The organism is Micromonospora sp. NPDC050417 (assembly GCF_044458865.1).
Lineage (GTDB): Bacteria > Actinomycetota > Actinomycetes > Mycobacteriales > Micromonosporaceae > Micromonospora_G.
Window position 1 is genome coordinate 1 of sequence record NZ_JBITIH010000032.1, and the last position, 41,298, is coordinate 41,298.

General features: G+C 69.8%; 44 protein-coding genes and 1 tRNA gene. 10 read left to right on the forward strand and 35 right to left on the reverse strand.

The window, feature by feature from the left end:
* From ACIBF5_RS29670 to ACIBF5_RS29755, 18 genes are all read right to left on the reverse strand, one after another.
* A partial coding sequence (locus ACIBF5_RS29670) for a terminase (protein WP_396816233.1) occupies window positions 1-1,031 on the reverse strand: 1,031 nt, incomplete at its 3' end.
* A gap of 99 nt (window positions 1,032-1,130) precedes the next feature.
* Entirely contained in the window at window positions 1,131-1,325 is a 195-nt protein-coding gene (locus tag ACIBF5_RS29675; RefSeq protein ID WP_396816234.1) for a hypothetical protein, read from the reverse strand.
* On the reverse strand, window positions 1,322-1,639 hold the full coding sequence (locus ACIBF5_RS29680) for a hypothetical protein (protein WP_396816235.1): 318 nt from the start codon (window positions 1,637-1,639) through the stop codon (window positions 1,322-1,324). Before ACIBF5_RS29680 ends, ACIBF5_RS29675 begins: the two co-directional genes overlap by 4 nt.
* Complete coding sequence (locus ACIBF5_RS29685) at window positions 1,636-2,136, reverse strand: hypothetical protein (protein WP_396816236.1); 501 nt, start codon at window positions 2,134-2,136, stop codon at window positions 1,636-1,638. Before ACIBF5_RS29685 ends, ACIBF5_RS29680 begins: the two co-directional genes overlap by 4 nt.
* A 78-nt stretch (window positions 2,137-2,214) precedes the next feature.
* Window positions 2,215-2,391: a hypothetical protein gene (locus tag ACIBF5_RS29690; protein ID WP_396816237.1), complete on the reverse strand. Its 177-nt coding sequence runs from the start codon at window positions 2,389-2,391 to the stop codon at window positions 2,215-2,217.
* Window positions 2,388-2,747: a hypothetical protein gene (locus ACIBF5_RS29695; protein WP_396816238.1), complete on the reverse strand. Its 360-nt coding sequence runs from the start codon at window positions 2,745-2,747 to the stop codon at window positions 2,388-2,390. Before ACIBF5_RS29695 ends, ACIBF5_RS29690 begins: the two co-directional genes overlap by 4 nt.
* Window positions 2,744-3,055, reverse strand: coding sequence for a hypothetical protein (locus ACIBF5_RS29700; RefSeq protein ID WP_396816239.1), 312 nt, complete (start codon window positions 3,053-3,055; stop codon window positions 2,744-2,746). The genes ACIBF5_RS29695 and ACIBF5_RS29700 overlap by 4 nt, the downstream gene beginning before the upstream one ends.
* A 364-nt stretch (window positions 3,056-3,419) precedes the next feature.
* A complete protein-coding gene (locus ACIBF5_RS29705; RefSeq protein WP_396816240.1) occupies window positions 3,420-6,311 on the reverse strand; it encodes a phage/plasmid primase, P4 family in 2,892 nt (963 codons plus the stop codon).
* A gap of 88 nt (window positions 6,312-6,399) precedes the next feature.
* Window positions 6,400-7,023, reverse strand: coding sequence for a hypothetical protein (locus tag ACIBF5_RS29710; protein ID WP_396816241.1), 624 nt, complete (start codon window positions 7,021-7,023; stop codon window positions 6,400-6,402).
* 25 nt (window positions 7,024-7,048) lie between these two features.
* The gene (locus tag ACIBF5_RS29715; protein ID WP_396816242.1) at window positions 7,049-8,062 is read right to left on the reverse strand and encodes a hypothetical protein; all 1,014 of its coding nucleotides are present in this window, start codon (window positions 8,060-8,062) and stop codon (window positions 7,049-7,051) included.
* The gene (locus ACIBF5_RS29720; RefSeq protein WP_396816243.1) at window positions 8,059-9,585 is read right to left on the reverse strand and encodes an ATP-dependent RecD-like DNA helicase; all 1,527 of its coding nucleotides are present in this window, start codon (window positions 9,583-9,585) and stop codon (window positions 8,059-8,061) included. Before ACIBF5_RS29720 ends, ACIBF5_RS29715 begins: the two co-directional genes overlap by 4 nt.
* Complete coding sequence (locus tag ACIBF5_RS29725) at window positions 9,582-9,902, reverse strand: helix-turn-helix domain-containing protein (RefSeq protein ID WP_396816244.1); 321 nt, start codon at window positions 9,900-9,902, stop codon at window positions 9,582-9,584. Before ACIBF5_RS29725 ends, ACIBF5_RS29720 begins: the two co-directional genes overlap by 4 nt.
* Window positions 9,899-10,123 carry a hypothetical protein gene (locus tag ACIBF5_RS29730; RefSeq protein ID WP_396816245.1) on the reverse strand — a complete coding sequence of 75 codons (225 nt, stop codon included), beginning with the start codon at window positions 10,121-10,123 and terminating at the stop codon, window positions 9,899-9,901. The genes ACIBF5_RS29725 and ACIBF5_RS29730 overlap by 4 nt, the downstream gene beginning before the upstream one ends.
* 106 nt (window positions 10,124-10,229) lie before the next feature.
* A complete protein-coding gene (locus ACIBF5_RS29735; protein WP_396816246.1) occupies window positions 10,230-10,421 on the reverse strand; it encodes a hypothetical protein in 192 nt (63 codons plus the stop codon).
* Window positions 10,418-10,912 (reverse strand): hypothetical protein, encoded by a 495-nt coding sequence (locus tag ACIBF5_RS29740; protein ID WP_396816247.1) that lies wholly within the window; start codon window positions 10,910-10,912, stop codon window positions 10,418-10,420. Before ACIBF5_RS29740 ends, ACIBF5_RS29735 begins: the two co-directional genes overlap by 4 nt.
* 79 nt (window positions 10,913-10,991) lie before the next feature.
* Window positions 10,992-11,363 (reverse strand): hypothetical protein, encoded by a 372-nt coding sequence (locus ACIBF5_RS29745; protein ID WP_396816248.1) that lies wholly within the window; start codon window positions 11,361-11,363, stop codon window positions 10,992-10,994.
* Window positions 11,364-11,417: 54 nt separating this feature from the next.
* On the reverse strand, window positions 11,418-11,663 hold the full coding sequence (locus ACIBF5_RS29750) for a hypothetical protein (protein ID WP_396816249.1): 246 nt from the start codon (window positions 11,661-11,663) through the stop codon (window positions 11,418-11,420).
* Entirely contained in the window at window positions 11,660-11,893 is a 234-nt protein-coding gene (locus ACIBF5_RS29755; RefSeq protein ID WP_396816250.1) for a helix-turn-helix domain-containing protein, read from the reverse strand. Before ACIBF5_RS29755 ends, ACIBF5_RS29750 begins: the two co-directional genes overlap by 4 nt.
* 119 nt (window positions 11,894-12,012) lie before the next feature.
* On the opposite strand from ACIBF5_RS29755, the gene ACIBF5_RS29760 reads away from it, so the two are divergent.
* Window positions 12,013-12,561 (forward strand): helix-turn-helix domain-containing protein, encoded by a 549-nt coding sequence (locus ACIBF5_RS29760; protein WP_396816251.1) that lies wholly within the window; start codon window positions 12,013-12,015, stop codon window positions 12,559-12,561.
* Window positions 12,561-13,994: a tyrosine-type recombinase/integrase gene (locus tag ACIBF5_RS29765; RefSeq protein ID WP_396816252.1), complete on the forward strand. Its 1,434-nt coding sequence runs from the start codon at window positions 12,561-12,563 to the stop codon at window positions 13,992-13,994. Before ACIBF5_RS29760 ends, ACIBF5_RS29765 begins: the two co-directional genes overlap by 1 nt.
* Before the next feature lie 70 nt (window positions 13,995-14,064).
* Here the strand turns inward: ACIBF5_RS29765 and ACIBF5_RS29770 are convergent.
* A tRNA-Thr gene (locus ACIBF5_RS29770) sits at window positions 14,065-14,138 on the reverse strand.
* 137 nt (window positions 14,139-14,275) lie between these two features.
* On the opposite strand from ACIBF5_RS29770, the gene ACIBF5_RS29775 reads away from it, so the two are divergent.
* Window positions 14,276-15,460 (forward strand): Fic family protein, encoded by a 1,185-nt coding sequence (locus ACIBF5_RS29775; protein WP_396816253.1) that lies wholly within the window; start codon window positions 14,276-14,278, stop codon window positions 15,458-15,460.
* Window positions 15,461-15,603: 143 nt separating this feature from the next.
* Window positions 15,604-17,358 carry a metallophosphoesterase family protein gene (locus tag ACIBF5_RS29780; protein ID WP_396816254.1) on the forward strand — a complete coding sequence of 585 codons (1,755 nt, stop codon included), beginning with the start codon at window positions 15,604-15,606 and terminating at the stop codon, window positions 17,356-17,358.
* A gap of 77 nt (window positions 17,359-17,435) precedes the next feature.
* On the opposite strand, the gene ACIBF5_RS29785 is transcribed toward ACIBF5_RS29780, so the two are convergent.
* Together ACIBF5_RS29785 and ACIBF5_RS29790 are read right to left on the reverse strand one after the other, a co-directional pair.
* A complete protein-coding gene (locus ACIBF5_RS29785) occupies window positions 17,436-17,624 on the reverse strand; it encodes a DUF397 domain-containing protein (protein WP_396816255.1) in 189 nt (62 codons plus the stop codon).
* Window positions 17,584-18,405, reverse strand: coding sequence for a helix-turn-helix transcriptional regulator (locus ACIBF5_RS29790; protein WP_396816256.1), 822 nt, complete (start codon window positions 18,403-18,405; stop codon window positions 17,584-17,586). Before ACIBF5_RS29790 ends, ACIBF5_RS29785 begins: the two co-directional genes overlap by 41 nt.
* A gap of 226 nt (window positions 18,406-18,631) precedes the next feature.
* Here ACIBF5_RS29790 and ACIBF5_RS29795 point away from each other — a divergent pair, with 226 nt between their 5' ends.
* Both ACIBF5_RS29795 and ACIBF5_RS29800 read left to right on the forward strand, forming a co-directional pair.
* Window positions 18,632-18,829 carry a hypothetical protein gene (locus ACIBF5_RS29795; RefSeq protein ID WP_396816257.1) on the forward strand — a complete coding sequence of 66 codons (198 nt, stop codon included), beginning with the start codon at window positions 18,632-18,634 and terminating at the stop codon, window positions 18,827-18,829.
* A 37-nt stretch (window positions 18,830-18,866) separates the two neighbouring features.
* Window positions 18,867-19,151 (forward strand): hypothetical protein, encoded by a 285-nt coding sequence (locus tag ACIBF5_RS29800; protein ID WP_396816258.1) that lies wholly within the window; start codon window positions 18,867-18,869, stop codon window positions 19,149-19,151.
* Between the two features lie 21 nt (window positions 19,152-19,172).
* Here the strand turns inward: ACIBF5_RS29800 and ACIBF5_RS29805 are convergent, their stop codons facing one another.
* From ACIBF5_RS29805 to tmk, 6 genes are all read right to left on the reverse strand, one after another.
* The gene (locus ACIBF5_RS29805) at window positions 19,173-20,015 is read right to left on the reverse strand and encodes a stage 0 sporulation family protein (protein WP_396816259.1); all 843 of its coding nucleotides are present in this window, start codon (window positions 20,013-20,015) and stop codon (window positions 19,173-19,175) included.
* A gap of 87 nt (window positions 20,016-20,102) precedes the next feature.
* On the reverse strand, window positions 20,103-20,774 hold the full coding sequence (locus ACIBF5_RS29810) for a hypothetical protein (protein WP_396816260.1): 672 nt from the start codon (window positions 20,772-20,774) through the stop codon (window positions 20,103-20,105).
* Window positions 20,774-21,079: a hypothetical protein gene (locus ACIBF5_RS29815; RefSeq protein WP_396816261.1), complete on the reverse strand. Its 306-nt coding sequence runs from the start codon at window positions 21,077-21,079 to the stop codon at window positions 20,774-20,776. Before ACIBF5_RS29815 ends, ACIBF5_RS29810 begins: the two co-directional genes overlap by 1 nt.
* Complete coding sequence (locus ACIBF5_RS29820; protein WP_396816262.1) at window positions 21,080-21,406, reverse strand: YbaB/EbfC family nucleoid-associated protein; 327 nt, start codon at window positions 21,404-21,406, stop codon at window positions 21,080-21,082. It lies immediately after the preceding gene.
* A 128-nt stretch (window positions 21,407-21,534) separates the two neighbouring features.
* Window positions 21,535-22,746, reverse strand: coding sequence for a DNA polymerase III subunit delta' (locus ACIBF5_RS29825; RefSeq protein WP_396816263.1), 1,212 nt, complete (start codon window positions 22,744-22,746; stop codon window positions 21,535-21,537).
* Entirely contained in the window at window positions 22,746-24,869 is a 2,124-nt protein-coding gene (tmk, locus tag ACIBF5_RS29830) for a dTMP kinase (RefSeq protein WP_396816264.1), read from the reverse strand. Before tmk ends, ACIBF5_RS29825 begins: the two co-directional genes overlap by 1 nt.
* A gap of 300 nt (window positions 24,870-25,169) precedes the next feature.
* Between tmk and ACIBF5_RS29835 the strand changes: the two genes are divergently transcribed.
* Window positions 25,170-26,390 (forward strand): amino acid deaminase/aldolase, encoded by a 1,221-nt coding sequence (locus ACIBF5_RS29835; RefSeq protein WP_396816265.1) that lies wholly within the window; start codon window positions 25,170-25,172, stop codon window positions 26,388-26,390.
* A 28-nt stretch (window positions 26,391-26,418) separates the two neighbouring features.
* Here ACIBF5_RS29835 and ACIBF5_RS29840 read toward each other — a convergent pair whose 3' ends face one another.
* Entirely contained in the window at window positions 26,419-27,144 is a 726-nt protein-coding gene (locus ACIBF5_RS29840) for a TetR family transcriptional regulator (RefSeq protein WP_396816266.1), read from the reverse strand.
* 152 nt (window positions 27,145-27,296) lie between these two features.
* Between ACIBF5_RS29840 and ACIBF5_RS29845 the strand changes: the two genes are divergently transcribed.
* The gene (locus ACIBF5_RS29845; RefSeq protein WP_396816267.1) at window positions 27,297-28,661 is read left to right on the forward strand and encodes a D-arabinono-1,4-lactone oxidase; all 1,365 of its coding nucleotides are present in this window, start codon (window positions 27,297-27,299) and stop codon (window positions 28,659-28,661) included.
* A gap of 20 nt (window positions 28,662-28,681) precedes the next feature.
* On the opposite strand, the gene ACIBF5_RS29850 is transcribed toward ACIBF5_RS29845, so the two are convergent.
* From ACIBF5_RS29850 to ACIBF5_RS29880, 7 genes are all read right to left on the reverse strand, one after another.
* Entirely contained in the window at window positions 28,682-29,911 is a 1,230-nt protein-coding gene (locus ACIBF5_RS29850; RefSeq protein WP_396816268.1) for a CapA family protein, read from the reverse strand.
* A gap of 103 nt (window positions 29,912-30,014) precedes the next feature.
* On the reverse strand, window positions 30,015-32,891 hold the full coding sequence (gene topA / locus ACIBF5_RS29855) for a type I DNA topoisomerase (protein ID WP_396816269.1): 2,877 nt from the start codon (window positions 32,889-32,891) through the stop codon (window positions 30,015-30,017).
* 388 nt (window positions 32,892-33,279) lie between these two features.
* The gene (locus ACIBF5_RS29860; protein ID WP_396816270.1) at window positions 33,280-34,002 is read right to left on the reverse strand and encodes a hypothetical protein; all 723 of its coding nucleotides are present in this window, start codon (window positions 34,000-34,002) and stop codon (window positions 33,280-33,282) included.
* Entirely contained in the window at window positions 33,993-34,535 is a 543-nt protein-coding gene (locus ACIBF5_RS29865) for a hypothetical protein (protein WP_396816271.1), read from the reverse strand. Before ACIBF5_RS29865 ends, ACIBF5_RS29860 begins: the two co-directional genes overlap by 10 nt.
* Window positions 34,536-34,659: 124 nt before the next feature.
* Window positions 34,660-37,035: a sodium-translocating pyrophosphatase gene (locus tag ACIBF5_RS29870; protein ID WP_396816272.1), complete on the reverse strand. Its 2,376-nt coding sequence runs from the start codon at window positions 37,033-37,035 to the stop codon at window positions 34,660-34,662.
* Between the two features lie 390 nt (window positions 37,036-37,425).
* Window positions 37,426-37,863 (reverse strand): ATP-binding protein, encoded by a 438-nt coding sequence (locus tag ACIBF5_RS29875; RefSeq protein ID WP_396816286.1) that lies wholly within the window; start codon window positions 37,861-37,863, stop codon window positions 37,426-37,428.
* Window positions 37,860-38,216, reverse strand: coding sequence for an STAS domain-containing protein (locus tag ACIBF5_RS29880; protein ID WP_396816273.1), 357 nt, complete (start codon window positions 38,214-38,216; stop codon window positions 37,860-37,862). The genes ACIBF5_RS29875 and ACIBF5_RS29880 overlap by 4 nt, the downstream gene beginning before the upstream one ends.
* Window positions 38,217-38,461: 245 nt before the next feature.
* Between ACIBF5_RS29880 and ACIBF5_RS29885 the strand changes: the two genes are divergently transcribed.
* Together ACIBF5_RS29885 and ACIBF5_RS29890 are read left to right on the forward strand one after the other, a co-directional pair.
* A complete protein-coding gene (locus ACIBF5_RS29885; protein WP_396816274.1) occupies window positions 38,462-40,852 on the forward strand; it encodes a DEAD/DEAH box helicase in 2,391 nt (796 codons plus the stop codon).
* 73 nt (window positions 40,853-40,925) lie between these two features.
* A complete protein-coding gene (locus tag ACIBF5_RS29890; protein WP_396816275.1) occupies window positions 40,926-41,135 on the forward strand; it encodes a hypothetical protein in 210 nt (69 codons plus the stop codon).
* Window positions 41,136-41,298 lie beyond the last annotated feature (163 nt).

Consider the following 41,298-nt stretch of genomic DNA (forward strand, 5'->3'; position numbering starts at 1 on the left):
GACAGGTCGACGCACGCGGCCAGTCGCTGCCGCTGTTCCAGATCGAGCGGTGCCCGGTCCAGGCAGTCCTTCCACCGGCCGGGGTCGATCGCCGGGTTTAGCACCTTGACCCGGATACACATCCGTTCCGTCTTGAAGCCGGTCAGCGCCTGGCCACCCTTCTGCTTCGCACGCGCGGCGGCGGCGAGCAGTACGTCCAGATCCAGGCCATAGCCGACCCGCGGGTTCGCCATGAGTAGCGAGTCGACATCGTCCGGTTCGGCGTCCTCCGGTGCGCTGTACTCCTGCAGCCCCAGCCGAGGATCGCCCACGCCGGTCGCGATGAACTCGCGCGCCGCGTCCTGCAAGTCGTTGAGTACCACGCTCTTGTCGCTGCCCGCGTTGCTCAGGCACCAGATCTGCGCGTCCTCCGGCGAGCAGGCCGGCTCGAACGCCTCCCACGCTTCGTACGTGTGGTGCTGCCGCAGCTCGTCGGCGATTCCCCGGTCGATGGTCAGCGACCGGCCGCCCTCCGCGTTCGAAGCCGCGATCTTGTACCGCGCATCCGCGAGCGACCACGACTCGGTTTCGCCGTTCGTCCGCCGGTACCACTTCCGCCCCGGCTCGTGCAGGTGGTCGAGCGCTGGAGTCCTCTGCACCAACTTCAGCGTGGCTTGCCACGTTTCCTTCGCGTAGGTGAGCTGCGTGCTCGTGCCCAGAATCAGCGGTACTGACTTCCGGAACTGCCACCAGGCGCACATCACCTTCGGCAGCGTGGTCTTGCCGTTCTGGCGGGCGACCAGCAGCAGCACGATCCGGAACCTTGGGCGCCCATCCGGCAGCAGCTCCAGGCCGTGGATCGCGGACCAACGCTGGAACGGCAACAGCGGATGGTCGATCTCCTCGGCGAACGCCACCAGCTCGAACCCATCGCTTGTCTCCGGCGTCAGCGCGCACCCGCACCCGCACGGACCCGGCGGACCGGTCACCAGCGGCGGTGTCCACAACCGGGGCAGCGTCGAGCCAACAAGTGGGCGATCAAGCGTGGTCATATCGGTCCAAGTTCGGGCATCGGGGAGAGGGAAAATGGACAGAGCGGGCTGTCCGCGGGGTCCCCCTTGGGGAAAAACCGCAGGTCAGAGCGTTGCGACTCATCGCCCGACCGTGACCACGTCAATGCCGAGTGCCCGCAGTTGGGCAACGCGGGCTGCGGTCAGGGGTTCCTGTCGCCAGGCCGGGTCAAGTACGCAGTGGTGCTGCTCGTGTGACCAGGCGTACGCGCAGTGCCTGCTGTGTTCGGGGCACACCACGTCGCAGGGCTGCGGTTCGCCTGGCTCGCTGGTCACCATGGGGTTACCGCCTTGTTCGGTGGGTCGGCGTGCTCGGTCGGGTCGCCGATGTACAGGTTGCAGGGCCCGCAGGCGGCGACGATGTAGCGCGGGTCGTCGCCGGTGGTTCCTCTGCCGAGGGTGTGGTGGGCGTGGCCTGCGGACGGTCCACTGAGTGCGGCGATGTCGGTGCAGGTGTGCTGCTTGTGCCCTGGGATTTTGGCGCACCAGCCGTCGCGGTGGGCTCGGCACCGGTAGCCGTCGCGGGCGAGGACCTGGGCGCGGATGCGTCGCCATTGGCGGGTGCTTCCGCCGGCCCATGCCTTGCTCACGACGGCCGTCTGGTCGGGTACGGCTGGATGTCCGGTTGGTGGGTGACGCTGTTGCAAGATCCGTCCACACTGGCCAAGTGATTACTGGTGTGGGGAATGTAAGTACGGACCGTAATGGCCGTGGGGTACGACGTTGGGTTGTGCCAGTGGTGGTTGGTGCCGTGGTGCTGGCTGTGGCGGCTGGTGGTGCCGCGTACGTGGTTGGCCGTGGTGATGGGCTGGATGACCCGGGCCGGGCTGCGTGCGACGCGCTGAGGCTCGGATACGGGCCGGCGCACGTGTCCGACGCCCAGGGCGAACGAACGCAGTTGGCGACTCGGATAGCTGAGAACGCGGATCGGTCCCGGACGCGCGGCCTGGCGGACGCTGCGGGTGTCCTGAGTCGTGGTGCGGCGGGTACGACTGAGCAGTGGCAGACCGGGGCGGCTGCGGTGCAGCAGGCGTGCCTGGATGCCGGGTACCCGCTGGGTGGATTCGGCGACCGGTAGTCGGGTCATGATGCGGCTCGCGGCCGGAGCTGGGTGACGGTCGCGAGTCCGTCCCGGGTGGCGGGGTCGACGGCGGCAATGGTGTGGTCAGGCATCGGTGTTCTCCTGACGGGGTGGCTGGGTGACGGGGTGTTCGTGCGTGCACTGCTCCGTCCATCCCCGGCTGCCGGTGGCGAGGCTCTGGATGGTGTGCACGGTCAGGTGTCCGGTGCAGCGGTGGCAGGCGCCCACGAGGCACATGGGGCACGACCAGCCGCGGTTCATCGGGGCGTTCCCGGGGTGGGGATGTAGCCGGCGGCGGCGAGGAGCTGGACGAGCTGCTCACCGGTCATGAGTACGTAGGCGTCGCCGGGGCTGCCCTTGCCTCGGCGCTTGATCCAGGCGACGCCAACCGCGGCCTGGTCGTTGCGGCGTTCGGTTTCGGTTTCGTCGGCGTACTCGGCGAGGGTGATGGCGCGTTCGTTCTTGCATTCGATGACGACGCCAGGAATACCGGCTACGTCGCCGCGATCCTTGGCGCCGTTGAGGGTGCGGCGTTCGGCATAGGGGACACCGTTGGCTCGCAGGTAGTCGACCACGGCGGTTTCCCAGCCGGTGCCTTTTCGTTTGCTGGCGCTCATTTCGCCTGTCCGATCATTTCGTCAATGGTGAGCTGGTGGGCTTTGGTGGTGCATTGGTGTTCGGCGTGGATGGTGCCGGGAATGGTGTTGCCGGCGATGCGTCCGGCGTCCCGGTGGATCAGGTAGCCCCGGGGCGTGAGTACGAAGGTGTGGCGGCCGTCGAGGAGCGCGGTGATCTCGGCTGCGGGGGTGGTGAGGGGCGCCCGGTCGACCCGGCACGGGATGCCCTCCTCGATGGCGCTGAGGGTCTGCCGGCGGCACCGGGGGCAGGTGGTCTCGGCGGCGGTCTTGGAGATGAGGTAGCTCATCGGACGGACACCCACCGGCGGTGGTCGTAGTGCCGTGCCAGGGTTCGTAGTGCCGTACCAGGGTCCGCAACGCCCCACCCGGAGACGTATTTCCACTGGTCACCAGGGGTGTATCGACGTCCTGAGCCAGGGTGCCAGGGTCGATTCCCTATCTTGGCGGCAGTAACTACTACTCCAAGAATTTTGTTAGGCCAACCTAAGCGGCTTTCTACTTGCTGACTCTCTACGCGGAAGATGGGGTACAAGAACCCTGGCACCCTGGCACGCCGCAGGTCAGACCGTGTTTCGACCCTGGATTGACCCTGGTACGACCCTGGTACGGCGGTCCCGGACCCTGGCACGGGGCCCCGCCCGGTGAGGTCGCTCATCGGGTCGCCGCCAGCGCGAGCTGCTCGGCGCTCGACTCCGTTCGGTCAACGGGCTCGGTGTGGTTCACGATCCCGGCGAGCCACCGGTTCCGCGGCTTGAACCCGTTCGGCTCCTGGGGCGCCAGCCCGTACACCCGCTGCGCGCGTACTCCGTCAATCTGCTCGCGTCGTACCTGGATCGACCCGTTGCCGACCGAGCGCAGATCCCGCGCGAAGATGGCCTTCGTGCTGACCCGATCGCGCCCCTCCTCTTCGGCGCACCAGTCCCGGTAGACGGTGAACAGGTCGTCCAGGAGCACAGCTTCGGCTTCGGGTGTCTCGATGGCCCGGTCCTCGATGAACCCGTACACCGGGCTGGTGAGGCGCATGATTTCCCGCTCGGAATCGCGGCTGCTGGCCGGCGGGGTAAAGTGCCCGCGCTTGGTCAGCCGGTCGAGTCCGTCGAGTGCCCAGTTGAGGATGCCGGGTAGCTCCTCCATCAGCCGATCGGTGAGGCCGGGATCTTCCTTGCCGTAGAAGCTGACGCCGAATTTGACGTGGATCATCCGGCCGGCGAGTGCCCCGGATGCGTCGGTGAATTTCGGCATGTCGTTGCCGAGGAACATGAACCGCACACCCAGTTTCCCGTGCCATGCTTCCCGGTTCTTCCGGTGCACATCGCGGGAATCCTCACCGCTGATTTTCTTGACGATTTCGACGGCTTCCCCGATGTCGCGGATTCCCCAGTTCACATCGGACAGCACGGCGAGCGACTTGCCGATGAGGGGTTGTTCGCCGAAGGTGCCGAGCAGGGACGTGAGGCTGGGCGCGGCGGTCGCTTCGGGGCCGAGGAGGGCTTCCAGGATGCGGGCGATCGTGCCCTTCCCGGACCGGCGGGCACCGAACAGGGAGGCGATCTTCTGAAGATCGGTGCGGCCGGAGACGACGTACCCGAACCACTCCCCGAGGAACTCCTGGGCTTCCTGGTCGTCGGGGAGCACCTGGTTGAGGAACTTCTCCCATCCAGTGCAGGTGGCGTCCGGGTCGTAGGCGAACGGCAGGGACGTGAGGTTGAACCGCTTCGGGGTGTGCGGGGCCAGGTGCCGCTGTTCCAACTTGAGGACGCCGTTCGTAACGACGATGCCCCGGTCGTCGTCCTCGTCCCACGGGCGGGCGAGGATGGCGGACCCGAGGGCATCGCGCAGGTTCGCAATCTTCCCGATGTTCGGCTGCCACCGCTTCACTTCGTCGCCAGCGTCGTAGCGGGCGTTCTCGGTGTGGAGGTACAGCCACCGGTTGATCGCGGCGTCCTTCTGGGCTACCCAGTGGGCGGTGTTCCACTCGTAGAAGTCGCCACGCCACCAGATGAGGTGTGGGACGCCGTCGGTGGCGGGGAGCCGGGTGACGAGGACGCGGGCGACGGCCATCGGGTCGCTGGGGCTGGGCATCAGGGCACCTGCTTGTTCGGCGGCGGCGAGCTGGTCGGCCAGCTCCTGTTGACGGCGCTGCCGGGCGGCTTCCTTCGCGGCGTGGGCCTGGGCGCGGCGCTCTTCGCGGACGATCACCTCGAAGTCACCGCGGCTGATCGCGGGCACGACCTGGCGGATGGCGTCACGCCAGTCCTGCCGGGTCGTGGCGTCCAGGGCTGCGACCCGGCGGATCAGCTCACGGGCGACGGCGGCCTGCTGTTCGGCCGGTGCGTCGGCGATGGCCGCGATCTCGGTGTAGAGGTCACCGGGCGGCGGCGGGCCGGGCCGTGAGGCGACCACCGGTAGCTGCGACAAGTCGACGCCGAGGATGTCGGCGATCAGTTGGGCCTGGTCGTGGCCGGGCTCGGGTAGCGGTGTGCCGTAGCCCTGCTGGCCGAGGGCTCGCGCAGCGGCGGAGTGGTCGCCGCCGTGGTTCAGCACCGCGTAGGCGCCGAACTTGCTGTACGACTCTCCGCCTTCGAGGTGCGCAGCGGAGGTGGTGAAGATGTGGAGTCGGTCGGTGCCGAGGGCGTTGGTACTGGCGGAGGTGCCGGTGGGCTTGCCGGGTCGGGTCCAGTAGGTGACGTCGTCGGACCGGTAGTGCTCGCGCCATCCGGCCGGTTCGAGGATGTGCGGCCAGGTGGCGCGAGCGTTGAAGTCTGCGCCGGGGGCGAGGTCGCCAGCGGGCCGGGTAACCGAGGTGGTCGACGGGCCGGTGGTGACGGCCGGTTCGGGCGGGGCGATCCGGGCGGTGGCGATGTCCAGGGCGGCCTGGAGCTGCTGCACGGTGTACCGGTTCGGGGCGGCACCGATGATCCGGCACGGCCGGGCCAGACCCTCTTTGCGGTTGGTGGTGCCCGGGATCCGGAGCACCCGGGCGAGGTCGCCGACACCCCGCCCGTACCGCCACCCGAGCGACGCGGCGGCGTGCTCGATCACGGCCTGCCAGCCCTTGGCGAGGGCCTTCGCGGCGTCGAGGTTGCTCGCGTCGAGGGCCCACGGCTGGTCGAGCAACCAGATTGGGTACAGCCCACCGCCGGAGTGGATCCAGATGGTGGGTTCGGGTAGGCCGGTGGCGGCGATGACGGCGCGGCCGGCGGCCTCGTCGGGTGGCAGGTCCTGCTCGGCGTGGCCGGGGCCGGCGATGTCGAGGTCGGCCCAGAGCGCGGGGAGCGCGGCGGACTGGTCGGCACCGGCGCGGCGGCCGGGCTCTGGTGGGCGGGTCAGGCTGGTGACGCGGAGGTAGATGCCCTCGCGTCCGGCGGCGTCGAGTTGGGCGACGTACGCGGCGGCCTGGTCGAGCTGCCCGGCGGGGAACGTCTGGCCGGCCCAGTCGTCGGTGCTGACGATGCTGACGTGTCCGGGCGAGTCCCCGTGGAGGAGGCGGAGCCAGGACATGACGGCGGCACCGTCGTGTCCGATCGGTGCTGCGGTGGTCACGCGGAACGCCCCCTGGTTGATCACGGTGCTGGTTGGTCTGGGGTGCCGGCCCCACCTCGGCATGGGAGGTGGGGCCGGCGGGGGTGGATCAGAAGTTGGGCTGGCCCATGGCGGCCCGTACCGCCGCGCGCTGCTCGGCCGGCAGGGCGGCCCACTTCGCGGGGTCGATGCCGGGCGGCGGGGTGTCGTCAACCGGGGCGGCCGGCGAGGTGAGGCCGAGGGACTGAGCGGCGGCCGACACCGGGGCGGCGGCGGCCGGCTGGGTGGTCGTGCCGCCGAGGAGGCTTCCCGGGTCGACGGCCGGCGGGGCGTACTCGGCGGCGAACTCGAACGGGCTGCCCTTCAACCCGGTGCCGCCGGTGCGGCGGACGGCGAGCTGCCCGCCGATGGCCAGACCGGTAGCGCCGGCCCGCAGGATGGCCTCCCGGACCGGGGTCATCATGCGCGGCGGGATGTGCAGCCGACGCTGACCGTCGTCGTGCGGGTTCGCCGGGTCGCGCATCGTGGTCTGGAGCGTCGTGATGATCTGCATCTTCGGGTCGCCCGACGGCCAGAAGTCCAGCTCGTCCGAGTCGTGCTTCTTCATCTGCTCGACCTTGGGCTGGTCCACGATCGTGCCGACGACGGTGTAGCCGACCGGGTTCTCCTGCCAACCGATGGACTTGACGCCACGGCTCATGAGCAGGCTGTTGGCGTCCAGGGGCTGAGTCATGGTGCTGTGTCTCCTTTGTGGATGGTCAGGCGATGAGGCCCGAAACCTGCTTGTCGATCTTGGTTTGGGTGTTGCCGGGGCAGCCGGTCTGATCGGCCGGGCCGCCGACGCGACGGAACGGGCACCAGTCGCAGGACTTCCCCGGCTCGGCCGGGACGCCGGACCACATGCCCGGGTTGTTGGCCACGTCCAGGGCCGTGAGGAGGTCGATCGTGCCGTAGTAGCGGGCAATGGCCTCGTAGGCGATGTCCGGGTTGTACCGCTCAGTCCACTCGGTGGAGTCGGAGTAGTCGTGGCTGCGGGCGAGGAAGACGAGCCGTACCCAGTCGACGTCACGGCCGGCGCGTTCGTGTCCGAGGCCGTACAGGTGTGCCTGGATCCGGTACTCGGGCTTGACGAGCTGCTCGTTGGGGATGGTCTTCCGCTTGACCTGGCGGAGGGTCGTCACGCCAACGTGTTTCCAGTCCACGACGGTCGCGTAATCGGTATCGAACGCGTCACCGTGGCCGCGGATCGGGTCGACACCGGGTAGCCCGGGATCCACCACCAGTTCCTCTTCGATAAGCCACCGTTCGCGGCCCAACTGCTGGTTGTGGAACCGCAGGGCTTCCTCCATGAGCCCGTGTACGGCGGTGCCCTGCATCGGGGCCCACGGTGGCCGCTTGTCCTCCGGCTGACGCGGGATCCCGGCGAGCTTCATTGCGATCTGCCGTTGGCACGGGGTACCCAGCTCGGACGGGCCGAGGGCGGTTTGCCGGGAGCGCGGTCGGCTGGCGTCGAGGTTGGCGAGGACGTCACGCATCTCGGCGACGGTCGACGGCGGCAGCACCGGGACGGCGGCCGGGGCCGAACTGCTCCGCCCGGTGGTCAACCCGCCGGTGAGGGAGTGTTCGGTGGCAGCCCACCCGCACCCACCCGGCCCGCAGAACGGGTCATCGCACGGACGGTCGGCCCGGGAGGGTGCGGCAGGTTCCGCCGGCGTGACGCGGAGGCTGTCGATGAGCGCGGCCAGGGCGGTATCGGACACGGACGCGGTCATGCCGTCACCAGCCCGTTGAGACTTGGCACGATGACGACCCGTTCGGCGGCCCGGGTGACGGCCGTGTACAACCACCTGCGCCCGTTGATGTGGCCTTCGGTCCGGGCGACTTCGGGGCCGGCCTCCTGGTGCTCGCGCTGCGCCGCGCCGTAGAACACGCTGGACTCGTCCACGACCAGGACCCGGTTCCACTGGGAGCCCTGCGACTTGTGGGTGGTGATGGCCTGCGCGTAGGTGGCGGCGATGACGCTGCCCCTGCCGTCGCGCTTGGCCTGCTTCTCGCCTTCGAGGTCGCGGAAGCCGGCGGCCCAGACGGTGAGGTTGCGTTCCAGCCCTTCGTCGTCGCGGAGGATGAGCTGGTGCCGGTCGGGCCGGTCGCTGGCGAGTTGCTCCAGGACGTCGAACTGCTGCCCGTTGAAGACCTCACACTCGCCGGAGTTCGACAGGGCGATGATGCGGTCGCCGGGCTGCGGCGGGCCGACCAGTCCGCGGAGTGCCCGGAGGAGGTGGACGGCTTGCCACCTGGTCGCGTTGCGGCCGACCAACACCTGGTCGAAGGCAAGCAGGTCGGCGACGGTCAGCCGCTCCAGGCGCCCGGACGTGCCGTCGACTCCGGTCACCCCGTAGTCCCGGCGGCCGGGCTCGCTGTTGCGGATGGCGGTGGCCATGCGGGTGATCGGGGAGTCGAGCGCGGACCGGTGAATCTCGGTCAGCAGGTGGTCGGCGGGCGCGTTGATGAACCATCCGCCGCCGTCGACCGGGGGGAGTTGGGCGGGGTCGCCGAGGCACAGGATCCGGCACCCGAAGCTGAGCAGGTCCCGGGCCATGCGCTCGCCGACCATGGACACCTCGTCCAGGACCAGCAGCGGGGAGTTGTCCAGCTCGGTCTCTTCGCGGAGGATCCAGTCCGGCGAGTCGACCTTGGCCTGCTCGGTGGCGATCTCCAGCATGAGCTGGGTGCGTTCGGCCGGGTCGGTGGTCACCTTCAGCCGCGAACGGAGCTGCTCCAGGTGTTTCTTGACCTTCTCCACAGGCTGGTAGATCAGGCTGTGGACGGTCCTCGCGTCGTCGCAGCCCTTGAGCCGCAAGACGTAGGCGGCCTTCCCGGTGAACGCGGCGAACAGTGCCCTGACGCCGAGCTGGTCAACGATGTGGCGCGCCAACGTGGTTTTGCCGGTGCCCGCGTAGCCGAACAGCCGGAACACCTGCGGGCCGTCGGCGTCCTGGAACCAGTTGACGATCTTGTTGATGGCCTCCACCTGTTGCGCCGAGAATTCGCCGGTGGTCGGCGCGGCCAGGGTGGCGACCGGGGCGAGGTTCGGGGCGGGTTCGCCGTAGTCGGCGGTGAAGTCGAAATCAAGATTGATGGTCATCGCATCCTCTGTGGGCTTGCTGCGGAGGTTGGCCGGGGTGTGGGCGGTGCAGCGGTTACCGGGGAGGAAGTGGCGCACCCGATCGGCGGAGTGGCAGTAGCTGCGCCGCTGGCCGTCCCAGTAGGTGCACCGCCGCACCGCCGTGATCACTGGGTGACCGCCCGGTAGGTGGCCCGGTGCCGCTCGACCGTGCGCACCGTGACGCCGATCCGGCCTGCGATCTGCGACGCGGGCAGGCCCTGGTCGTGCAGAGCGCGGATCGCGGCAGCCTGCTCGGAGCGGTGGACGATGGCGGGCCGGCGGCCGGTGCGGAGGAGGTCAACGGCGACCGGGTCAGCCTGGATCGCGCGGCTGGGTCGCCGCCGCCACACGGGCCGCATGACCTGCCGCGCTTCGGGGCAGCGGCACCGGTACCGCTCGTACGCGTTCCGGGTGCCGTGCTTCTGGGCGGTGCAGGCGGTGCTCACCGGCCCACCTCGTCGTTCGTCACGGCGTCCATCGGCTGCGTGTCGGTCAACAGGGCGATCCGGCGACGGCCGATCGGCGGGCGCCAGTCGGCGGTGACGATCTCGACGGTGTCCTCGCCGTGCCGACCCACGTACCCGGCGGGCGCCGTGCCGTCGGCCGTGGAGCGGAACCGGGCGAGCAGGTCGACCAGCCAGCCGACCAGGGCGGCGATCAGGTGCATCACCGACACACTCCGATCAGCGAGATGACGCCCCACCCGGCGGCGATCAGGACGGCCCAGCAGGCGATGAGCAGGCCGAGGGCGGCGGCGAGGATGAGGTAGGTCTTCACGCGACGCTCCGGAGCAGGGCGGCCCAGTCGACACCGGTGTCGACCGGTCGGGTCGGCATGTGGGACGGCAGGTGCACCGGGGTGCACGCGTCGGCCTGGGGTGTCCAGCCGGAGCTGGTCGACGGGGTCGGCGCGGCGGCCTGGTCCTGGCGGAGCGGGGCCGCGACCGCGAACACGTCCGTCGTCATTGGGCACCGTCCTGGTGCGTCTCGCGCGCCTCCAGCTCGGGCAGCGCGGTGAAGACGTTGACGTTCATGTCGTGTCGCGCGCGCAGAACCTCGTACGGCGTGGAGTGGTGGTAGATCCCGGTGTTTAGTTCGCCCGGTCGGCCGATCAACGCCCGGTTCAGGACGTTGGTGGTGGCGACGCGAGCCATCTCGTCCGGGTTGCCGTGGACCACGACCTGGAGGTTCAGGCCGATCTGAATCGGCGACAGTTCGACGTTGCCGAGGGCGGCGATGGCGTCGGCGGCGCGGCGGAGAGCGGCGGCGATGTGCGCCGTGCTGGTCGCGTACTGCGGGGCGTCCGGCGCCGCGATCGCCGTAGTGGCGAGGTTCGCGCCGATGCTGTCGAGCGTGGCCGTCACCTGCTGCGGGGACAGTGACCGTAGCTCGATGTCGGTCCTTCCGTCGACGTTCGTGAGGACGGTGAGGTCCGGTACGGTGGTTGGTGTAGGCATGTGCGCCTCCTGGTCGGCTGGCTGGTCGGGGGTGTGCTGCCGGAGCCCTCGCCGTGTCCGCGGTGAGGGCTCACGTCTGTCAGGTGTTGCGCGTCGCAGTCCGCGCGGCGGGGCCGAACTCGTCGGAGGAGTCGGCCGACTCGTCGGAGGAGTTGTTGGTCCAGGGGCCGAACTCGTCGGAGGAGTCCGGCAACTCGCCGTACGAGCCGCCCGACTGCACGTCGGAGTCGGTCCACTCGTACGGCGTGTAGACGCCCTCGGGCAGCGGTAGCGGCCGGCGGCACTGCATCACTCCGCCGAGCCAGTGCACGCGGAGATCCGCCCACGAGTTGTCCGTCGCGACGCGGACGACTTCGACCAGCATCGGCGGCGGGTTCGGCGGCAGCTCGATGATGAGTCGGTCGTTACGGCGGACCGCAGCACCACCAGGGGCGATGTGTTGCTGAGACACGGTTCTCCTCAAAGGTCGGCCCGCCAGTGGAACCGGCGGGCCGACCTGGTCGAGTTACTTGCCGGGGGCCGGAACCGGGTGCGGCAGCTTCGGCTGTCCGTCCGGGGGTGTGGCCATCGCGCGGTTGAGCTTGTGGTTGATCCGGCGGCGCTGTCGCGGGGTCAAGTCCTTGCCGGTCTGGCGGCGGTAGTTGTCCATCCGAGCCGCGAGGCTGAGTGGGGTTCCGGGGATCCGGCCGGGGCCGGTGCCGCTGCCTCCGGCTGGGCCAGTGCCGCCGGAGCCGCCTCCTGGGTGCGTCATGCTGCCTGCTCCTCGCCGTTGGGGAGGCTGGAGATGAAGTCCGCGAGGGCGTCGGCGGGGATGAGCCGGCGGCCGTCGAGGCGCTTGGTGTCGATGCGTCCTTCCTTGATGAGGGCCCAGACCTTCCTGGGCGTCACACCGAGCCGGTAAGCCGCGTCGTTGACGGGGTAGAGGTCGCGGGCGGAGACGGTCTCTGCCTCGTTGATCACGTTCCCGATGTCAGGAATCATTTGGAAATCCTTCCCGTGTTCGGGAAGACCATACCTCGATCTGACACCTTCCCGACAACGGGAAGGCTTCATACTTTCGGCTAGTTCTTAACGATCTTGCGGCGATCTATGGTGAAGCCATGCAGAGTAGTTCCACGCTGTTCAGAGCACGGGTGCCGATACACCCCAGACGGCGCCGAGATCGGGAATACCGCCGCGACTCCGACGAGCGTCCCGATCACGGGAAATACCGTCTGCGCATGGCCAAATCTCACGCATCTCACGCCGTCCGCGCAGCCAAGTTCGGCCGCCTCGTCGCCCGGATCCTCACCGACGCCAAGCAGCGCGGCATGACCATCCCTGACATCGAGCGCGCTACCGGTGTCGGCAAGAGCACCATCTACCGGTGGCGCGACGGTGAGTGGTCCAAGGACCCACGAGCGACCCAGGTGCGCGCGTTCTGTGATGGCCTCGGTGTCCCTTACCAGCAGGCGTACCGACTGCTGGGCTGGGCGGAGAACGGCGAGCCTCAGGCCGAGCCGCTCGGGCTCGATCCGGACATGCAGGAGGTTGCGCGCCGACTGCGCGACCCGAACACATCGGAGGCGGAAAGGGCGGAGATCCGCTCGATGATCCGCTATCTCGCGCGCCGCCGCGGCGACGACGACGGAGAGACAGAGGCGGTGTGATGGAGCTGGAGCTGCCGCACTGGAAGGACGTGCCCGTAACCCTGGGCTCCGATGGCCTGTACCACGCCAAGGTGACTGTGGGGCGGAAGCCAAACGGTGATCTGGACCGTCGCCACCGATCGGGCAAGAGTGAGGCCGTCGTGCGGCGCAAGATCCGCGAGCTGCTGAGGAAGGTCACAGCCGGCCAGAAGCCCCGGGTCGGCCGGGTGCCGACCGTCGAGCAGTGGTTCAGGATCTGGTTGACCGACATCGCCCCGTACGGTGCCCGACCCCTCGCCCGACGCAGTCTCGATGACTACTGGTCCCGCTGCCACAACTGGATCTTCCCCCACCTCGGCGGGTTGTTGATCGACGCATTGGAGGCCGAAGACCTTGACCGGCTCTACAAGGCGATGTTTTCGAAGAAACCAAAACCATGTTCAGAGGGGCACGTACTCAAAACCCATGCGGTTATCCGGCGCGGGCTGGAAATCGCGCTCCGCCGGGAGCGTGTCACCCGAAACGTAGCGAAGTTGATGGACCCGCCTGGTGCGCCGAGGGTGGCCCGGGAGTCCTTGTCCGCCGACGAGTCCCGAGCCGTGCTGGAGGTGGCGAGCCGGCGGCGTAACGGCGCACGGTGGTACGTCGGACTGGCCATCGGTCCCCGCCAGGGCGAGACTCTCGGGCTCCGCTGGTCAGATCTGGACCTGGACAACGAGATTGTGACGATTCAGTGGCAGCTACAGCGACTCGGGTGGCGGCACGGCTGCGACGATCCGAGCGCCTGCGGCGCTCGACCCCGGGCAAAGAACAGGAATGGGCTACACCGTTTCGAGCCTTGCCCGAAGGATTGCAAACGGCATAAGGGGACACGCGGCTGCCCTCCGCCTTGTAAACGCGATTGCGAAGAACATGCTTCAACGTGCCCTAAGAAACAGGATGGTGGATTGGTGCTTACCCGCCCGAAAGGCTGGCGACGTCGCCCGCACCCCCGCGTTGTCGCCTTGCCGCCAGGGGTGGCGCGGTTGCTGCGAGAGCACAAGGAGACACAGAAGGCGGAAATGCGCGAGGTAGGCACATACTGGCACGCGAATGATTATGTCTTTTGCCACCGTGACGGCCGCCCCATGGATCCACGCGTCGACTGGGCCGACTGGAAAGATCTACTGAGAGAAGCTGGCGTGCCGGACGCGCGAGTGCATGTGATGCGGCACTCAACGGCGACCGCGCTCCTGGAGCTGGGTGTCGACCTGTCGATCGTCCAGGAGGTGCTGGGGCACTCCGATCTCCGGACGACCCGGGGCTACCAAGACGTCGGGGTGGAGCTGACCCGGCGGGCGGCGGCGGCGATGGAGACGCGGATGGCAGCGCCGTCCCAGCGCCCCGCAGAGCGGCTCCAGATGGCATCTGTCACTGATCTTGTCACCGAGCGCCTGCGACGGCGATCTTCCTGATAGCCAATTACCGATCTCTCCAACGGCGAAGGCCCTGGTCACTCCGGTGACCAGGGCCTTCGCCGTACCGAGCCGCCTGACGGAATCGAACCGTCGACCTACGCATTACGAGTGCGTCGCTCTAGCCGACTGAGCTAAGGCGGCAACGCCCGTCGAGTGTACGGCACGCGCCGCCGAGCCTCCGCATCGGTTTCCTCGCCTCAACACCCGATGTTTGCTATGTCGCTAACTTAGCAACAAACGGGGGTAGAATGTCGCTATGATAGAGACATCTGAACATCGTGATCTACGCTAACCCGGCGCTGACCGCCGAGGATCAGACGGTTCTCGCCGAGGTCCATGAGATGCGAAGACATCTCGCCAGCGCCCTGCGCGCTCCACGACGCTGGCAGGGGGGTCTGCGCCGAACGATGCTCGCCCGCGCGATCCGCGGGTCCAACAGCATCGAAGGCTACGTCGTCGCGGAGGACGACGCCGCCGCGGCACTGGACGACGAGGAACCGTTGGGCGCCGACGAGAGGACATGGGCGGAAATCCGCGGCTACCGCCAGGCTCTCGGTTACGTCCTACAGATGGCCGGCGATCCGCACTTCGCGCCCGACACCTCTGCGGTCCGCAGCATGCACTACATGATGCTGGCCCATGACCTGAGCAAGAGCCCTGGCCAGTACAGGATGGGTCCGATCTTCGTACACGACGAGAAGCGTGACGTTGTCGTGTATGAAGGGCCGGAAGCAGGCAGGGTGCCCGAACTCATGGAGGAACTGGCAGCCAGCCTCCGCTCGGACACGGACATGGATCCGCTCGTTCGGGGCGCCATGGCTCACTTGAACCTAGTCATGATCCATCCGTTCCGGGACGGCAACGGGCGTATGGCGCGGGCACTCCAGACCTTGACCATCTCCCGTCAAACGATCATCGAGCCGGCATTCTCCAGCGTGGAGGAATGGCTCGGCCACAACACCGACGACTACTACCAGGTGCTCGCGATCACCGGCCAGGGCACCTGGCGCCCACGCCCCGACGCGCAGCTGTGGGCGGCCTTCAACATCCGAGCGCACCACATGCAAGCGCAGACGGTCGCGCGTCGAGTAGTCGAGGCATCGGAGATCTGGGCTGAGCTGGACAATCTGGTCGGGGCCCACAAACTGCCCGAGCGCATCGCGGGCATCCTCTACGAGGCGGTGCTCGGCTACCGCGTACGCCGCTCCGGCTACATGAAAATGACCGGCATCGAGAAACACACCGCAACTCGCGACCTGGGACGACTCGCCGACCTGGGACTGCTGCGACCTCAGGGCGAAACCCGTGGGCGCCACTACACGGCAGGTGAACGGCTGATCGAGTTGCGCGAGGAGTGCCGAAGGCGACGCCCGCCACTGACAGATCCCTATCCCTGGATGCGGACACGGCTGGCGCAGGGCAATGAGGTGCCCCTGACTCGGCCAGAGAAAGCATCAACATAAATACTCAGCGCACAGCTTGGCCGCCCCGACGCTCCTCAAGGGAGCATCGGGGCGGTGGCTCTTTGCTGGCATTCGGCGCGACTCATCCCAAACGTCCGCCATTGGACAGCGCTCGGTACGGGCGACGACTAGGCTCCGGTCGCGTGAGCGACGAACAGCCCGCAGGACCGGGAGCGAGCGCGAAGGAGATCGGGGCCCCCGACGTACGACCCGCCCCGCTGCCCCGACCACGCAGCCTCGATCCACAGGAACTCGGCTTCACCCCGGCTGCGCCCGTGCCGTGGCTGGCGCCGCTACTGCTGATCAGCACCGGTGTGCGTACGCTGCTGGCCCTGCTCTTCGGCGCCTACCTGGACAAACGCGAGTTGCAGAACGCGCTCCCGGGCGGGGTCTACGAGGAGCCGGGCACCGATGGCGAGCTGTGGATGGACTTCGTGGCCGACCTGGGCGACGGGTTCAACGCCACATACTCCGTGGCGTACCTGCTGGCGCAGCCGGAACTCGTGCTGGCCGACCGTCGGCTGCCCCGGGGGCAGATGCTGATGATGGGCGGTGACCAGGTCTATCCGACGGCGAGCAGCGGGGCGTACGAGAACCGGTTCAAGGGCCCGTACCAGGCGGCTCTGCCCTGCCCGCCCGCTGACGGTCCCGCCCCGACGCTCTACGCCATTCCCGGCAACCACGACTGGTACGACGGCCTGACCGCGTTCCTGCGCCTGTTTGCCCGTTCTCGCGACAGCGACATCGGCGGGTGGCGTACGCCGCAGTCCCGCTCCTACTTCGCGGTGCGGCTGCCGTCGGACTGGTGGCTCTTCGCCCTGGACGAGCAGTCCGGGACGTACCTGGACGATCCGCAGTTGCGCTATTTCGAGGAGGCCGCCGCCCAGCTCGGCCCCGAGTCCAAGGTGATCCTCTCGGTGCCGGCGCCGACCTGGGTCAAGGCGGTGGACGACCCCAAGGCGTACGAGTCCGTCGACTACTTCGTCCGTACCGTGCTCGCCCCCACTGGTGCCCGGGTTCCGCTGATCCTCTCCGGCGACCTGCACCACTACGCCCGCTACGCCAACCCGGAACGGCAGCTCATCCACTGTGGAGGAGGAGGCGCGTACCTCTACCCCACGCACCACCTGCCGGAGCGGATCGAGGTGCCGCCCCGGGACAGCGTCGCCCGCCGGGCCAGCGAGACCCGGGAGTACGACCTCGTCGGTCGTTATCCCGAGCCTGCCCGCTCCCGGCGCTACGGCTGGGGCATCTTCGGGCGGCTGCCGTTCCGCAATCCGGGTTTCGTGACCCTGCTCGGCGCCCTGCACGTCCTGCTGATGCTCCCCATCGCCGGGGTGGCGACCCAACGCGCCAGCTCCACCGACCAGGGCCTGTTCAGCATCCCGCTGGTCATCATGCTCGCCGTCGTGCTGGTCGGCGCGGCGTTCTTCGCCAAGCCGCCGACGGCGAGCGGTAAACGGCAGATCCGGCACTACCTGCTCGGGGTCTTCCACGGTGTCGGGCACATCGCCCTCGGAGCGGGCGGCGCTTGGGTGTGGCTCCAGCTTCCGTTCCAGGACTGGCCGTGGCCGCTGCCCGGGGCTGCCGCCGCGTTGCTCTACGGACCGGTCGCCGGGTTGGTCGCGAGCCAGCTCACCGCCGCGTACCTGCTGGTCGCGGGTGCGTTCGGGGTGAACGTCAACGAGCTTTTCGCCGGGCAGGGGATCGAGGACGCGAAGAGTTTCCTGCGCCTACACTTCGCCGCCGACGGCACGTTGACGATCTACCCGGTCGCGGTGGACACGGTGTCGCGCCAGTGGCGGGTCGGACCGGACGACCGACCGGACAGTTCGTGGCTGGTCCCGGGGCAGCCGCTGCGCGCCCGGCTCGCCGAGCCACCGATCACCCTGCGGTGAGCAACTGACGATCAAAGAACAGAGCCCCGACCATCCGGTCGGGGCACTGTGTGGTTCGAGGGGTGTGTCGCGACGAGCTATCCGCGCTTCGCCAGGTTGACGAAGTCGCGCCACGCCTCTGGCCCGAAGGTCAGCGTCGGGCCGGACTGGTCCTTGCTGTCGCGGACGAGGACACGACCGGGGAGATTGTCGGCCACCTCCACGCAGTCCCCGCCGTTCTGGCCACTACGACTGGACTTGCGCCAGGTCGGCCACTGAGTCGTCATGATCATTCACCAACCTCAGGATAAGGTCTCTTGACTGGCCACACGGTAGCGCGACCGCCGCTATAGCCTGCCACGTCCGGTCCAGACCGGTCACGAGGGCCGGCGCCGGCACCACTCGATCTTCGTAGAAGTCCCCCAACAGACCGACCATTTTCCCGCCCTCGATGGTTGCCAGCGAGAACGAGCCACTGCGGCCCGCGTGCAGCCCGGCGGAGTCGGGGACGACGTGCACAAAGATGTTCGGCCGGGCACCGATGTCCGACAATTGCAGCAGTTGCTCCTTGGCGATCTTGGAAGGCCCACACCGGAGGGTGGCGGCATCAAGGAAGAAGACGCAGGTGGGGCGGTCCCTCCGGTCGAGGATCGCGAGTTGCCGTTCCATCCGGAGGGCGACCCGACTCTCCACCTCCTCCTCGGAGTGCAGTCCCGTGCTCGCGAACACGGCTCGGGCGTACGCCTCCGTCTGCAACAGGCCGGGAATCAGGGTCGCCTGGAAATAGCGCAGGGTTGCCGCCGTTTCCTCCGCGCCCTGCCAGGGAAGGAACCAACTCGGTGGCGCCGATCGCCGGTTCTTCCGCGCCTCGACCGACGCCTTCTGGATCTCGTTGCCGGTGCCGAAGTGATCGTCCAATGCCTTGGCGGTGTCGGGCTGCGGGACCAGCCGGTTCGTCTCGAACGCCGCGATCAAGGAATTGCTGACCTGGATCGCCTCGGCCACCTGGTCCTGGGTGACGACACGCTCGGCGCGTAGCTGCTTGAGTCGTGCCGGAAGGTTATTCACCCTTATTTCCTCCTTATAAGTGGCCACGCCCCGCATAAGGAAACGCGTCCGAGGATGTGTGTCCTTAGTGTTCGGTGAACATATTCCGTTAATCGACGTCAATAGTCCGGGGTGGAGGAGAAGCGCTCCCGCTCGAATCCACCGGCAAGGACGGGCGGGAGTTGCGCGGGGCCGTCCCGCCTTCCCGAACGGGACGGCCCCGCATTCCAACAACCGAAGGAATGCGATGTTCGTCGTCCAATTCTGGTGGGACCTCATCCTGCGACTGCTCAGGCCGAGTCCGACCCTGCCGCCCCCGACACCGCCGCCGCCGACTCCCCCGCCCTGGGCGAACGAGCCGACCGCCGTACACCGGCAGCACGTCATCACGTTCGGCCAGCGACTCGGCTACGACGTCGCCCGACGAAACGGATACCGAGGATGACCGGGCGACCGTTGGTGAGTCCGGGCGAGATCGTCTGATGGAGCCGAAGCCGGTCGCGAGCCGACACCTTCACCTACCGTTGCGCCCGGTCTGGTGCTGCCGGGTCTGCGCCCAACCCTGGCCCTGCGCCGACGCCCGACTCGACCTGACCGTCAGCTTCCGCCACCAACGGATCGCACTGATGCTCTACCTCGGCACCCAGTTCGTCGACGCCATCTCCGACCTACACGTCTACGACTCCGCCCTCGGACGACCACCGGACGTACGCGCCATCTTCGACCGCATCATGTGCTGGATGCCACCCGACCGTCCGCCGACGTGAGCCACCCGGCGAGGGGCGCTGCTACGCGTAGCGCTCCTCGTGGGCCTGGCGAGAACCGCAGACCGAGGCCCGGCTGCACGACGTACGCGAACCGTCGGCGTCCATCCGCACCACCACCGAGTCGCGCGGCACGCTGTGCGCCACCACCCGTCCGGCTCCGTCGGGGGTCTCGACCCGTGCCCCGACCGCCGGAGCGGTGGCCTGGAACTGCTGGTACAGCGGGTGTTCGTACTTCAGGCAACACATCAGCCGGCCGCAGGCGCCGGAGATGCGCAGCGGATTGAGCGGCAGGTCCTGGTCCTTGGCCATCCGGATGGTGACCGGTTCGAAGTCGGTCAGGAAGGTGGCACAGCAGAGGTCACGCCCGCAGGAACCGATGCCGCCCTGGACCCGGGCCGAGTCGCGGGCGGAGAGCTGACGCAGCTCCACCCGGCAGTGCAGGGTAGCGCCGAGGTCACGGACCAGCGCCCGGAAGTCCACCCGGTGCGGTGCGGTGAAGTAGACGGTCGTACGCGACCCGGAGGAAGCACCGCTCGGCGCCTCCAGCACGTGGTCGACGGCGATCACCTTCATCGGTAGGCCGTGTTCGCGGATCAGACGTTTGGCGGCGACCTTCGCCTCCGCCTTGCGCTTGCGCTGGAGTTCGTCGCGGCGCAGCTCCGACTCGCCGGCGAGGCCGGCCAGACGGGGGAATCCGCTGGTGTCCTCACTGACCCACTGCGCCGCCCAGACACACTCGGCGACCTCGGGCCCGTCGTCGGTAGGGACCAGCACCCGGTCTCCGACGGCGGGACGGAACTCGCCCGGATCCAGGTAGTACAGGCGCCCGTACCGGGTGAAGCTCACCGCACACAGCATCCCCATCCGCCCACCCTACGTCCAAACCACCGCAGACTCCCCTACCCGTTTTCCGGCAACGAACTCCGGCAGCACCGAAGGGGCGAGCGAGAGTCAGCGGCCAACCCAGGTGGTGGCGTCGAAGCGGCCCGTACCGGCCTCGGTCGGGGCGCGGTAAGGCAACTCGGCGAGCGCCTCCGACCACTGGTGCAGCAGGGCCCGCGCCTGTTCCTCCGCCTCGGCCGCGGTCGCCAGCACCCGGGCGCCGATCTCGGCAGCCGCCGGTCCGGCCACACCCGGGTCGCCGCCACGGCCGGCGGTCACCACCGCCACCGCCTCCGCCGAGCCGAGCACCTCGGCGAGGGTGCGGGCCAGCGCGTAGCGGGTGCGGACCATCCAGTCGGCGACCGCGTCCGCGTAACTCACGGTCGCGTCGAGCCGCCCGGTCAGACTCTCCGACCGGTCCCCGTCAAGGTACGCGGCCAGCGCGTCCCGGTGCGCCGCGTACGCCCGTGCCCCGGCACCCTGCCACGGGTCGTCGCCGGTCAGGTACTGCCGCGCGTGGACGTACTCCTCGATCTGGGCGCGTACGGCGTGCCCGGCGGCGGTGAGCGGCGCCGGCCGGAGAGCGAGCACCTCGCCGAGTACGGCCCCGGGCAGGGCGCGCAACCGGCGCAGCAGTGGCCAGATCCGGTGGTCGTCCGGCGCCCCCGCAGCCGCGAGCAGGTCGTCGACCCGGCCGAGCAGGTCGGCGGCGGATCCGGCGAGGTGGTCCAGGGGATCCATCACCACTCCTGCGCGTGCCGGCGGCGGACGGCGTCGTCGGTGTCGGCGTAGCCCTCGGCGACCAGGCGCAGGTTGGCGGCGAGGCCGGCGATCCGGTCGGCGGCGGTGACCGCTTCGTGGGCACGGCACTCGGTGGCAGCCGACCACTGCCCGGTCAGTGCCCGGGTGGTCTCGGTGAGGCGGCCCGTGCCGGCTCCGTCCGGCACCGGGTCCGACCGACCGGCGGCGGTCAGGTCACGGCCGGCGCCGGTGAGCGTGGCAGCCGCTTCGTCCAGCCGGTCGGCGAGTTCACGCAGACTCTCCACTCAGACCTCCGTCAGCCGCCGGTACGCGCCGAACGTCTCGGTGTGCAACTTCTCCCGGGCCCACCCGGCTGCGTCGGCAGCGGCGGTCACCGCTGCCCGCACCGACCGGGCCAGGTCGGCGTTGCCCCGTTGCTGCACCGGGGCCAGGAAACGTACGTCGGTGATCGTGCCGTCGGCCGTCACCACCACCTCGACCAGCCCGTCCGGTGACCGGACACTGACCTCGACCGCCCGCACCGCCTGGTCAAACTCGGCCTGCAACGACTCGATCCGTCGGTAGCGTTCGACCGCCTCCTCGATCCAGACCTCGTCGATCTCCCGCGACATCGGTGGGCTCCTCCCGGCATCCATTCACCGAATGTGCCGTTCCTGTTGCACTAGGTACCGCACCGTACCGGTTGGTCAATGGAAACGGAACCCCGCACGGAGACACCGGAACGGGCTGGGAGGTCCGGTCAGCCGCGCCAGAGCGCAAGCATCATCGCCTCGACGGCGATGCGGGGCTTGACGTTCGTCTCGATCGCGGTACGGCAGGCGAGCACCGCCTCCAGCCGGCGCAGCGCCGCCTCCGGTGCCCACTTCGCCGCCGCCGCCTCGGCCAGTGGCGCCGTGTCGGTGTGCACCGGCGTGACCGGGGCGCGCAGCGTCACCGCGAGAACGTCCCGGTAGAAGCCGGCCAGGTCGACCAGGGCCCGGTCCAGCGCGTCCCGCTGCGCCCGGGTCGCCCGCGACTTCTGCCGACGTTCGAGGTCCTTGATCTGCCCGGCGGAACCCCGGGCGGCGCCAGCGGCCCCCTTGCCGGTGCCACCGGCGCCGAGCGCGGTCTGCAACGCGGCCCGCTCGCTCGCGTCCACGTCGGCCACCGCCGCCTCAGCCTCCGCCTCGGCGGACTCGATCAGCGTGGCAGCGGCGTCGAAGCAGGCCCCGACCCCGGTCAGTCGCCGGGGCACGGCCAGTACGGCATCCCGCCGCTTACGTGCCTCCGGGTCGCGGGCCAACCGCCGGGCCCGGCCGACGTGTCCCTGTGCCGCCGAGGCCGCCCAGCCCGCCAGGTCCGGGGCGATCCCGTCCCGTTCGGTGAGCACGGCCGCCACCGCGTCGGCGGCGGGCTGGCGCAACGGCACCAGGCGGCACCGGGACCGGATGGTCACCGAGATGTCGTCCGGGTGGGTGGACGGGGTGCAGAGCAGGAAGACCGTCCGGGGTGGGGGTTCCTCGATCGCCTTGAGCAGGGCGTTGCCGGCGGCCTCGGTGAGCCGGTCGGCGTCGGAGATCACCAGCACCTGCCAGCGGCCACCGGACGGGGTGCTCGCCGCCCGGAGCACCAGGGCGCGCATCTCGCCGACGCCGATGGAGAGTCCCTCGGGAACCACGAACCGTACGTCGGCGTTGGTGCCGGCGAGGGTGGTGTGGCAGCCGGCGCACTCGCCGCAGCCGGTGCCGTACTCGCACTGCAACGCGGCGGCGAAGGCGCGGGCGGCGACGGACCGGCCGGAGCCGGGCGGGCCGGTGAAGATCCAGGCGTGGGTCATCGCGCTGCCGGTGACGTCGCCGGGTTCCGTACCGGCCTCGGCGTTGCGGACCAGTTGTGCCGCCGAGGCGGCGGCTTGGCGCAGGGTCTCGGTCGCCTCGGCCTGGCCGACCAGGTCGGCGAAGACGCTCGTCATCAGGACCGCCGTTCCAGTTCGAGGCCGCCCGAGTCGTCACCGGCGGTGGTCTTCGGCTGCGCCGAGAGATCGATCGGTTTCGCCGGTCCAGGGTGGACGATGGTGTCCGGTTCGCCGAGCATGCCGCCGACCCGGGCGGCGATCGCGGCGGCGATCTGGTCGATCGGCCCGGAACCGTCGAGCACCAGGTAGCGCTTCGGGTCGGCCGCCGCGAGGTCGAGGAAGGCGTCCCGGACCCGGTCGTGGAAGTCGAGCGATTCGGCCTCCAGCCGGTCCTTGCCCACTCCCCGGGCGGTGACCCGGAGCAGTCCGGCCCGTGGGTCGACGTCGAGGAGCACCACCAGGTCGGGTTTAAGGCCGCCGGTGGCCCAGGAGGAGAGCCAGGAGACCTCGTCGACCGGAAGCGTACGACCGGCGCCCTGGTAGGCCAGGGACGAGTCGACGTACCGGTCGCTGATCACCACTGCGCCCCGGGCGAGTGCCGGCCGAACCACGGTGGCGACGTGATGCGCCCGGTCGGCGGCGTAGAGCAGGGCCTCGGCGCGGGGCGAGAGCGGGGCCGTACCGACGGTGGTGCTCTCCAGGACCAGGGAGCGGATCCGTACGCCCACGTCGGTGGCGCCCGGCTCCCGGGTCACCACCACCTCCCTGCCTTCCCCGCGCAGGGTTTCGGCGAGCGTGGCGAGCTGGGTGGACTTGCCGGCCCCCTCGCCGCCTTCGAAGACCACGAACGCCCCGGTCGAGGCGAACGGTTCGGCCGGGGAGAGCGGGCGTCCCCGGATCGAGCCCCAGAGATCCGGCAGGACCGGTACGCCGGGCTTGTCGTCCATCTGGCGGAACGCATTGATGCCGGCGAGGATCCCGGCGATCCCGGCGACGAGCAGCAGCAGTCGGGTGGAGGAGACGGAGATGCCGAGGTCGGCGATCCGCAGTTCGCGGGAGCCACCGACGCCGACCAGCAGGCTGCTGACCGAGATGGCCAGGATCAGCACCAGCCGGGTGCCGGTCTGGACGACCGCGAAGACCCGGCCGCGTACCTCGTCGGCGACCTCGCCGCCGAGCAGCGTGGTGCCGGAGAGGAAGGCCATCCCGGCACCGGCACCGACCAGCACCGCGCCGAGGATCGCCATCGACAGGTGGATGGAGCCGGCCAGGACCAGCACCGAGGCGCTGGCCAGGACGATGCTCATGCCGAACCAGCGCCGCCGGGACATCTCCCGGACGATCATCGGCCCGAGCCCGATGCCGACCGAGAGGCCGATGAAGATCGAGCCGAAGAGCAGGTAGAACGCGGCCTCACCGGCGCTGAGTGACTTGGTGAAGAAGTTCGCCGTGCCGATCACGACGCCGCCGCCGGCGAACGCGCCGAAGATGCCGAGGACCAGGCCCCGGATCAGCGGGGTCTTGCCGATGAACCGCCAGCCCTCGACGAACTGCCGAAGCATGCTCTGCCGCTCGCCCTGCTCCCCCTCCTCGCGCCCGAAGCTTCGCCCGCTGATCTCCCGGATGCCGAAGAAGACCACCAGCGCGGTGGCGAGCCGGCTCAGTGAGTTGAAGTAGAGCGCCAACTGCGTCGGGTCGTTCCAGCCCTGCGGCGGCCCACCGGAGACGGCGCGCACGCTGCGGTCCAGAACCGCGATGCTGATCGCGGCGAGCACCGGGGTCACCCCGTAGGTGGTGATCAGGGTGAGCTGGTTCGCCACCTCCAGCCGGGTACGCGGGATCAGGTTCGGGACCGCCGCCTCCTTGGCCGGGATCCAGATCAGCGTGATCGCCTCGATCAGGAAGGTGGCCACCGCCGCCCAGCCGACCACCAGTCCGCCGCCGATGTTGAGCAGCGCGGCGAGCGGGATCGAGGCGAAGAGCACGAAGCGCAGCAGGTCGCAGACGACCATGGTGAGGCGCCGGTCGAACCGGTCCGCCAGCACCCCGGCCACCGGGCCGAGCAGCAGTGCCGGCAGCAACCGCACCGCGATCACACCACCGAACGCCAGGCCCTTCGCGGTGTCCCCGCTGACCTGGGTCGCGGCGAAGATCGACGTGGCGAGCAGGCCGAGCCAGTCACCGAACGAGGCGGCGCCGAGGACCAGCCACAGCCGACGGAAGGGCCGGATCCGCAGCACCGAGCGCAGGGCCTGGTAGCCCGTGCGGTCGACCTGGGCGGTGGAGGTCGCGCCCGGCTCGGCGGTCGCTTCCGGGTCGGATGCCGCTCCCGGCTCGCCGCCGCGGTTGGTGTCGATGGCCGTACCTCCCCGTGCCGGCCCAACGCTGGGCTCCCCCGGGACACACTCTAATCGCGGCGCTCACCACCCCCACCCCGACATTCCCCTGATCCCAGCGTCGGGACGGTCGGGACGACCGGACACGAACCACCAATACGCGAGGGTGTTTCGCATTGACGAAGGGCCAGTTAGCGTACACATGTGCACACCGACGTACCAATCGACCGAGACGCCCTGCGCGACCGCCTGGACCGGGCGACCGCGCACCTCGATCCGCCCTTCGCGGCGATCGACCTGACCGCGTTCGACGCGAACGCCGACGCGCTCTCCACGCGGGCGGCGGGCAAGCCGGTCCGGGTGGCGAGCAAGTCGGTCCGCTGCCGCGACCTGCTCACCCGGGCGCTGGCCCGCCCCGGCTGGCAGGGAGTGATGGCGTACACCGTGCGCGAGGCGAACTGGCTGGTCCGCACGGGTGTCAGCGACGACGTGCTGGTGGCGTACCCGAGCGCGGACCGGGCCGGACTGGCGGCAATCGCCGCCGACGCCGAACTGGCGACCTCGGTGACCCTGATGGTGGACAGCCCGGACCAGCTCGACCTGATCGACACGGTCGCCGCACCGGACCGGCGCGCACCGATCCGGGTCTGTCTGGACCTCGACGCCTCCTGGCGACCGGCCCGGGGTCGGTTGCACATCGGGGTACGCCGCTCGCCGGTGCACTCGGCCGCCGACGCCGGCGCGCTCGCCGCCCGGGTCGCCGCCCGACGCGGGTTCCGGCTGGTCGGACTCATGTCGTACGAGGCGCAGATCGCCGGGCTCGGTGACGCCCCACCGGGGCAGGCGCTGCGGGGCGTGGCGATCCGGGCACTCCAGCGCCGGTCGTACCCGGAGTTGACGGCACGCCGTGGTGCGGCGGTGGCCGCGGTACGCGAACACGCCGAACTCGACTTCGTCAACGGAGGCGGCACCGGCAGTGTGGCCGCGACCAGCGCGGATCCGGCCGTGACCGAGGTCACCGCCGGCTCCGGCCTGTACGGGCCCACCCTCTTCGACGCCTACCGCACGTGGCGCCCGGTCCCGGCCGCCTTCTTCGCCCTCGCCGTGGTCCGGCGCCCGGCGCCGGGTCTGGCGACCGTGCTCGGCGGCGGTTGGATCGCCTCCGGGCCGGCCGAACCGAGCCGGCTACCGGAACCCTGGCTGCCACCGGGGCTGAAGCTGCTCGGGTCGGAGGGGGCCGGCGAGGTGCAGACCCCGCTGGCCGGTACGGCGGCGCACGCGCTGACCGTCGGCGACCGGGTCTGGTTCCGGCACGCCAAGGCCGGCGAGCTGAGCGAGCACGTCAACGAACTGCACCTGATCGAGGGGGATCAGGTGGTGGCGACGGTGCCGAGCTACCGGGGCGAGGGTCAGGCGTTCCTCTGACCTCGCCGGACCGGGCCGACCGGACGGCTCAGCTCGCGGCGCTGTGTGCCGGGTCGCCCACCGTCGCGGCGGTGGCCGAAGCGTCCGCGACAACCTCGGCGACCGGCGGCTCGGCGCCACCGGCGACGGGGCCGACCTGCCGGTGCAGGTATTCGCGGATCAGCGCCTTCGCCTCGACCAGCACCCGCTCGTCGCCGTCCTGGTCCCGCCGGAAGGCGAGCTTGATCAGCGCGTCGGCGGCCTCGACCGCGATCTCCAGCGCGAAGCGCAGCGGCGGTCCGTCGGCGATCCCGAACTGTTCGACCAGCACCCGGGCGAGCTGTTCGGCGATCACCCCGTTGTTGTCCCGCTGGTCGTCGAGCAGGTGTACGTCGACCACGTCGCCGAAGTGCAGCGTACGGAAGCCGGGTACCAACCGGTGCATGGCGATGTACTCGTCGATCCCGGCGTCGACCCCGTCCCACCAGTGGGCGAGGTCGCCCTGGGAGAACCGGTCGGCAAGGCGTTCGAGATACGCCTCCATGTTGCGGAGCGTGAGCGCCTGGACGATCGCCCGCTTGTCCGGAAAGAACTGGTAGACCGAGCCGATCGCCACCTCGGCCCGCTCGGCGAGCAGGGTCGTGGTCAGACCCTCGTAGCCGACCTCGTCGACCAGTTCGGCACAGGCGTCAAGCATGCGCTGGACCCTGGCAACACTACGACCCTGCACCGGGACGCGGCGTAGTGGACCACTCGTGGCGGTTGATGTGGACACGCGTCGCCACTCCCCCTTCGACGGATGAGATGTGTCTGCACGTCGCGAGTTCGAAACGTTACCTGGATTAACGATCGGACCTGGTGTGCGATGTTTACTCATCGCATCGAAGCCTGATATGAATGCTACTCATATTCGGCACTGGAGGCTGCATGGCCAGCACCCCATCGCCGTACGGCGCGGTGTCGCCGCCCGGCGCGACGCCCCCGTCCGCCACGCCCACCGCCGGTTGGACGAACTGGGCCGGCAACCAGCGCGCCACCGCCACCACCGTGCTGCGACCGTCGACCGTGGAACACCTGGCCGACGCCGTACGGGCCGCGGCCACGGCCGGACGCCGGATCAAGGTGGTCGGCAGTGGGCACTCCTTCACCGACATCGCCGCCGCCACCGACCTACGGATCGAACTGTCCAACCTGGGCGGCCCGATCAGGGTCGACCGGGAGCAGCGCCTGGCCACCGTACCGGCTGGACTCGAACTGCGTACCGTGAACGCACTGCTGGCCAGCCATGGCCTGGCCATGCCGAACCTCGGCGACATCGACGCCCAGACCGTCGCCGGCGCCCTCTCCACCGGCACTCACGGCACCGGCGCCAGCTACGGCTGCCTCTCCACCTTCGTCGAGGCCCTGACCCTGGTCACCGGCAACGGCGAGACACGGCACTGCTCCGCCACGACCGACCCCGAACTGTTCGCCGCCGCCCGGGTCGGGCTGGGCGCGCTCGGAATCATCACCGAGGTCACCCTCCGGTGCGTCGACGCCTTCGTGCTCCGGGCCGACGAACGGCCGGCGCCGCTGGCCACGGTCCTCGCCGACCTGCCCAACCTGATCGAGGAGAACGACCACTTCGAGTTCTACTGGTTCCCGTACACCGACCGGGTGCAGGTCAAGACGAACAACCGGGTGCCACTCGACGACCGGCCACTGCCCCGGTTCCGGGGATGGCTGGACGACGAGTTCCTGGCCAACACCGTCTTCGCCGGGGCCTGCCGGCTCGGGCGGGCCGTGCCGGGCCTGGTCCGGCCGATCAACGCGATCTCCGCCCGCGCGCTCACCGCCCGGAGCTACACCGGCCGCTCGGATCAGGTCTTCTGCACCCCGCGCCGGGTCCGGTTCACCGAGATGGAGTACGGGCTGCCCCGCGCCGCCCTACCCGAGGCACTGACCGCGCTGCGCCGGGTGGTCGACGGGCTGCCGTTCAAGGTCCAGTTCCCGGTCGAGGTGCGGTTCACCGCACCGGACGACATCTGGCTCTCCCACGGTCACCAACGGGAGTCCGCGTACCTGGCGATCCACCAGTACGTCGGCGCCCCGTACGAGCCGTACTTCCGGGCGTTCGAGCGGGAGGCGATCGAACTGGACGGTCGCCCGCACTGGGGCAAGCTCCACTACCGGGACGCGGCGTCGCTGCGTACGGTCTACCCGAGGTTCGACGACTTCGTGGCCGTACGGGACCGCCTCGATCCGGGGAGGGTCTTCGCCAACGCCTACACCGAGCGGGTCCTCGGCGCCTGAGGTTGCCCTGGAAGCGGCGCTCAGCCGGTCGGGGCGAGCACCTTCAAACCGTCCTGGTCGGCACCCCGGGCGGTCAGATAGCCGGTGATCCGCTGGTAGGCCCCCTGGTAGACCTTCCGCTGGTCTGCCGCCAGAGCCGGATCAGCGAGAGCGGTGGCGAGGTCCACCAGTCGGATATTCGGACTTATATCGGTCCAGATGGGGATCGCGGCGGCCTCGGTGATTTTCCACTCTTTCGGGGCCATTTCCGTGAAGGTGATTCTGGCCATCACACCCTCACGATTATCATTGACCGGATCGGCATGTCGGGCAATCTGGTTACCCATGCCGTAAACGACCCATTTATCGTTGAATTCCTCGAACGGCTGCACCACGTGCGCATGGTGTCCGAGGATCAGGTTGATATCGGGCGACTCGATCAGCGGTTTGACCCAGTCCAGTTGGTCGGCGTCCGGCAGGTGCTGGTATTCCGTACCCCAGTGCAGGCTGAGCACGACGATCTCGGCACCGGCCGCACGCAGCCTCTTCGCCGCGTCCAGGATCTTCGCCGGCTCGATCAGGTTGGCCATCCAGAGCTTGCCGGCCGGTCGCTCCAGCCCGTTGAAGTTCAACGTGTACGACAGGTGCCCGACCTTCACCCCGGCCGCCTCGTAGATCCTCGGCGTGTTCGCCTCGGCCGCGTCACGGGCGCTGCCCGCGTGACCGAGCCCGGCCGCGTCGAGCGCGTCCAGGGTGCGCTTCACCCCCTGCGCGCCCTGGTCCAGGGTGTGGTTCGAAGCGGTGGAGCAGGCGTCGAAACCCGCGCGGCGCAACCCGTCGACCACCTGCGGCGGCGCGCTGAAGCTGGGATAGCCCTGGAACGGGCCGGCCGCCGGCGCCAGCGGCGTCTCCAGGTGACAGATGGCCAGGTCGGCACCGCTGATCGCTGGCGCCACCCGCTCGAACATCGGGAAGAAGTCGTAGCCCCCGGCCTGACCGGCATCCCGTTTCGCCTGCGCTGTCACCTCGGGGTGGATGAGCACGTCGCCCGCGCCCAGCACGGTGAGGAGCCGGCGCCCCTGGGCGTCGAGTCGCGCCCCCGGCGGCGCCCCGGCAGTGCCACCACCCGGCGGCTGGCTCCCGTTCGACTGACCACCCGACGGTTCCACCCAGGAGGACCCTCCAGGGGAATCGCCCCACCAGTCCGCCCGGTAACCAATTCCGCTGACAACAATCAGCGCCCCCGCCAGTACGACCGAAAACAACAGCATTGTCTGGCGGTGGCCGCCCCGTATCCCCCGTCGCGCCACCGGTGGAGCCTAAGGCATAGCGCCGGATCGGAAAATCCGATCCGGCGCTCATTCCCCCGAACAGTTACTCGGAGCGCTCGGTCACCTTCGCCGGGGCGGCCTTTTTGGTCGCTTTGGTAGCGGTGGTGGATTTCACGGCGGTGGCTTTCTTCGGCGCAGCCTTGCGCGGAGCCGCCTTCTTCGCCGCCGCCTTCTTCGCCGCCGTCGGCTCCGCCGCCCCGGCCGCCTTCTTCGCCGGGGCCTTCTTCGCCGCCGCCTTCTTCTTCGGCGCCGGCCCCTTGGCCCGCTTCTCGGCGAGCATCTCGGATGCCTCTTCGAGGGTCAGCGCCTCCGGGGTCTGACCCCGTCGCAGCGACGCGTTGAACTCCCCGTCGGTCACGTACGGACCGAACCGGCCATCCTTGATCACCAATGGCTTCTCGGTCAGCGGATCGGCGCCCATCTCCCGCAACGGCGGCGCGGCGGCGCGACGCTGCCGGGTCTTCGGCGCCGCCAGCAGCGCCAACGCCTCCTCCAGCGTCACCGTGAAGATCTTGTCCTCGGAGTCAAGCGAACGGAACTCGTCGCCCTGCTTGACGTACGGGCCGTAGCGGCCGGCGGCGGCCAGCACCTCAGCGCCGTCCGGCGCGAGCCCGACCACACGCGGCAGGCTGAGCAGCCGAAGCGCCTCGGTGAGCGAGATGTCGTCCGGCGACTGCGATTTGAGCAGCGACGACTTCCGGTCACCACTGGAGACGTACGGGCCGAAGCGGCCGGACTTGAGCAGGATCGGCTCGCCCGTTTCCGGGTGCTCGCCGAGTTTGCGCTCGCCGCCACCACCGAGGAAGAACTCGTTGACCTTCTCCGGGGTCAGCTCGTCCGGCGCGACCCCCTCCGGAAGCGACACCCGGTCGCCGGCCGGACCGCCGTCCTCGGACGTACCGGCCTCGCCCTCGGCGGCGGGCGCGGTCGGCGCCTCCACCTCCGGACCGGGCAGGGTGCGCTGGAGGTACGGCCCGTAACGGCCGACCCGGACCACCACGTCGCGTCCCTCGTCGTCCCGGAACAGCGGGATCGAGTTGACGCTGCGGGCGTCGATCTCGCTCAGGTTCTCGGTGACCATCTTCTTCAGCCCACCGGAGCGGGCCACCGAGTCGTCACCGGCCACGTCGCTGCCAAAGTAGAACGAGGTGAGGAAGTCGACCGCCGCGTGGTCACCACCGGCGATCTCGTCCAGCTCGTTCTCCATCGCGGCGGTGAAGTTGTAGTCGACCAGGCGCGGGTAGTGCCCTTCGAGGAGCCCGACCACCGCGAACGCCAGGAAGGACGGGATCAGCGCCTGGCCGCGCTTGAAGACGTACCCCCGGTCCTGGATGGTCTGCATGATCGAGGCGTACGTCGAGGGCCGCCCGATGCCCAGCTCCTCCAGCGCCTTGACCAGCGACGCCTCGGTGTAACGGGCCGGCGGCTGGGTGGTGTGCCCGGTCGCGGCCAGTTCCTCGGCGGTCAGCGGCTGGTCCTTGACCAGGGTCGGCAGCCGACGCTCGGCATCCTCGGCCTCGGCGTTCTCGTCGTCGGAGGACTCGACGTACGCCCGCAGGAAGCCCGGGTCGGTGATGGTCTTGCCGGTGGCGCCGAAGTCGGCCTCCTCACCGGCCTCGGTGACCGCGCGGATGCGCACCGAGACACTGGAGCCCACCGCGTCGGTCATCTGCGAGGCGATGGTCCGGCGCCAGATCAGCTCGTAGAGCCGGAACTCCTCACCGGAGAGTTCGTTGGCCAGCTCACCCGGGGTGCGGAAGTGATCGCCAGCGGGGCGGATCGCCTCGTGCGCCTCCTGCGCGTTCTTCACCTTGCCGGTGTAGCGACGCGGCTCCGGCGGCACGTTCCGCTCGCCGTACAGCTCGGCGATCTGGCGGCGGGCCGCGGCGATGGCGGTCTCCGACAGGTTCACCGAGTCGGTACGCATATAGGTGATGTAGCCGTTCTCGTACAGCCGCTGCGCGGTGCGCATCGTCTGCTGGGACGAGAAGCGGAGCTTGCGTGCCGCCTCCTGCTGGAGGGTCGAGGTGATGAACGGCGCGTACGGGCGACGCCGGTAGGGCTTCTCCTCGACCCGGGTGACCGTGAACGGCCGCCCGTCGAGACGGGCGGCGAGCCCACGGGCACCGTCGCCGTCGAGGTGGGTCACGCCGGCGCCCGGCTTCACCTTGCCGGTGGTCGGTTCGAAGTCACGTCCGGTGGCGATTCGGTCGCCATTGAGCCCGATCAGGGTGGCGTGGAAGGTACGCGGTCCCTCACCGGCGTCGCGTACGGCGAGCGTGGCGAGGATGTCCCAGTACTCGGCGGTGCGGAACGCCATCCGCTGCCGCTCACGTTCGACCACGATCCGGGTGGCCACCGACTGGACCCGGCCCGCCGAGAGCCTCGGCATGACCTTCTTCCAGAGCACCGGCGAGACCTCGTAGCCGTAGAGCCGGTCGAGGATGCGGCGGGCCTCCTGGGCGTCCACCAGGTCGCGGTCGATTTCCCGGGGGTTGGCCACCGCCGCCTGGATCGCCGGCTTGGTGATCTCGTGGAAGACCATCCGCTTGACCGGAACCCGGGGCTTGAGGGTCTCGACCAGGTGCCAGGCGATCGCCTCGCCCTCGCGGTCCTCATCGGTGGCCAGGTAGACCTCGTCCACCTCCTTGGCCAGCTTGGTCAACTTGGCGATCTGCTGTTTGCGGTCGGCGGAGACGACGTAGAGCGCGGTGAACCCGTGGTCGACGTCGACGCCGAGCCGGGCCCACGGTTCCTTCTTGTATTTGGCGGGCACGTCGGCGGCGTTGCGCGGCAGGTCACGGACGTGCCCCAGGCTGGCCTCGACGATGTAACCCGGGCCGAGATAGCCCGAGATCGTCTTGGCCTTCGCCGGTGACTCGACGATGACCAGACGGGTGCTCTTGGCGTTACTCGGCACGTCTCTCCCCGACCTCACTCACGACTGCTCGCCCTGCGGACCACCGTGGTCCGCCTTATCGCCAGGCCGCCGCCGGTGGTCGGCTCGCTGGACGTCCAACGTAACGCGCTGCGCGCCGCGAGGGTTGCGCGGCCCGTGAAGAGCCCTCTCACGCTGCGCGAACGCCGAGCCCGGAAGGCGCCTGGGTGGTGCATCCCGGACGGCGACACCGTACACCGAGGATGAATCGGTCTGGATCCATCGGCGGCGACGATCTTTCTCCCACGCCTCGCTGTGGGACGATTATCTCCCATATCTCCGGTTCCCTGTCCGCTATCGGACAGTCGACCGGATTGTGCCTGATTCAGGCTTGGAAATGGATGAAACGCATGAATTAGGAGCAAATGGGTTAACCACCCGAAATCGGCCAACTCGTTGCGGGGGCCGCCGCCGGCCGCTCACCCACCAGCTCCGTCAGCCGGGCCATCCGCCGCCGGCCGGTGATCCGGTACGCCGGGCCGCCCGCCCGTGGGGGCAACAGTACGGCCGGCAGCCCCAGCGCGGCGAGCGCGGCACCCACCGGCTCCCAACAGCTCTCCTCGGCGTCGCCGAGCCGGAACAGAAAACCGGCCGACTCCGGGCTGCCCGCGGCGGCCACCCAGAGCCGCAACCGTCGACCGTTCAGGTACAACCCGGCCGGCGGACGCTTCGCCCCACCACGCAACCAGCTCCGGCTGAGTGGGGCGAGCGTCGTCGCGTACGCCGTCCGCACCTCGTGCCGCTGGTCCTCGGTCCCCTCCCAACTCACCGGAAGACCACGTGCCGCGAGCTCCGCCACGAGTACGTGCACCCGCCACGCGGAGTCGACCACCACCGAGACCCTGGCCGTGCCACCCATGCGGACCACCTGCCCCGGCCCCACGAGCAGGCCGGTGAGGTCGGCCGGCGACGGCTCGGTCGCCTCCACCCCGAAGAGCGACAACTGCCGGACCGGGGCGACCCCGGCCGGCGGCACCGTCTCCCCCGTCTCCTCCGACCCGGTTGGCACCGGCCCCGTCTCCACAGGCTCCGTTGCCGGTGCCGCGAGTGGCGGCACCGGTGGCGGATCCGCCGAAGGCGTGGTCAGAGACACTCCGGGACCTCGTCGAAGGCCCGCTTCAACTCGGGCGAATTGAGCTTGCTGGTGTCCAGCTCGCTGGCGTCGTACTCCTTGTTCAGGGTGTCGACCGCAGCCTTGACCCCGTCGTAGAACGGCCCGGACTGGCCGGTGTCCAGGGCCTCGATCGACCGCTTGGCCCGGCCGTACGCGTCCCGGACCTGGGTCAACGACGTGACGAAGCCCTCCGAGACCACCTCACCGCTCGACACGTCGGGTACGCCCGCCTCGACCACCGCCTGCCGCGCCGCCTCGCTCGCCCGCTCCGCGCCGGCCATCATCCGGACCAGGTTCTCCTTCGCCTGCGCCGGCGTGGTCTGCGCCGTCATCTGCTGCTGCGCGCTGCTGGTCAACGTATCGATCTCGACGCGCCACGGGCCCAACGCGTCGCAGACCGAGGCGGCCCAGGCCGGCGCGGGCGGCCCCCCACCACATCCACCTACCACCATCACGAGGGTGCACAGGACCACGGGGAGAATCCCGGCGGCCGGCGCGCGGGGCGTACGCATGCGTTGCAGCGTACGGGTTGAGAGGGACAGCACGCTGGCACAGCCGTACCCCCGAAAGGAAGGGGCCCTTGTTAACGCATAGCGTTAACAAGGGCCCCTTCCTTTCCTTCGCGCGCAGGGGCGGTCAGGCGGTGATGCTCTCCGGGCGGGGCTCGGAGCTGGCACCGGGGCCGGAGTCGTCATCCGACATGGCGACCGGCTTGCGCTTGCTGTAGATCACCGCGGCCACCACGATCACAACGGCGACCAGCGCGACCGTGATCCGCAACGGGGTGTTCCGGTCACCACCCACGCTCCACGCGACCACAGCCGGTGCGATCAGCAGCGAGACCAGGTTCATCACCTTGATCAGCGGGTTGATCGCCGGACCCGCGGTGTCCTTGAACGGGTCACCGACGGTGTCACCGATGATGGTCGCCTCGTGCGCGCTGGAGCCCTTGCCGCCGTGCGCACCGTCCTCGACCAGCTTCTTGGCGTTGTCCCAGGCACCGCCGGAGTTGGCCAGGAAGACCGCCATCAGGGTACCGGCGCCGATCGCACCCGCCAGGTACGACGCCAACGCGCCCGGGCCGAGGCCGAAACCGACCGCGATCGGGGCCAGGACCGCCAGCAGGCCCGGAGTGACCAGCTCCCGCTGGGCGTCCCGGGTGCAGATGTCGACCACCTTGCCGTACTCGGGGCGCTGGGTCCGGTCCATGATGCCGGGCAGGTCGCGGAACTGGCGGCGTACCTCCAGCACCACCGCACCGGCCGAACGGGACACCGCGTTGATGGCCAGCCCGGAGAAGAGGAAGACCACCGCCGCACCGATGATCAGGCCCACCAGGTTGCGCGGGTTCGCCACGTTGAGCGCGGCAAGGATCTCGCCGGCCACGTCGCCCACCCCGGCGTCGGCGTACGCCGCCCGGAGCGTGTCGGTGTACGACCCGAAGAGCGCGGTCGCGGCGAGCACCGCCGTGGCGATCGCGATCCCCTTGGTGATCGCCTTGGTGGTGTTGCCGACCGCGTCCAACTCGGTGAGGGTACGGCCACCCTGCTCGTCGATGTCGCCGGACATCTCGGCGATCCCCTGGGCGTTGTCGGAGATCGGGCCGAAGGTGTCCATCGCCACGATCACGCCGACCGTGGTGAGCAGACCGGTACCGGCGAGCGCCACGGCGAACAGGGAGAGCGTGATCGAGGTGCCACCGAGCAGGAACGCGCCGAAGACCCCACCGGCGATGAGCAGCGCGGAGTAGACGGCCGACTCCAGCCCGATGCTGATGCCGGCGAGGACGACGGTCGCCGGTCCGGTCAGGGAGCTCTTGCCGATGTCCTGCACCGGCCGCTTGTTGGTCTCCGTGAAGTAGCCGGTCAGCGCCTGGATCGCGGCGGCGAGCACGATGCCGATGGCAACCGCGCCGATGGCGAACCACTGCGGCCCGAGCGGCAGGTCACCCTCCACACCGAGCCGCGTACGCCAGCCGTCGCCGAGCAGTTCGCTCCAGGTCGGCTTGAGGTACACGAAGGACATCGCCGCGACCAGGATGGCCGAGAGCACCGCCGAGGCGTAGAACGCACGGTTGATGGCGGTCAGCCCGGACCGGTCCGAGGCGCGGAGCCGGGTGATGAAGACCCCGACGATCGCCACGATGACCCCGATGGTGGAGACGATCAGTGGGAAGACCAGCCCGGTCTCACCGAACGCGGCCCGACCGAGGATCAGTGCGGCGACCAGCGTCACCGCGTACGACTCGAACAGGTCGGCGGCCATGCCCGCGCAGTCGCCGACGTTGTCCCCGACGTTGTCGGCGATGGTCGCCGCGTTACGCGGGTCATCCTCCGGGATGCCCTGCTCGACCTTGCCGACCAGGTCGGCGCCGACGTCGGCGGCCTTGGTGAAGATGCCGCCGCCGACCCGCATGAACATGGCCAGCAGGGCCGCGCCGAAGCCGAAGCCCTCCAGCACGGTCGGCGCGTCGGCCCGGAAGAGCACGACGACCATTGCCGCGCCGAACAGGCCGAGGCCGACGGTGAGGAACCCGACCACGCCACCGGTCCGGAAGGCGATCTGCATGGCCTTTTCCCGGCCGCCCTGATGTTCCCGGGCGGCGGCGGCCACCCGCAGGTTGGCGCGGGTGGCCAGCGCCATGCCGGCGCCACCGATGAACGCACTGAACACGGCGCCGACGACGAAGAAGGCCGAGCGGCCGATCTTCACCAGGGTCTCGCTGCCGTCGGTCTGGTGCACCGGCAGCAGGAAGAGCAGGACCACCGCGAGTACGACGAAGACGGCGAGGGTCCTGAACTGCCGGAAGAGGTACGCCGAGGCGCCCTCCTGGACCGCTGCCGCGATCTCCTGCATGTTTGGGGTGCCCCTACCGGTCGCCAGGACCGCTTTGGTCAAGGTGGCGGCAAAGCCGAGCGCCACCAACGCGATGACCGCGGCGATGATGACGTACGACAGGTTCGCACCGCTGAGGGACAACCCGCCGCTTTCGGCGGCGAAGGTCGTGGACATCTATGTCCTCCTGTACCCAACACTCGCGCCGGCCGGCGGACGAACCGGCACGGCGTCTCCACGCGTGGAGCGACGGTTCGCAAGCGTCTCCGCCGGGCCAAGGCTTCAGCTCAGCGGTGATCACCCGGTCACGCGAGCGCGAGACCAGGGCACTTGCTGATAACCCCGGGTACTCTAGCCGCCCACAGTGTCGGAGGTCACAGTTACAGCCCGCCGTGTCGCAATGATCTTCGTCGCTGTGTTACTGGAGTTGATCTGTTATGGAGGATCACAGCGGCCACGCGACGGTCAGCCGGACGCACGTCCGGCCGCACACGGACGGTCAGCCGGACGCACGTCCGGCCGCACACGGACGGTCAGCCGGACGCACGTCCGGCCGCACACGGACGGTCAGCGGCCGACGGGCCAGACCATGCGGACCTCGGTGCCGATTCCCTCGTCCACGGGACGCACCTGAAGATCTTCGACAAATCCGGCGAGCAGGGCGAAGCCCACGCCTACGGTGAGCGCCTCGTCGGTCAACGACTCGTCGGCCAACTCGTCCGGAGGGAGCGCAGCCAGGCCCAGCCCGGCCTCGATCGGCGCCCGGTCGGTCACCCGGACCGTGTAGGTGCCACCGTCGGACATCTCCACCTGCACCAGGTCGGTCAGGCCGTACTGACGGTGCAGGGCCACCGCCCGGGTGCACGCCTCACCGATGGCCAGCCGCACCTCGTCGAGCAACTCCTCGGCGACGCCGGCCCGCCGGGCCACGGCGACCCCGACCAGGCGCGCGGTGCGGACATGCACCGGCGCCGGGGAGAAGGACAACCGGACGGTCGACATCAGGCGCTGGGGTTCGCCGCGCCCGGCGCGGTCGCCGCTTCGATCGAGGGGTAGAGCGGGAACACCTGGTCGAGCGCGGTGATCCGGAAAATCTTGAGCAGTGGCTCCTTGTCACAGACCAGGCCGAAGGTGCCACCGATCACGCGCAGCCGCTTGTGCGCACCGACCAGCACACCGAGACCCGTGGAGTCGAGGAAGTCCACCCGGCCCAGATCCACCACGACCCGGCGGGCACCACCGTCGATCATCTCGACCAGCCGTTCGCGGAGCCGGGGGGCGGTGTAGACGTCCACCTCGCCACCGACCTCCAGCACCGCGTGCTCGGCGATGGTGCGGGTCGTCAGCGACAGCTCCATCGATCCTCCTCGACTACCTCTCCGGCTGATGCCGGCCCGACTGGAAAGTTCCCGCCAGGAATGCTCATGGGCATCTAACCATCGTCCGCCCGGCGCCGCACCGAGCCGAAGCGTCGCCTACCTGACCCGCGCCCTCCACCTGACCTGACCCGCGCCCTCCACCTGACCCGACTCCGGCTGCCGGGACCCCCGCTCCGGCGCCCCCGACTTTCCGATTTCGGCTGGTCGGTGCAAGAGTGCAGGGCGTGACCACCTCAGCCACAGTATCGGCCGAGGCCGAGCAGCCCGGACCCCTCGGTGGGCCGACGCCGACTCCGGCCGAGCTGCTGCACCGGCTGCGCGCCCGTACCCGGCACGACCCGGTCACCCATGTCGAACGGGTGCCGGCCAGTGCCGGGCAGGCGGTGCCGTGGCCCGGCTGGGTGCCCGAGCCACTGCGGGCGGCGCTCGTCGGGCGAGGCGTGGTCGCACCGTGGCAGCACCAGGCCGAGGCGGCTGACCTGGCGTACGGCGGCCAGCACGTGATCGTCGCTACCGGCACCGGGTCGGGCAAGTCGCTGGCGTACCAGTTGCCGGCGCTGGCCACCCTGCTCACCGACCCCCGCGCGACGGTGCTCTACCTGGCCCCGACCAAGGCGCTCGCCGCCGACCAGTTGCGCGCCGTCGCCGCCCTGGACCTCGACGGCGTACGCCCGGCCAGCTACGACGGCGACACCCCGCGCGCCGAACGGGAGTGGATCCGTAAGCACTCCCGGTTCGTCCTGACCAACCCGGACATGCTGCACCACGGCATCCTGCCCGGACACGCGAACTGGGCGACGTTCCTGCGCCGGCTCGCCTTCGTGGTGGTCGACGAGTGCCACACGTACCGGGGCGTCTTCGGCTCGCACGTGTCGCACGTACTGCGCCGACTGCGGCGGCAGACCGCCCGGTACGGCCGCACCGTCGCCGGGGTGCCGCAGTCGCCGGTGTTCGTCCTGGCCTCGGCGACCTCGGGAGACCCCGCGACCGCCGCCGAACGGCTGACCGGCTTGCCGGTGACGGCCGTCACCGAGGACACGTCGCCCCGAGGCGGGGTGACCTTCGCCCTCTGGGAGCCGCCGCTGCTCCCGCCACCGCCGGACGCGGTCGACGCCACCGAGGCGGAACCCGTCCGCCGCTCCGCACTACGGGAGACCGCCGACCTGCTCAGCGACACCGTCTCCGCCGGGGTGCGTACCCTCGCCTTCGTCCGTTCCCGGCGCGGCGCCGAGGTGGTGGCGAGCAGTGCCCGGCGGTCGCTGGACGAGGCCGTGCCCGGCCTCGGCAAGCGGGTCGCCGCCTACCGGGCCGGCTACCTGCGCGAGGACCGGCGCAAACTGGAACGTGCGCTGCTGCACGGGGATCTACTCGGACTCGCCTCGACCAACGCGCTGGAACTCGGGGTCGACCTGGTCGGGCTGGACGCGGTGCTGATCTGCGGCTGGCCGGGAACCCGGGCCTCGCTCTGGCAGCAGGCCGGGCGGGCGGGACGTTCCGGCGGCGAGGCGCTCGCCGTGCTGGTGGCCCGGGACGACCCGCTCGACACCTACCTGGTGCACCATCCGGAGGCGCTGTTCGGGCGGCCGGTCGAGGCGACCGTGCTCGACCCGGCCAACCCGTACGTGCTCGGCCCACAGTTGTGCTGTGCCGCCGCCGAGGCCCCGCTCACCGAGGCCGACCTGCCACTGTTCGGACGGGGTGCGGCGGAGGCGGTGGACGCCCTGGTCGAGGCGGGTGCGTTGCGGCGACGCCCGACGGGTTGGTACTGGCGGCACACCGGGCGGCCGGACGTCGACCTGCGCGGCACCGGCGGTACGCCGATCGCGGTGGTCGAGTCGGCCACCGGCCGGCTGCTCGGCACCGTCGACCCGGGCTCGTCCCACTTCATGCTGCACACCGGGGCGGTCTACCTGCACCAGGGCGTCTCGTACGTGGTCGACGACCTGGACCTGGCGGACGCCTGCGCGCTGGTGCACGCCGAGGAGCCGGACTGGTCCACCCACGCCCGTGACGTCACCTCGCTGGGGGTGGTGTCGGTCCGCTCCTATCGCGACGCCGGGCCGGTCGGGCTCTTCCTCGGTGAGGTCGACGTGACCAGCCAGGTGGTGTCGTACCAGCGGCGGCGTCTCGCCACCGGCGAGGTGATCGACACCCGGCCGCTGGATCTGCCGGCACGAGAGCTGCGTACGGTCGCGGTCTGGTTCACCGTGTCACTGAACGCGCTGGTGGGAGCCGGGGTGGAGGTGGCTGACGTACCTGGTGCCCTGCACGCGGCCGAGCACGCCGCGATCGGCCTGCTGCCACTGATCGCGACCTGTGACCGGTGGGACATCGGCGGGCTCTCGACCGGGATCCACCCGGACACCGGTGCACCGACGGTCTTCGTCTACGACGGGCATCCGGGCGGGGCGGGTTTCGCCGAGCGGGCCTATCACGCGGCCACCGAGTGGTTGCGGGCGACGCGGGACGCGATCAGCGAGTGCGGCTGCGAGTCCGGTTGCCCATCCTGTGTGCAGTCGCCGAAGTGCGGCAACGGCAACAACCCGCTGGCCAAGGCGGAGGCGGTGAAGGTGCTGGACGTGGTGCTGGCGAACCTCTCCAAGGAATCCGACTGATTCATTCACATGAATTCAGGCGCGCCTGGGTACGCTGATGGGAGCGCTTCCATAGCCGTCCGAGGAGAAGAAAGTGGCCGACACCATCGCCGAGACCGTCGACCTGCTCTACGGCGTCGACCAGGAGAACCTCACCGTGGAGCAGCAGATCTCGCTCGGTCAGGCGTACGCCGCCCTGGCCCAGGCCGAGCAACTGCACCGGCTCAACGAGCAACTGCACAGCATCCACCAGATCCTCAGCGCCTCGGCGCTGCGCGCCGCTGCCGACGGCTCCGGGCGCTGACCGTCCGAAGTCCGGACCTGTCGCCGGTCGCCGTCCCGACTTTCGACATGACTGTGGTCGTCTACTACCCCTGGAGGGGTAGTAGACGACCCCAGTGGGGTTGCGCCCCGGGGGGAGGCCCCACCGGGGGGGCGGGTCGGGTGGGGGCGGCGCGGGGGGGGTG

What these genes read in the sequence shown, in the direction of transcription:
- ACIBF5_RS29710 (WP_396816241.1), bottom strand. Translation starts at nt 7,023, where the DNA reads ATGACTCAGCCCCTGGACGCCAACAGCCTGCTCATGAGCCGTGGCGTC.
- ACIBF5_RS29765 (WP_396816252.1), top strand. Translation starts at nt 12,561, where the DNA reads ATGGAGCTGGAGCTGCCGCACTGGAAGGACGTGCCCGTAACCCTGGGC.
- ACIBF5_RS29715 (WP_396816242.1), bottom strand. Translation starts at nt 8,062, where the DNA reads ATGACCGCGTCCGTGTCCGATACCGCCCTGGCCGCGCTCATCGACAGC.
- ACIBF5_RS29810 (WP_396816260.1), bottom strand. Translation starts at nt 20,774, where the DNA reads ATGGATCCCCTGGACCACCTCGCCGGATCCGCCGCCGACCTGCTCGGC.
- ACIBF5_RS29870 (WP_396816272.1), bottom strand. Translation starts at nt 37,035, where the DNA reads ATGTCCACGACCTTCGCCGCCGAAAGCGGCGGGTTGTCCCTCAGCGGT.
- ACIBF5_RS29785 (WP_396816255.1), bottom strand. Translation starts at nt 17,624, where the DNA reads ATGACGACTCAGTGGCCGACCTGGCGCAAGTCCAGTCGTAGTGGCCAG.
- ACIBF5_RS29750 (WP_396816249.1), bottom strand. Translation starts at nt 11,663, where the DNA reads ATGACGCACCCAGGAGGCGGCTCCGGCGGCACTGGCCCAGCCGGAGGC.
- ACIBF5_RS29845 (WP_396816267.1), top strand. Translation starts at nt 27,297, where the DNA reads ATGGCCAGCACCCCATCGCCGTACGGCGCGGTGTCGCCGCCCGGCGCG.
- ACIBF5_RS29850 (WP_396816268.1), bottom strand. Translation starts at nt 29,911, where the DNA reads ATGCTGTTGTTTTCGGTCGTACTGGCGGGGGCGCTGATTGTTGTCAGC.
- ACIBF5_RS29880 (WP_396816273.1), bottom strand. Translation starts at nt 38,216, where the DNA reads ATGGAGCTGTCGCTGACGACCCGCACCATCGCCGAGCACGCGGTGCTG.
- ACIBF5_RS29700 (WP_396816239.1), bottom strand. Translation starts at nt 3,055, where the DNA reads ATGAGCTACCTCATCTCCAAGACCGCCGCCGAGACCACCTGCCCCCGG.
- ACIBF5_RS29760 (WP_396816251.1), top strand. Translation starts at nt 12,013, where the DNA reads ATGCAGAGTAGTTCCACGCTGTTCAGAGCACGGGTGCCGATACACCCC.
- ACIBF5_RS29740 (WP_396816247.1), bottom strand. Translation starts at nt 10,912, where the DNA reads ATGCCTACACCAACCACCGTACCGGACCTCACCGTCCTCACGAACGTC.
- ACIBF5_RS29805 (WP_396816259.1), bottom strand. Translation starts at nt 20,015, where the DNA reads ATGGGGATGCTGTGTGCGGTGAGCTTCACCCGGTACGGGCGCCTGTAC.
- ACIBF5_RS29825 (WP_396816263.1), bottom strand. Translation starts at nt 22,746, where the DNA reads ATGACGAGCGTCTTCGCCGACCTGGTCGGCCAGGCCGAGGCGACCGAG.
- ACIBF5_RS29755 (WP_396816250.1), bottom strand. Translation starts at nt 11,893, where the DNA reads ATGATTCCTGACATCGGGAACGTGATCAACGAGGCAGAGACCGTCTCC.
- ACIBF5_RS29865 (WP_396816271.1), bottom strand. Translation starts at nt 34,535, where the DNA reads ATGCGTACGCCCCGCGCGCCGGCCGCCGGGATTCTCCCCGTGGTCCTG.
- ACIBF5_RS29820 (WP_396816262.1), bottom strand. Translation starts at nt 21,406, where the DNA reads ATGTCGCGGGAGATCGACGAGGTCTGGATCGAGGAGGCGGTCGAACGC.
- ACIBF5_RS29690 (WP_396816237.1), bottom strand. Translation starts at nt 2,391, where the DNA reads ATGAACCGCGGCTGGTCGTGCCCCATGTGCCTCGTGGGCGCCTGCCAC.
- ACIBF5_RS29730 (WP_396816245.1), bottom strand. Translation starts at nt 10,123, where the DNA reads ATGCACCTGATCGCCGCCCTGGTCGGCTGGCTGGTCGACCTGCTCGCC.
- ACIBF5_RS29800 (WP_396816258.1), top strand. Translation starts at nt 18,867, where the DNA reads ATGGAGCCGAAGCCGGTCGCGAGCCGACACCTTCACCTACCGTTGCGC.
- ACIBF5_RS29685 (WP_396816236.1), bottom strand. Translation starts at nt 2,136, where the DNA reads ATGACCCGACTACCGGTCGCCGAATCCACCCAGCGGGTACCCGGCATC.
- ACIBF5_RS29735 (WP_396816246.1), bottom strand. Translation starts at nt 10,421, where the DNA reads ATGACGACGGACGTGTTCGCGGTCGCGGCCCCGCTCCGCCAGGACCAG.
- ACIBF5_RS29795 (WP_396816257.1), top strand. Translation starts at nt 18,632, where the DNA reads ATGTTCGTCGTCCAATTCTGGTGGGACCTCATCCTGCGACTGCTCAGG.
- ACIBF5_RS29695 (WP_396816238.1), bottom strand. Translation starts at nt 2,747, where the DNA reads ATGAGCGCCAGCAAACGAAAAGGCACCGGCTGGGAAACCGCCGTGGTC.